Annotated in this window: 50 protein-coding genes (2 of these 50 only partly in view); 29 read left to right on the forward strand and 21 right to left on the reverse strand. The window is 58.7% G+C overall.

Annotated features, from left to right (window positions below; all coding sequences use genetic code 11):
* Both HRR99_RS18905 and HRR99_RS18910 read left to right on the forward strand, forming a co-directional pair.
* Positions 1 to 1,108 carry the 3' portion of a TIGR02302 family protein gene (locus HRR99_RS18905; RefSeq protein WP_233124371.1) on the forward strand. The gene continues 1,547 nt to the left of window position 1, outside the view, so 1,108 of the gene's 2,655 nt are visible here — the last part of the coding sequence; the start codon falls outside the window, past its left edge; its stop codon occupies positions 1,106 to 1,108.
* A 135-nt stretch (positions 1,109 to 1,243) separates the two neighbouring features.
* Positions 1,244 to 2,065 (forward strand): DUF1206 domain-containing protein, encoded by an 822-nt coding sequence (locus HRR99_RS18910; RefSeq protein ID WP_233124372.1) that lies wholly within the window; start codon positions 1,244 to 1,246, stop codon positions 2,063 to 2,065.
* A 100-nt stretch (positions 2,066 to 2,165) separates the two neighbouring features.
* Here the strand turns inward: HRR99_RS18910 and HRR99_RS18915 are convergent, their stop codons facing one another.
* The 3 genes from HRR99_RS18915 to HRR99_RS18925 form a co-directional block, all read right to left on the reverse strand.
* Positions 2,166 to 3,512 carry an SLC13 family permease gene (locus HRR99_RS18915; protein ID WP_233124374.1) on the reverse strand — a complete coding sequence of 449 codons (1,347 nt, stop codon included), beginning with the start codon at positions 3,510 to 3,512 and terminating at the stop codon, positions 2,166 to 2,168.
* A gap of 193 nt (positions 3,513 to 3,705) precedes the next feature.
* Complete coding sequence (locus HRR99_RS18920; RefSeq protein ID WP_233124375.1) at positions 3,706 to 5,220, reverse strand: malonate--CoA ligase; 1,515 nt, start codon at positions 5,218 to 5,220, stop codon at positions 3,706 to 3,708.
* 25 nt (positions 5,221 to 5,245) lie between these two features.
* On the reverse strand, positions 5,246 to 6,640 hold the full coding sequence (locus HRR99_RS18925; RefSeq protein WP_233124376.1) for a malonyl-CoA decarboxylase: 1,395 nt from the start codon (positions 6,638 to 6,640) through the stop codon (positions 5,246 to 5,248).
* Between the two features lie 143 nt (positions 6,641 to 6,783).
* Here HRR99_RS18925 and HRR99_RS18930 point away from each other — a divergent pair, with 143 nt between their 5' ends.
* Genes HRR99_RS18930 through kynU form a run of 3 tightly spaced genes read left to right on the forward strand, consistent with a single transcriptional unit; the run spans position 6,784 to position 9,518 of the window.
* Positions 6,784 to 7,431: a GntR family transcriptional regulator gene (locus tag HRR99_RS18930; protein WP_233124377.1), complete on the forward strand. Its 648-nt coding sequence runs from the start codon at positions 6,784 to 6,786 to the stop codon at positions 7,429 to 7,431.
* Between the two features lie 51 nt (positions 7,432 to 7,482).
* Entirely contained in the window at positions 7,483 to 8,322 is an 840-nt protein-coding gene (locus tag HRR99_RS18935; protein WP_233124378.1) for a tryptophan 2,3-dioxygenase, read from the forward strand.
* Positions 8,322 to 9,518, forward strand: a complete 1,197-nt coding sequence (gene kynU / locus HRR99_RS18940; RefSeq protein WP_233124379.1) for a kynureninase — start codon at positions 8,322 to 8,324, stop codon at positions 9,516 to 9,518. Before HRR99_RS18935 ends, kynU begins: the two co-directional genes overlap by 1 nt.
* A gap of 49 nt (positions 9,519 to 9,567) precedes the next feature.
* On the opposite strand, the gene HRR99_RS18945 is transcribed toward kynU, so the two are convergent.
* Positions 9,568 to 10,377: an SDR family oxidoreductase gene (locus HRR99_RS18945; protein ID WP_233124380.1), complete on the reverse strand. Its 810-nt coding sequence runs from the start codon at positions 10,375 to 10,377 to the stop codon at positions 9,568 to 9,570.
* 150 nt (positions 10,378 to 10,527) lie between these two features.
* Here HRR99_RS18945 and HRR99_RS18950 point away from each other — a divergent pair, with 150 nt between their 5' ends.
* The gene (locus tag HRR99_RS18950; protein ID WP_233124381.1) at positions 10,528 to 11,181 is read left to right on the forward strand and encodes a TetR/AcrR family transcriptional regulator; all 654 of its coding nucleotides are present in this window, start codon (positions 10,528 to 10,530) and stop codon (positions 11,179 to 11,181) included.
* A 99-nt stretch (positions 11,182 to 11,280) separates the two neighbouring features.
* On the opposite strand, the gene HRR99_RS18955 is transcribed toward HRR99_RS18950, so the two are convergent.
* Both HRR99_RS18955 and HRR99_RS18960 read right to left on the reverse strand, forming a co-directional pair.
* Positions 11,281 to 11,787: a MarR family winged helix-turn-helix transcriptional regulator gene (locus HRR99_RS18955; protein WP_111838778.1), complete on the reverse strand. Its 507-nt coding sequence runs from the start codon at positions 11,785 to 11,787 to the stop codon at positions 11,281 to 11,283.
* Positions 11,788 to 11,930: 143 nt separating this feature from the next.
* A complete protein-coding gene (locus HRR99_RS18960) occupies positions 11,931 to 12,716 on the reverse strand; it encodes a cyclase family protein (protein WP_233124382.1) in 786 nt (261 codons plus the stop codon).
* Between the two features lie 316 nt (positions 12,717 to 13,032).
* Here HRR99_RS18960 and HRR99_RS18965 point away from each other — a divergent pair, with 316 nt between their 5' ends.
* The gene (locus HRR99_RS18965) at positions 13,033 to 13,539 is read left to right on the forward strand and encodes a MarR family winged helix-turn-helix transcriptional regulator (protein ID WP_233124383.1); all 507 of its coding nucleotides are present in this window, start codon (positions 13,033 to 13,035) and stop codon (positions 13,537 to 13,539) included.
* Positions 13,540 to 13,545: 6 nt separating this feature from the next.
* On the opposite strand, the gene HRR99_RS18970 is transcribed toward HRR99_RS18965, so the two are convergent.
* The 3 genes from HRR99_RS18970 to HRR99_RS18980 are packed head-to-tail and all read right to left on the reverse strand — an operon-like array spanning position 13,546 to position 16,475.
* Complete coding sequence (locus HRR99_RS18970; RefSeq protein ID WP_233124385.1) at positions 13,546 to 14,991, reverse strand: FAD/NAD(P)-dependent oxidoreductase; 1,446 nt, start codon at positions 14,989 to 14,991, stop codon at positions 13,546 to 13,548.
* A complete protein-coding gene (locus HRR99_RS18975; RefSeq protein ID WP_233124387.1) occupies positions 14,984 to 15,241 on the reverse strand; it encodes a (2Fe-2S)-binding protein in 258 nt (85 codons plus the stop codon). The genes HRR99_RS18970 and HRR99_RS18975 overlap by 8 nt, the downstream gene beginning before the upstream one ends.
* Before the next feature lie 28 nt (positions 15,242 to 15,269).
* Positions 15,270 to 16,475 (reverse strand): NAD(P)/FAD-dependent oxidoreductase, encoded by a 1,206-nt coding sequence (locus HRR99_RS18980; protein WP_233124388.1) that lies wholly within the window; start codon positions 16,473 to 16,475, stop codon positions 15,270 to 15,272.
* Positions 16,476 to 17,036: 561 nt separating this feature from the next.
* Here HRR99_RS18980 and HRR99_RS18985 point away from each other — a divergent pair.
* The 8 genes from HRR99_RS18985 (at position 17,037) to HRR99_RS19020 (ending at position 27,169) form a co-directional block, all read left to right on the forward strand.
* On the forward strand, positions 17,037 to 17,432 hold the full coding sequence (locus HRR99_RS18985) for a RidA family protein (RefSeq protein WP_045229161.1): 396 nt from the start codon (positions 17,037 to 17,039) through the stop codon (positions 17,430 to 17,432).
* 12 nt (positions 17,433 to 17,444) lie between these two features.
* Entirely contained in the window at positions 17,445 to 17,921 is a 477-nt protein-coding gene (locus tag HRR99_RS18990; RefSeq protein WP_045229160.1) for a VOC family protein, read from the forward strand.
* A gap of 52 nt (positions 17,922 to 17,973) precedes the next feature.
* Positions 17,974 to 19,470, forward strand: a complete 1,497-nt coding sequence (locus HRR99_RS18995) for an ABC transporter substrate-binding protein (RefSeq protein ID WP_233124390.1) — start codon at positions 17,974 to 17,976, stop codon at positions 19,468 to 19,470.
* Between the two features lie 172 nt (positions 19,471 to 19,642).
* Positions 19,643 to 20,812 (forward strand): M14 family metallopeptidase, encoded by a 1,170-nt coding sequence (locus HRR99_RS19000; RefSeq protein ID WP_233124392.1) that lies wholly within the window; start codon positions 19,643 to 19,645, stop codon positions 20,810 to 20,812.
* Between the two features lie 112 nt (positions 20,813 to 20,924).
* Entirely contained in the window at positions 20,925 to 21,851 is a 927-nt protein-coding gene (locus HRR99_RS19005) for a dihydrodipicolinate synthase family protein (RefSeq protein WP_233124394.1), read from the forward strand.
* Between the two features lie 36 nt (positions 21,852 to 21,887).
* A complete protein-coding gene (locus HRR99_RS19010; RefSeq protein ID WP_233124395.1) occupies positions 21,888 to 25,298 on the forward strand; it encodes a molybdopterin-dependent oxidoreductase in 3,411 nt (1,136 codons plus the stop codon).
* A gap of 84 nt (positions 25,299 to 25,382) precedes the next feature.
* Positions 25,383 to 26,309, forward strand: coding sequence for a LysR family transcriptional regulator (locus HRR99_RS19015; protein ID WP_233124397.1), 927 nt, complete (start codon positions 25,383 to 25,385; stop codon positions 26,307 to 26,309).
* Positions 26,310 to 26,332: 23 nt separating this feature from the next.
* Entirely contained in the window at positions 26,333 to 27,169 is an 837-nt protein-coding gene (locus HRR99_RS19020; protein ID WP_233124399.1) for an alpha/beta hydrolase, read from the forward strand.
* A gap of 2 nt (positions 27,170 to 27,171) precedes the next feature.
* Here HRR99_RS19020 and HRR99_RS19025 read toward each other — a convergent pair whose 3' ends face one another.
* Positions 27,172 to 28,032, reverse strand: coding sequence for a DMT family transporter (locus HRR99_RS19025; protein WP_233124401.1), 861 nt, complete (start codon positions 28,030 to 28,032; stop codon positions 27,172 to 27,174).
* Between the two features lie 88 nt (positions 28,033 to 28,120).
* Here HRR99_RS19025 and HRR99_RS19030 point away from each other — a divergent pair, with 88 nt between their 5' ends.
* The gene (locus tag HRR99_RS19030) at positions 28,121 to 28,951 is read left to right on the forward strand and encodes an alpha/beta hydrolase (RefSeq protein ID WP_233124402.1); all 831 of its coding nucleotides are present in this window, start codon (positions 28,121 to 28,123) and stop codon (positions 28,949 to 28,951) included.
* A 17-nt stretch (positions 28,952 to 28,968) separates the two neighbouring features.
* On the opposite strand, the gene HRR99_RS19035 is transcribed toward HRR99_RS19030, so the two are convergent.
* The 9 genes from HRR99_RS19035 to HRR99_RS19075 all read right to left on the reverse strand — a co-directional run bounded on the left by HRR99_RS19035 (position 28,969) and on the right by HRR99_RS19075 (position 40,461).
* Positions 28,969 to 30,864, reverse strand: coding sequence for an ABC transporter ATP-binding protein (locus tag HRR99_RS19035; RefSeq protein ID WP_422387368.1), 1,896 nt, complete (start codon positions 30,862 to 30,864; stop codon positions 28,969 to 28,971).
* 5 nt (positions 30,865 to 30,869) lie between these two features.
* The gene (locus tag HRR99_RS19040) at positions 30,870 to 31,739 is read right to left on the reverse strand and encodes an ABC transporter permease (RefSeq protein WP_233124404.1); all 870 of its coding nucleotides are present in this window, start codon (positions 31,737 to 31,739) and stop codon (positions 30,870 to 30,872) included.
* Positions 31,736 to 32,686, reverse strand: coding sequence for an ABC transporter permease (locus HRR99_RS19045; protein WP_045229187.1), 951 nt, complete (start codon positions 32,684 to 32,686; stop codon positions 31,736 to 31,738). The genes HRR99_RS19040 and HRR99_RS19045 overlap by 4 nt, the downstream gene beginning before the upstream one ends.
* Positions 32,687 to 32,794: 108 nt before the next feature.
* Entirely contained in the window at positions 32,795 to 34,114 is a 1,320-nt protein-coding gene (locus HRR99_RS19050) for an MFS transporter (RefSeq protein WP_233124406.1), read from the reverse strand.
* Positions 34,115 to 34,240: 126 nt separating this feature from the next.
* Positions 34,241 to 35,788 carry an indolepyruvate oxidoreductase subunit beta family protein gene (locus HRR99_RS19055; protein WP_233124407.1) on the reverse strand — a complete coding sequence of 516 codons (1,548 nt, stop codon included), beginning with the start codon at positions 35,786 to 35,788 and terminating at the stop codon, positions 34,241 to 34,243.
* 10 nt (positions 35,789 to 35,798) lie between these two features.
* Positions 35,799 to 37,952 (reverse strand): indolepyruvate ferredoxin oxidoreductase subunit alpha, encoded by a 2,154-nt coding sequence (locus HRR99_RS19060; protein ID WP_233124409.1) that lies wholly within the window; start codon positions 37,950 to 37,952, stop codon positions 35,799 to 35,801.
* A gap of 207 nt (positions 37,953 to 38,159) precedes the next feature.
* The gene (locus HRR99_RS19065) at positions 38,160 to 38,666 is read right to left on the reverse strand and encodes a flavin reductase (RefSeq protein WP_233124411.1); all 507 of its coding nucleotides are present in this window, start codon (positions 38,664 to 38,666) and stop codon (positions 38,160 to 38,162) included.
* Positions 38,663 to 39,757, reverse strand: a complete 1,095-nt coding sequence (locus tag HRR99_RS19070; RefSeq protein ID WP_233124412.1) for an LLM class flavin-dependent oxidoreductase — start codon at positions 39,755 to 39,757, stop codon at positions 38,663 to 38,665. The genes HRR99_RS19065 and HRR99_RS19070 overlap by 4 nt, the downstream gene beginning before the upstream one ends.
* A complete protein-coding gene (locus tag HRR99_RS19075; RefSeq protein WP_233124414.1) occupies positions 39,754 to 40,461 on the reverse strand; it encodes a GntR family transcriptional regulator in 708 nt (235 codons plus the stop codon). Before HRR99_RS19075 ends, HRR99_RS19070 begins: the two co-directional genes overlap by 4 nt.
* Positions 40,462 to 40,641: 180 nt before the next feature.
* Here HRR99_RS19075 and HRR99_RS19080 point away from each other — a divergent pair, with 180 nt between their 5' ends.
* Positions 40,642 to 41,397, forward strand: a complete 756-nt coding sequence (locus HRR99_RS19080) for an HpcH/HpaI aldolase family protein (protein ID WP_233124416.1) — start codon at positions 40,642 to 40,644, stop codon at positions 41,395 to 41,397.
* Here HRR99_RS19080 and HRR99_RS19085 read toward each other — a convergent pair.
* Complete coding sequence (locus HRR99_RS19085) at positions 41,394 to 42,107, reverse strand: hypothetical protein (RefSeq protein ID WP_233124418.1); 714 nt, start codon at positions 42,105 to 42,107, stop codon at positions 41,394 to 41,396. The genes HRR99_RS19080 and HRR99_RS19085 overlap by 4 nt on opposite strands.
* Positions 42,108 to 42,386: 279 nt before the next feature.
* Here HRR99_RS19085 and HRR99_RS19090 point away from each other — a divergent pair, with 279 nt between their 5' ends.
* Both HRR99_RS19090 and HRR99_RS19095 read left to right on the forward strand, forming a co-directional pair.
* Positions 42,387 to 43,184 carry an ABC transporter substrate-binding protein gene (locus HRR99_RS19090; protein ID WP_233124976.1) on the forward strand — a complete coding sequence of 266 codons (798 nt, stop codon included), beginning with the start codon at positions 42,387 to 42,389 and terminating at the stop codon, positions 43,182 to 43,184.
* A gap of 163 nt (positions 43,185 to 43,347) precedes the next feature.
* Entirely contained in the window at positions 43,348 to 44,022 is a 675-nt protein-coding gene (locus tag HRR99_RS19095) for an amino acid ABC transporter permease (protein ID WP_112498040.1), read from the forward strand.
* A 9-nt stretch (positions 44,023 to 44,031) separates the two neighbouring features.
* Here the strand turns inward: HRR99_RS19095 and HRR99_RS19100 are convergent, their stop codons facing one another.
* Positions 44,032 to 44,799 (reverse strand): IclR family transcriptional regulator, encoded by a 768-nt coding sequence (locus HRR99_RS19100; protein ID WP_233124420.1) that lies wholly within the window; start codon positions 44,797 to 44,799, stop codon positions 44,032 to 44,034.
* Positions 44,800 to 44,917: 118 nt separating this feature from the next.
* Between HRR99_RS19100 and HRR99_RS19105 the strand changes: the two genes are divergently transcribed.
* From HRR99_RS19105 to HRR99_RS19150, 10 genes are all read left to right on the forward strand, one after another.
* Positions 44,918 to 46,513 carry an ABC transporter substrate-binding protein gene (locus HRR99_RS19105; RefSeq protein WP_233124421.1) on the forward strand — a complete coding sequence of 532 codons (1,596 nt, stop codon included), beginning with the start codon at positions 44,918 to 44,920 and terminating at the stop codon, positions 46,511 to 46,513.
* A 102-nt stretch (positions 46,514 to 46,615) separates the two neighbouring features.
* Positions 46,616 to 47,593 carry an ABC transporter permease gene (locus tag HRR99_RS19110; protein WP_233124423.1) on the forward strand — a complete coding sequence of 326 codons (978 nt, stop codon included), beginning with the start codon at positions 46,616 to 46,618 and terminating at the stop codon, positions 47,591 to 47,593.
* A gap of 3 nt (positions 47,594 to 47,596) precedes the next feature.
* A complete protein-coding gene (locus tag HRR99_RS19115) occupies positions 47,597 to 48,520 on the forward strand; it encodes an ABC transporter permease (protein WP_233124424.1) in 924 nt (307 codons plus the stop codon).
* A 20-nt stretch (positions 48,521 to 48,540) separates the two neighbouring features.
* Positions 48,541 to 49,512, forward strand: coding sequence for an ABC transporter ATP-binding protein (locus tag HRR99_RS19120; RefSeq protein WP_422387369.1), 972 nt, complete (start codon positions 48,541 to 48,543; stop codon positions 49,510 to 49,512).
* A 3-nt stretch (positions 49,513 to 49,515) separates the two neighbouring features.
* Positions 49,516 to 50,538 carry an ABC transporter ATP-binding protein gene (locus HRR99_RS19125; protein WP_233124426.1) on the forward strand — a complete coding sequence of 341 codons (1,023 nt, stop codon included), beginning with the start codon at positions 49,516 to 49,518 and terminating at the stop codon, positions 50,536 to 50,538.
* Between the two features lie 248 nt (positions 50,539 to 50,786).
* Positions 50,787 to 51,944 (forward strand): acetylornithine deacetylase, encoded by a 1,158-nt coding sequence (gene argE, locus HRR99_RS19130; protein WP_233124427.1) that lies wholly within the window; start codon positions 50,787 to 50,789, stop codon positions 51,942 to 51,944.
* Between the two features lie 21 nt (positions 51,945 to 51,965).
* A complete protein-coding gene (locus HRR99_RS19135) occupies positions 51,966 to 53,360 on the forward strand; it encodes a M20 family metallopeptidase (protein ID WP_233124428.1) in 1,395 nt (464 codons plus the stop codon).
* Between the two features lie 47 nt (positions 53,361 to 53,407).
* Complete coding sequence (locus tag HRR99_RS19140; RefSeq protein WP_233124429.1) at positions 53,408 to 54,613, forward strand: pyridoxal phosphate-dependent aminotransferase; 1,206 nt, start codon at positions 53,408 to 53,410, stop codon at positions 54,611 to 54,613.
* 64 nt (positions 54,614 to 54,677) lie between these two features.
* The gene (locus HRR99_RS19145; protein WP_233124430.1) at positions 54,678 to 56,078 is read left to right on the forward strand and encodes an FAD-binding oxidoreductase; all 1,401 of its coding nucleotides are present in this window, start codon (positions 54,678 to 54,680) and stop codon (positions 56,076 to 56,078) included.
* Positions 56,079 to 56,235: 157 nt separating this feature from the next.
* On the forward strand, positions 56,236 to 57,671 hold the 5' portion of the coding sequence (locus HRR99_RS19150) for a bifunctional salicylyl-CoA 5-hydroxylase/oxidoreductase (RefSeq protein WP_233124432.1). 877 nt of this gene lie beyond the right edge of the window; only the first 1,436 of its 2,313 coding nucleotides appear in the window; it begins with the start codon at positions 56,236 to 56,238; its stop codon lies beyond the right edge, outside the window.

A 57,671-nucleotide genomic window follows, 5' to 3' on the forward strand; every position in this document is an offset into this window, starting at 1 on the left:
TCTTTCGCAGGCTGAGCGGAAGTTGCGTGACGCGCAGTCCGCATTGTCCGATGCGCTGGAACGCAAGGCACCGGATGAAGAGGTTGCCAAGCTGATGCAGGAGCTACGCGAGGCGATGAACGAGTTCATGAAGGAACTTGCCCAACGCATGCAGAACGCACCGCAGGCTAATATGAACCAGCAGGCGCAGAATGTGCTGCGTCAGCGCGATCTGGAAAACATGATGAACCAGATAGAAAATCTCGCCCGGTCTGGTAATCGCGATGCCGCACAGGAAATGCTCTCGCAATTGCAGCGGATGATGAACAACTTGCAGGCGGGTCGCCCACAGCGCGGACAGCAGGGTCAACAACAGCAGCAAAACAGCCAGTTGCGCCAGCAGATCGATAAGCTGGGTGAGATCATGCAGCAGCAGCAAAAGCTGATGGATGAGACCTTCAAGCTCGATCAGGCGCTTCGCGACCGGATGCAACGCGGTGACCCACAGCCCGGCCAGGAGGGCGGCGATCCGCAAATGGGCGAAAACGGCGAACCGCCAGTCCAGCAAAATCCGCAGCAGGGTCAAAATGGCCAGAACCCGACCGACCAGATGACGGCTGAGCAGTTGCGCGATGCGTTGAAAAAGCTGCGCGAGCAGCAGGACGGTCTTGGAAAGCAACTCGGTGAACTGCAAAAAGGCCTTCGCGACCTTGGAATGGAGCCCGGCCAGAACTTCGGCAAGGCCGAGCAGGAAATGAAGGGCGCAGGCGAGGCACTGGGCGACAGCCAGGGCGAGCAGGCGGTTCAGGGCCAAGGCAATGCACTGAACGCACTTCGCCAAGGCGCTCAGGATATGATGGGCCAGATCATGCAGGCGATGCGCCAGCCCGGCCAGCAACCGGGTCAAGAGGGCATGATGGGTCAAGGCGGTCAGAACGGGCGCGACCCGCTTGGACGCCCGCGTGAAAACAACGGACCCGACTTCGGCGATAATCAGGTGAGAGTACCGGACGAAATCGACGTCCAGCGGGCGCGCGAAATTCTCGAGGCCATCAGAGAAAAGCTCGGCAACAACCCGCCCGGCGAAACGGAACGCCGTTATCTCGAGCGCCTTCTGGACATTCAATAGGCGTCAGATGTGGATGGCATAGGCTCAGCAGCAAGCAGAGCGGTGGAAAAGTCGGACTATTAAAGCGATCGCGCATAAACTTTCGCGATAGTTACGCGTTGTCTGTTCATCGAAACATGACAGCAGGACACATCTATGCCCCTTAATCTACGCTTCGAACTCCTGGCAAAGTTCGGCTATGCCGCCAGAGGGGTGGTCTTTCTGCTCGTTGCCGCACTTGCTGTCTTCTCAGGCGTCGCCAATGGGGAGGCCGATTCCAAGTCGGCGATCTCTTCTCTTCTTGAACAGCCCTTTGGTCGGATATGGGTCGGCATGATCGGGCTTGGCCTGTTCGGCTTCGTCGCGTGGCGACTGGCGCAAGCTCTGGCCGACAGTGACGGCCATGGCACCGGCGGAAAGGCTATCGTCATCAGGGCTGCCCTCCTTGGCAGTGCCTTCACCTATTTTGGTCTGGCGACATACGCCACCGGCCATGCCATGCTTTCAGGCGGTGGCAGCGAAGGTTCGGGCGAGCAGGGGATGGCGCAGTGGATCATGTCACAGCCGTTCGGGTCTTATCTGGCAATCGCTGTTGGTACCGGCTTCATCATCGGTGGCTGCGTAACCGCCGCCAAAGGCATTTTGCGCAAGTTTGAAAAATACATCAAAGTACCAGACGAGCACGGCATCGTTGCCTGGATCTGCGTTTACGGCCTCGTGGCACGCGGCATCGTGTTTGCGGTAACGGGAATTCTGTTTGCCTATGCCGGGTTTAAGGTCGATCCAGAACAGGCGGGCAGCATGTCTGATGCGTTACAATGGCTTCGCCAGCTTCCATTCGGCTCCGCCGTTTATCTCATCGTCGCAGTGGGCCTCGCCGCTTTCGGCATCTACAATCTCGTGGCGGCCCGTTACCGCACCGTTCGCGGTCCGTCCTTATCAGACATCAAGCGTGCCGTTCCCTTGAAGGGGATGTAGAACACCTACCGATCTGGATATGAGATACTGGCCCCACAATATAAACAGGGCGGCATCCATGGACGCCGCCCTGTTTGATGTTGTCGATGAAATCCAATCGTCAGATCACACCCGGCACCACGAAAACCAGCCACGCAACGATGGGGCCGATGATCGCGATCAGCGCGCTATAGATCAGCAATTGCCGGAGGACCTGCTGTCTGCTTTCATCCGGCGCGTTGGCGACAACCAGCGCACCATTGGTGGAAAACGGGCTTGTATCGACAATCGTCGTGGAGATGGCGATTGCAGCGACGACGCCGACCGCGCTGACATGCCCCTGCAAAAGGAAGGGAACGGCGAGCGGAATGATGGCCCCGAGCAGTGCCGTAGAAGAGGCGAAAGCCGAAACAATGGCACCCGTGAAGCACAGCAGCAATGCGACCAGCATGGGCATCCCCAGACTGGAAATGCCATGGGCCACGTAATCGACGGTGCCTGCTTTTTCCATCACGCCGACATAGGTGATGATACCCGCGATCAACAACACGGTTGACCAGCTGACCTTGTCGATCGCTGCCTTCTGGGTTTTGGGTGACAACAATGCAAGGACGACCGCAACCGTGATTGCCACAAGGCCGACGTTGAATTTGAAGACCAGTGCACCGACACCCAGCAGCGTCAGACCGATCAAAGTAACGATCCTCTCATTATTCAACGTGATGGTGGAGGTGGTGTCGCCAGCCGTTCCATAACCATGCTGCTTGATCGGACCCGCAGGCGTACCGCCGTGTCCCCGAATCGATTCGGCCACGCCTTCCGGGTGGAGGTCAGGCAGAGGGCCGGATGATGCCGATATCTGCCGTGCAATCTTTGCACCGCCGAAAACGAAGAACACCAGTACCGCGATTGCCAGATTGAAAAAGAAGCTGGACAGAAACAGCGACGTTGGAGCGAAAGGCAATCCCGCCTTCGCGACGATCTGGTTGGTAATGCCACCATAGATGCTGATTGGCGAAAATCCGCCTGCCTGGGCGCCGTGGATGACCATCAGGCCCATCATGACCGGGTGGATACGGTACTGGACGGCAAAACTCAGCGCGACTGGCGCAAGAATGGCGACAGCAGCTGGCCCCAGAGCCCCGAAACCGGTGATGATGGCCGCGACCAGAAACATCACCCAGGGAATCAGACCGATACGCCCGCGCACCACGCGCACCGCACCTTCGACCAGCCAGTCGATCGTGCCGTTGATCTGCGCGATACCGAACAGATAGGTCACGGCAACGAGTGTCAAAAACAAGTCACTCGGGAAACCAGCGAAAATGTCGTTGGTCTTCATTCCGATGACGATCGTACCCAGCACAAAGGCGCCTGCAAATGCCAGTGCACCCATGTTGATCGGCTGTATCGTCGCGATGATGAACATCGCAATGAGCAGCCCTATGGACAGCAATTCAATACCCATGGTCTCCCTCTCCCTCCGGCGCCTCCCGCGCCTTGAAGCGTCATGCGTCCATGAGGATGCGCGACGGACGCTTCGATCTTCCGAATTGACGCATTTCGCTTTGCGAAAACCGTTTCCAGTTTTTGAGCGGATGCTGTGGTGGCTCTTTCAGTGGTGATGCGGACGCGCGTGTTCTCCCCACACGCGGCCCTATTCACGTTGCAGCGTAAAGCTGCGCAAATTGCTGACGCAGAACGTTTTTCTGGACCTTGCCCATCGTGTTCCGTGGCAGGTCATCGGCGAAGATGATCCGTTTCGGCTGCTTGTAGCGGGCAAGTCTGTCAGCCAGCGCACCAATGATCTGCGTTTCGTCCAGCGCAGCACCCGGCTTTTTCACGACAATGGCCGTAACGCCTTCACCGAAGTCGGGATGCGGTACACCGATGACCGCGCTTTCCACGACGCCCTCGATTTGATCGATCTCGCTCTCGACCTCTTTTGGATAGATGTTGTAGCCGCCTGAGATCACCAGATCCTTGCCGCGACCGACGATGTGAACATATCCGTCACTGTCGATCTTGCCGAGATCTCCGCTGATGAAGAAGCCATCTGCGGTAAATTCGGCAGCGGTCTTTTCAGGCATACGCCAGTAGCCCTTGAAAACATTCGGGCCCTTGATCTCGATCATGCCGGTCTCATTTTCCGGCAGCATTTCACCTGACACGGGATCGGTGATCCTGACCGTCACGCCCGGCAGAGGCCGTCCGACGGTACCGGCAATTCTGTCGCCATCGTAAGGGTTGGATGTGTTCATGTTTGTTTCGGTCATGCCGTAACGCTCGAGAATGGCGTGACCGGTCTTGGCCTTGAAGTCCACATGCGTTTCGCTAAGCAATGGCGCCGAGCCGGAGATGAAAAGGCGCATGGAGGCGACCGCATTCTGGTCGAGACGCGGGCTTTGCAGCAGGCGCACATAGAATGTCGGTACGCCCATCAGGAGTGTTGCCTGCGGCATTAGCGACAGAACTTCCTCCGGGTCGAACTTCGGCAGCAAAATCATCGAAGCGCCAGACAGAAGCGTCACATTCGTCGCGACGAACAGGCCATGGGTGTGGAAAATCGGCAACGCGTGGATCAGGCGGTCCTGAGCGGACACTTGCCAGACATCGCGAAGCGTCAGTGCATTGGACAGAAGATTGTCATGCGTGAGCATGGCGCCTTTCGAGCGTCCCGTCGTGCCCGAGGTGTAAAGAATAGCGGCGAGATCATCAGGCGCGCGAGCGGCATCGACGAAGTCGATCGGCTGTTCTTTCGCCAGATCCATGAGCGAGCCGGTGCCGTTTGCATCGAGCGTTTCAACCTTCGCACCATGCGGTTTGGCGATCGTCTCCACGCTGTCGCGCGAGGAAGAAGACACCACCACGAGCCTTGGCTGTGCATCTCCGATGAAATAGTCCAACTCGGCAAGCGTGTAAGCGGTGTTGAGCGGCAGATAGACAGCGCCGCTGCGTACGCAGGCGAGATAGAGTATCAGAGCTTCGGCGCTCTTCTCGACCTGGACGGCTACTCTGTCGCCGGGGCTTATGCCGAGCCGGTCGATCGTATTTGCGATCTGCCCGGATAGATCGAACACGTCGCCATAGGTCCATGAACGCCCGCCGTTCAACAAAATGAACGGCGCGTCGTTACGCGCGGACGCTTTTATGGCGTCGAAAAGGTGGTTAGTCATTGGTCCCTCCCTCACTATCTTGTCTTTATGATTTTCGCGGCCTGCTTTGAAAGCCGCCGGCATTTGCTGCTGTCTTGAGATCGCCGCGCTGCTTCAACAATGTCCTCACAACAGGTGATGCAGCCACCTCGCCCCGTTGCGCGAGCGCTTCATGGTTGGCCACGATATCATCCAGCTTGTAAAGATAATTGACCATCAGACCATGCGCCTGCTTCATCGCCTTTGGCGAACGGTCGCCAAGGAAGTTAAGTCTTTCAAGACGTGCGCCGTTGCCAAGATGGAAGCGCGCCACGGGATCGATTGGACGACCATCTGCTGTTTTCGCGGTGAGAAAGTAATGCGCGGCCATCGGGAGAATAATGCGCTCGATCTTGGCAACAACCTCAGCATCATCGCTCCAGGAAGACTTATCCATCGCCGACAGCGTCGCGCGCTCCTCGCTCGACAGGGCGGGATCGTTTTCTGCGGTACGGATGGCGGAAAGCCAGCGCGCAAAACCGGGCACGGGCGACAGGGTGACGAAGTTGGTCAGACCCGGTAGCTCTTTCTTCAGGTCATCGACGACCTGCTTGATCAGAAAATTACCGAAGGAAATACCGCGCAGGCCATCCTGACAGTTGGAGATGGAGTAGAAGACGGCCGTCGTTGCCTCGTCGGCTGCGATCTGCTCGCGGGTTTCATCCAGCACGTCGTGAATGTTGGCCGGGACCGCACGCGTCAACGCAACCTCAACGAAAACGAGGGGTTCGTCGGCAAGGCGGGGATGGAAGAACGCAAAGCAACGTCTGTCGGATGGCGCCAGCCTGCGGCGAAGCTCTTCCCATCCGGCGATCTCGTGCACCGCCTCGTAAGCGATGATCTTTTCCAGAATATTGGCCTGTGTCGACCATTCTATTGGCCTCAGCGACAGGAATCCACGGTTGAACCATGAGCTGAAAAGGTGCGTGAAGTCGGCGTCCAGCGCCTGAAAACCCTTTTCCTTCTCTTTCAGTCGCAACAGTTTTTCCCGCATCCGAACCAGACGGGCCGTGCCGCTCGGGGCCTGATTGAGGCGACGCAGCAATTCCTGCCGTCGTGGTTCTGCCGCCTGATGAAGCCCGATCACCGCAGCAGAGCTTTGTTCCTTACGATAGGTTTCGATGGCCTGCTCGAGCTTGGCCGTATCGGGACCGAATTTCTCCGACAGCAGAACGAAAAACTGACGTGCGCCATCGGTGTCGAGCCTGCTCCACCGGTCCAGAATCTCAGCGGCCAGCGCCATGCCGGATGCCTCACCACGGCTCGACAGCAACATTTCGCACAGCGTTTCTGTGTCTGCATTGGCAGCGACATCTGCAACCCGGGAGCCGGAAAACAGCAGTTTGCGACCGCGGTCGGTGATGCTCTGGAGCATGTCCGTAAAAAACGAAGTCTCAGACATATCAGTCCTCCCTGATAAAAGCTCTCACGGCGTCTTCCCACACGCCGCCGTTGCCGGTAGCATGTAAGCTCTCAAGACTTGTGCACTCTGTCAAGCATCTTGTATACAAGATTTACCTAATTGTATTTCTGGAGCTGAAGCACATGTCAGAAAACGTTGGCCGGTGGCTGCGGGATGAGATCGAAAACTCGATACTTTCCAATGAGTTCGCACCGGGTGAGCGGCTTGACGAAACCGTTTTGGCCACACGTTTTGGTGTTTCAAGAACCCCCGTACGCGAAGCACTGATGCAACTGGATGCGATCGGCCTCATCGAAATCCGGCCCCGGCGCGGTGCAGTCGTCATCGATCCGGGCCCTCACCGCGTCTATGAAATGTTCGAGGTCATGGCCGAAATGGAGGGGCTGGCGGGCTCTCTTGCCGCAAGACGGCTGGATGCCGGTTCACGCGAAGCGATTAAAACAGCCCATAGCCGTTGCGAACAATCGGCCTCTGCCGAAGACAGCGACGCCTATTATTACGACAATGAGGAATTTCACAAAGCCATCTACATCGCCAGCCAAAGCGAATTCCTGCAGGAGCAATGCCTGCAACTGCACCGGCGGCTTCGCCCGTATCGGCGTCTGCAATTGCGCGTCCGCAACCGTCTTTCGACGTCATTTCAGGAGCACTGCGCTATTATCGATGCGATTTTTACGGGCGATGGCGAAGAGGCCCGCCGCCTGCTACGCGCTCATGTCGGCATTCAGGGGGAAAGGTTCAGCGACCTCGTGGCCAACATGGCGCGGTAAGATGTGTCGACCCGTTCGGCCCGGCGATATTTTTGAAAGGTAACGAATATTATGGCTGAGACTATTTATGATCCAGGCACCGAGGGTGCGAAAATGTCGTTCAAGGGGGCAATGTCCTATGGCGATTACCTTCATCTCGATGGAATTCTCAACCAGCAGCAGCCGCTAAGCCAGGCGCATGACGAGATGTTGTTCATCATACAGCATCAGACCAGCGAGTTGTGGATGAAGCTTGTGATTCACGAGTTGAATGCAGCCCGTAACGCCTTGAAGGCGGGCGATACATCCGGCATGTTCAAGATGCTCGCCCGCGTGTCGCGCATTTTCGAACAGTTGAACAATGCATGGGATGTTTTGCGGACCATGACACCTGCCGACTACACGCGATTTCGCGATGCGCTCGGCCCTTCCTCCGGGTTTCAATCCTATCAGAACCGCATGATCGAGTATGTGCTCGGCAACAGAAATCCACATTTGCTAAAGCCGCACGAGCACCGCCCGGAAATTCACCAGATGCTGGTGGATGAGTTGGACCGCCCCAGCTTTTACGATGAAGTCATCACCTATCTCTTTCGTGTGGTGGATGGCTCCGAAGAGCATGTCCCGCCGCCTCAGCTCCATTCGCCTCACGCAAAAATTCCCGAGGTGCAGGCGCGCTGGAAAATCGTCTACGAGAATATCGACAAATACTGGGCGCTCTATGAGCTCGGCGAAAAGCTTGTCGATATCGAAGATTATTTTCGCCGATGGCGTTTCAACCATGTCACGACAGTGGAACGGGTGATTGGCTTCAAGCGCGGCACGGGTGGAACCGCTGGCGTCGAGTATCTTAGAAAAATGTTGAGCGTCGAATTATTTCCAGAGCTTTGGCATCTGCGTGGAGACTTGTGATGACACTGAAAACAGTTTTGCGAAAAGAACGTTTCGATCTGCCAGAGGGCATCATCTATCTCGATGGCAACTCCCTTGGCCCGTTGCCTGCCAATGCCGTGGAAAGCGCCACCAGAACGATCAAGCAGGAGTGGGGCGTAGAACTCATCCGCGCCTGGAACAGCGCCGGGTGGATTTCCCTTCCGCAGCGCGTGGGAGACAAGATCGCCCGATTGATCGGCGCACCGGCAGGTTCGGTTGCGACGGGAGATACACTGTCCATCAAGGTCTATCAGGCTGTCGCCGCCGCTCTTAAAATGCGCCCCGACCGCAAGGTCATCCTCTCCGACAGCGGGAATTTCCCCTCTGATCTCTACATGATCGGCGGACTGATCGAGACGATTGGCGGTGATTACCGCCTGCTCACGCCCGCACCCGATGAGGTCAGCCAGCACATTGATGAAACGGTCGCCGTCGTGATCCTCACACAGGTCGATTACCGAACCGGACGCATGCACGACATGGCGGCGCTGACTCGCAAGGCGCAGGACGCAGGTGCCGTGGTAATCTGGGATTTGGCCCACAGCGCCGGAGCCGTGCCGGTGGATTTGGCGGGTTGCGGCGCCGAATTTGCTGTTGGCTGTACCTATAAATATCTCAATGGCGGCCCCGGCTCGCCAGCCTTCATCTATGTCCGGCCCGACATCATCAACGACGTCAAACCCGCACTGGCCGGATGGATGGGGCATGACGCACCCTTCGCGATGGAGCTTTCCTATCGGCCAGCCATGTCGACGGAAAGGCTGCGCGTCGGAACGCCCGCCATCGTGCAGCTATCGATTCTCGACCAAGCCCTCGATCTCTGGGACGGCGTGGAGATGAGCGATGTGAGGCACGTCTCCGTCAAGTTGACCGAAATGTTCATTGAGGGTGTAGAAGCGCGGTGCCCGGACCTCAAACTTGCGTCTCCGAGGCAGAGCGAACTGCGCGCATCGCAAGTGTCGTTCCGGTTCGAGCATGGCTACGAAGCAATCCAAGCCCTTATCGATCACGGCGTGATCGGCGACTTCCGCGCACCTGATATCATGCGTTTCGGGTTCTGCCCTCTGTTCGTTGGAGAAGATGACGTGGTCAACGCCATCGAGATCATGGCAAAGGTCATCAACGAGCGGCTCTGGGACAATCCGAAATATCGGATACGCTCAAGAGTGACGTGAAAAGGTTTGAGATCCTCACGCGCAATCGGCACATCAGCCGCCGCGAGGGTTATTTACGCCCGCGGAAATTATCCATCGTATGATATATACGCAGCCATTCACCACCGATCTTGTCAAACCAGCGCAAGGGCAAAATGCCCCGCAGGAGTGGCACCAGATTGATAATCCATGGCAGACGTAAAAAGATGCGATCGGATTTGATGGCTGCGATCACGCGGTCTGCGACATACTCCGCTTTGAGAATGGGGATGAAGGGAGAGCGCACGCCAGCGAACATGCCAGTGTCGATGTAATAGGGTGTCACCGTTGTTACGCCGACGCCGGTTTTGGCCCTCTTCATTTCGACGCGCAATGAGTCGGACCAGCCAATCATTGCCCATTTGCTGGCACAATACACCGACATCTTGGGATTGGGCACGAAGCCCGCTGCCGAGGCTATGTTGACGATATGGCCACTGCCGCGAGCGATCATGCCGGGCAGGAATTCCTTTGCGACATAGATCGGTGCCAGTGTGTTCACATCCATCGTCAGCGATATATCTTTCGAGCTATGCTCGACAAAGGTTTTTCCGACAATCACACCCGCATTATTGACCACAATGTCGACCGCAATACCGGCTGCCCTCACTTCGTCCGCGGCGGCCTCGATGCGGGCAGGATCGACCAGATCAACTGTGTATCCAGACACACGGAAGCCTTCCGCGCTAAACGCCGCTACCGTTCCGTGCAATGCCTGCTCTTGAATGTCCCAGATTACCAGATGCGTTGCACCCTGATCGAGAAATCGTCTTCCCATCAGCCGCCCGATGCCGGATGCGCCGCCGGTAATCAGAACCGTCTTCCCGTTCAAATTTTTCAAAAAAACGTCCTCCTCCAACGAGTTTGCTCACCTTTTTAAAAAGGAGAGCAATAACTCTACTTTTTTAGTTTTATTCCCAGTAATGCCTAACGTCAACGAGTGATATTTGGTATTGCCCTGCGAAAGACCGCCATTGCGGAAAGGCTGACGATGTCGTTGAAATCAACTGTTGCTGATGCCGAAGCTCTAGCCTCTGGCGTAAGGCGTATACCCGTTCAGGAACGGGGACGACGACGCGTACAGCAATTGCTGGATGCGGCAGCGGACGTGATTACGGAAGTGGGCGTCGATAATGCGACGACGAATGCGATTGCGGCGCGCGCAAACACCTCCGTCGGCGTGCTCTACAAGTTCTTCCCCAACAAGCAGGCGTTGGTCGAAGCAATGGCACAAAAATATGTGACGGAAATAGAAGGGCTGATCAGTCAGCAGGAGCACGAGGGCATTGCCGATTGGCCACTTCGCGACGCTATCGAGTGGATCGTTCGCGCTACCGTCGTCTTCCACAAGACAAACCCTGCTTTCCACCATGTCTATCGCGCAGTGCGCGGCAGTAGCGCTGGCAAAAGTGCAAGCCTTCTCGATCACACCAAGGCCGTCATATCCCATCTCCTGACATTGCGGATGCCAAACACGGGCACCGATCGGGACCTGCACGCCACAATCGTCGTGGAAGCTGCTCATGCCCTGATCGTTCACGCCTGCACGTTACCGGCGCAGGATCGAACGCGCCTGACGGAAGAGACCATTGTCCTTCTCACCCGTTATCTTGAGCCGGAATATGTGCTGCCCCAGACAAAATGATAGCAGTGGCATTCGCAACCGCAAAGTCATGCCCTTGATGACGCGAAAGCGTTAGTTGACCGGCGAGAGAAAACACACGCGCCCGGCAACCCCAATCCATCAAATATCGTGTCTGCGTATATTCTTGAGAATTTTGTGGAGCGTTCCTAGGAAGACGCGATATTCGTCGTCGTCGATGTCTTTGAACATGCGGCGCAGATCATCATACATGATCGGCCAGACATCTTCGAACATCGCCCTGCCTTCGTCGGTGATCGTCACGTCCCTGACGCGCATATCATCCGGCCTCGGCATGCGCTTGATAAGGCCTTGCTCTTCCAGCGCATCGACGGTTCGGCTCATCGTCGACTGTTCGGTCACAGTGAAAATGGACAGTTCATTGATGGTCAAGGACGTTGAGACGTTGAGAACGGCAAGCGCCCGCATTTTGACTGTGGTGATGTCCCGGACTTTGAGATCGTCCGAAAGATTGGCATTCCACCGGGCCATGATCCGGTTCATGATATAGGGCGCGAAATTGTTCAGGCCGATTTCGCCAAGGCTTGGAATCCGGCTCTCCTGCTTACCGGGGTTTTCGAGAACCGCGCCGGAAAATCCGTTTTCCATACTTGTCGTCCTTACATCATTCCAGGAGGCAGCCTTCGCGACAGGCGTCTCTGGTCTTCACAGAAGCGGATCGAACTCGCTTCTGTGGAAACGTGGCGCCAATGGCCTTGCCCACACGACAGGACCATTGGCTTTGTATCGCCTCAGACGATCAGAGCAAGAGCGCGCACAGGTGAGCCCGTGCCTTTTACGAGTTTGAGCGGTGCAGCGATCAGAATAGCGCCCTTAGGCGGCAGCTGATCCAGATGGCACAGGCTGGCCAGACCATATTTGTTGGCCTTGTGCATCAGGTTGTGCGCTGGGAACGGCGGGGTCATGCCACCAGCAGAGCCAGCATCCGTGCCGATTGTTTCCTGGCCCCAGCCGATGATGCCTTTCGACAGAAGATATTCGATCGCTTCTGCCGTCGGGCCGGGAGAATGAGGACCGTTTTCATCGGCGTTCAGGAAGGTTTCCGTGGAGCCATTACGCTTGTACCAATCGGTGCGCAGCAGCACCCATGTGCCTGCCTCGATCTCGCCGTGCTCGGCTTCCCACTCCTTGATGCTGTCAACGGTCAGCAGATAATCCGGGTTTTCAGCCGATTCCTTCGAGCGGTCGATCACGTTCACAGGCGCTACGAAGTTCTGTGGCGCGATGGTATCTGTGGTGTTAGACGGGTTGTCCTTGCCGGTGATCCAGTGGCTTGGCGCGTCGAAGTGCGTGCCGGTATGCTCGCCCAGTTCCAGCCAGTTCCATGCCCAGAACGGTCCGTCCTGATCGTAGGCGGAAATGGTGTGAACCTTAACATTCGGCGTGTTCTTGCCGAATTGCGGCGGTAGATAAAGCACGGGCGTGTCGGGTCCCAGCGGCGCGCTCAAATCCACGACCTTGATGGAGCCTGTCAGCAGGCCAGCTGCCAGTGCAGGAATTGCGGAGGTGTCTGTCATTCATGTTCCCCTTTTTATCGCGCTGTTCGAACACGTTATCGGTGCTGCCACAGGCGGATGCGAATGATAGAAGGAAGCGTATGAGCAAAAAATCGATTGCGCAAGAATTTTGTTGAAGCTTAAATTATTTAACGTCGCGAGCCCTCTCAGCCCATCCGACGACGCTACGAGCAAACAGACGATACCGTTGTTACAGCTTTATACTGGCCAATTTTCCTACGTGCTGATATTGGCCTTGTTCTTCGAACGTTCAAACATATCGAAGTGATCGCAATGGATGATGTTCGGGACGTGGTGGCGTGCAAGGGACAGGTTGATGTCAGCGATTGATCTCGAAATTATCATGAACGAGACGCAGGAGGGCAAGAAGCAGGAGCTTCGCCTCTGGCTGCGCCTGCTGTCCACCACCAAGCTAATCTCCCAGGAAATCCGCCGCCGTTTGCGCCGCGAATTCGGGGCAACGCTACCGCAATTCGACCTGCTCTCGCAGCTCTATCGCGAGCCCGAGGGCCTGCGCCTTGGCGAGCTTTCCAAACGCACTATGGTGACGAATGGCAACATTACCGGCTTGGTAGAGAGGCTGGAGATAGACGGCCTCGTGGTCCGCGAAAGACCGGCGGATGACCGCCGCGTCATCGTCGCCTGCCTAACCGAGAAAGGCCGCACGACCTTTCAAGCGATGGCAGAGGCGCATGGTAGTTGGCTTGAGGACATGATGGGTGACGTCGATCCCATCGTCATTTCCGGCCTGCTGACCCATGTCGGTCAGGTCAAGCAATCTGCCCGCAATCACCTTTCCGGCGACGAAAGAGACGACATTTAATCGGGCTTAATCCAATCCCAGCTTGGCCAGATGCTTCAATGGCACAGGCCGTATCGGTGCCTGCGCGGTGAATTGACCGGCTGACTCGACGGGAAGATTGCATCGGTCCGCCACCCTCATCGCAACGGACAATTGGCAGTAGCGGCCTTGGCACGGTCCCATTCCCGTGCGGCATCCGAGTTTGACCGCATTGACCGATGTCACGAAGGGCGACTGTTTCAGGAATGCATCGACCTCTTTCGATGCCACCTCCTCGCAGCGGCACAATATAGTCTCGTCATCCGCCAAAGATGCCAGGAGTGGTAGGTTCGGCGCGAAACTTTGCGCCATGGTGGCCGCAAATGTGTCCGTTCTGGAAACTGCCGATTTGGCGTCCCGTATAGCCTTTGACGCCGGATCGTTGCCTTTGACCGCAGCAGCTATCGTCAAACCTGCGAGCTTACCCTGAAGAAACGCGCGTCTGGCACCGCCAATCCCGGCTGGCTCGCCCGCCACATAAATATCGGTTCGGGACGTTTGCATGTCGTCATCATGGCCGACCACCCAGCCGCCGCGATCTGGCGCCCAATGCACGGCGCAGCCTGCCTGGCGGGCAAGTTCGGTGCTAGCGAGCAGGCCGTAGCCGATCGCCACACCATCGATGCCGTCGACAGTGCGCTCGGTGCCATTTTCAAGCTTTCCATCCCCATCGACGCTTTGCAGAACCACCCGATCTACACCCTCTTCCGCTCCCTCCGCACGGCGGATGCTAGTGGAGAAAGAGAGCGGAACTTTATGGCGGCGCAAAGCCAACAGACTGCGCATGAGATCAGCTACCACGCGACCCTGACCGGGCAGCGCGGGGGTGGCGCGGAGCATTTCACTAAGCCCTGGGAATGGGCGCGCAATCGCCACTTCCGCAATCTCCGCCCCGGCTTTCAAAAGCTGTTCGGCGAGTACGAAAATCAGCGGATGCGATCCTGCCAGAACATAGCGCTTTGCGGACAGAACGTGCTGACTTTTGAGCAAAGTCTGAACGCCCCCTGCCGCCATGACACCGGGAAGTGTCCAGCCGGGAAAGGCCACCGGCATGTCATGGGCACCAGTGGCGATCAGCAAAGCCTTGCTGTGCAACATCACCCCACCGTCCTGCGATGACAGACCAAGCTCGACACCCCTTCCGCCGTCGCGAGGCTCGAACACGCCCCACGCCGTCGTTCCCAATTGAAAGCGGATTCGGGAATCGCCGCGCGCTTGCTCTAGAAGCTTCGTGCCAAAGGGATAGCTGCGAAAGGCGCTGCTGGGAGCGGCTTTAAAACTGCGGGGCGGCTGGCGAAATATCTGGCCGCCTATCTCCGGTTGCTCATCGATCACAACGACACTCAGACCCTGCTCACTGGCTGCGAGTGCCGCCGCAAGACCCGCCGGGCCAGCGCCGACAATCGCGAGATCAACGGTTTGAAGCTCAGACATTTTCCAACTCCACGACCATATCAGCCCGCACGGGGATGAGGCAGCTACGCTGCCCGCTCTGGCCATCGACCGTTACCAGACAGTCGAAGCACACGCCCATATTGCAGTAAGGCGCCCTAAGCACACCACTTTGCGTGCGGCGAAAGCCGCTGTGTCCGCTTGCCATCAGTGCTGCCGCAAGGCTTTCACCCGGATGGGCAAGAGTTGGTTTGCCGTTGACGGTGATGGAGACCGCGGGCGGACGGTGCAAATCTTTGCTTTCTATAAGGCGGCGCGGGTCAGACAAGGGTGAGGCTCCCGAAACGGCCGGGGCTGAACCGGCGGACATCCAGAATGGGTGGCTTACCGCAAATGGCGTCGGCCAGCAGACGCGCATAGGTCAGGCCCAGCGTAAAAGCGGAGCCGCCCGTCGCGATGAAAAGGCCGGGCGCCTTGGGAATTTCACCCAGCAGCGGCAATTGGTCGGCAATCAGCGAGGTCATGCCGGTCCAGACGCGCATCACCTGCAACGCTTCCAGCTTCGGCACGACGGAGGCGGCAGCCGCCATGTTGCCAGCCAGTGATGTCAGTTGCAGCGCGGGCCGTGCGTCTAGATCGATGACACCACCGATGTGGCGCAGTTGTGCGGGCCATCCACCGCCGATCAGCACCTGCCCCTCCGGTGTTTGCTTTAGAGATAGCCGTCGCCCGGCGTGCTGAACCAGATGCGGAATGAGCGGCTTGGTGCGCATCGTCACCGTCATGGTCAGCCCCACCGGGCTGACGGGCATCTGCATGCCCGCCATTGCTGCCACGCGACCCGACCATCCGCCTGCGGTAATGGCGACGGTTTTGGCCTGGATCAGCCGACCGTCCTGCAGTCTCGCGAGCCAAACATTGCCGTGCCGCGACAGCTCCAACACCTCGCACCCTGTCTTGATCTGCGCGCCCGCGTTTATCGCGGCTCTGGCAAAGGCAAGTGTCGTTTGCTTCGGATCGGCCTTTCCCTCTCCCTTGCAATGGGCCGCGGCCATGACGGCTGGTCCCAGATAAGGCGCGAGGCCATCCAGTGCAGACCGATCCAGCAATTCGACATCGAGACCCGATGCACGCTCCAGCGCGGCTTTCTGTTCCAGCACGGCCACCTGCTCCGCCGTCTCGGCAACCATGAGGCCGCCCGTTCGCTTCACGCCCACCGGCGCGCCGAGCTCCGCCTCGACACTGCCCCAGCGCGCCATGGCGTCCAGATGCAACGGCATGGCTTCCGCCGCCTTGCGCGCCGCATCCGCGCCGTTTTCGATCATTCTATATTCGAGCTGAAAATGCAGGCTTCCGGCATTCTGGCTGGATGCAACGCCATTGATCTGACCTTTCTCGACCAGCAGAACAGACAGCCCTTCCGTGGCCAGATTGAATGCCGTTGCCGATCCCAACAGGCCGCCGCCGATGATGAGGCAATCAATCGTCATGGCGCCGGTGAGGCCACAGGCATGATGTTCGACCATATTTGGAACAAGTATTTCACCTTTCGAGATTGTGACGAGTGTGCACTGTGAGTGTGCGTTTTCAAGTCAATTCTCTTGCAAATATTGGCACTTACCCTCAACCGCGTCGGATAGACACGCTGGGACATGATCCAAATTCGCGACTGGGAAAGCTAAAGTTCGCGAATCTAAACCACGAAAAACCATTGGAAATTCGCCACAAGACGAGATCGTGGGAAACATGGCATCAAGACGCTCCGGCAAAAATTCTGGCTTTATCGTTGCGTAAAACGCAACATAATCTGACAATAAGCGTCATTGAACGAACGCTAGGCATGACGTTTCCTGAGTGAAGAACAAGAGCCGGGCACCGCATCTCGAAATCGCGGCAGTTCGGCCAGCATGTCATGACAGGGGAACGAAATGGTGCCTAGGCCGCGAGAGTGGCCGGGAAGCTGCGCGTCTGCGCATCCGTCAGATCGACGCCTTCGTCATGTCCGAAAGATCGAAATTCACCAACGCTTCTCAAGCGTTGCGCTTTTGCATCCTCTCGACGCCGCACAGCTATAAAAAGGAACAGCTATGGAAACGAAATCGATCAACCCCTGGAATTGGCAAGAAGGCTTTGGCTTTGCGCACGCAACCGAAGTCAGTGGAATGTCTCGGGTGCTTACTCTGTCTGGCCAATGCGCGACCGGCCCGGACGGCGCACCGCAGCATCTGGGTGACATGAAGGGCCAGCTAAAGCTCGTCCTCGAAAATCTCGGCAAGGTTCTGGCCGATGCTGGTATGACCTACGCCAATGTTGCAGGCATTCGCGTCTACACGACCGATATCGATGCCACCTTGGCCAATTGGGGCGAGGTCGTCGGACCGTTCAATGCCCTTGGTCACAAGCCAGCAAGCACGCTCGTTCAGGTCTCGCGACTGTTTACGCCTGATCTTCTGGTCGAAATCGAAGCAACGGCTTACGCTTAAAGGAGATTTCCCATGCTACGTGGTATTCATCACCCCTCCATCACCACCGGTGATCTCGATCGAGCCCTGACCTTCTACAAGGACAAGCTCGGCTTTACGGAAGTCTTTTCCTTCGGCTGGGAAGCCGGAACCGACATGGCAGCCTTTGCGGGCCAGATCACGACGATCCCCGATTCCACGGCACGCGCTGCCGTTTTGAAGGCTGGAAATGCGTTTCTGGAAATCTTCGAATACACCTTGCCCGCATCAGAACGCATGGATGACCGTGGCTTGTCGCAGCGTGGATATTCCCACATCTGCTTCGACAGCGACGATGTGATTGCCGATCACGCCCGCCTTTCGGCAGATGGCGTGGTCTTCAATTCCGAACCGATCGATGTCGGCCCGATGCGCGTCTGCTACTGCCGCGACCCGGATGGCAATTTCGTTGAACTGCAGCAGATCACCGACCCATCCAGCGACCTCGTTTTGACCTCGGTCGCGGGTTGACGGCATAGAGACGACACAAGCAGTTTTCAAAAATAATAAAGGGAACGAACTCATGTCACGCAAGATTATGACGGCCTTGATATTGGCCGGGGGCCTGATGGCCGGTTCTGCAAGCGCCGCCGACCTGCGCATTGCGCTCGCCGATGACCCGGATGCACTGGACCCGGTATCCAACGCTGCCTCCACGGGCATTTCGGTTCTGTCGACCATGTGCGAGCGGCTGCTCTATACCGATGCCAAACTCAACATTCTGCCAGGCCTCGCCGAACGCTGGGAGTGGTCGGATGACGCCCTGTCGCTGACGTTGCATCTGGCAAAGGACGTCAAGTTTCAGGACGGAACGCCGTTCGATTCCGCTGCCGTCAAGATCAATCTCGACCGCGCCCGCAAGCCCGGCACGCAGCGTTATTCCGACCTGACCAGCATCTCCTCCATCGAAACGCCCGATCCACAGACGGTCGTCATAAAGGTAGCGCAGCCTGCCGCTCAGCTTCTGGGAACGCTGGCCGAGCGTAACGGCATGTATTTTTCCCCCAAAGCGCTTGAGCGCGAAGGCGCAAACGTCGGTCGTGCACCCGTCTGCGTCGGCCCTTACAAGTTCGTCAGCCGGGTTGCGCAGGACCGCATCACTCTGGAGAAAGACCCGAACTACCGCTTTGCCAAGGACTACTCCTTTGATCGCGTGATCTTCCGCATCATTCCGGCTGACAGCGTGCGTTTGGCCAACCTTCAGTCTGGCGATGTTGATATGATCGAAAAGCTTGATCCTGCCTTGGCCGATACCGTCAAATCGGACGACAGCCTTGCGATGATCCAGAACTTTGCCGCCAATTCCCAGGCGCTGATGTTCAACCTTGAACGCAAGGGCCCGATGCAGGACCCGCGCGTTCGCCACGCGCTGGAACTTTCGCTGGATAAACAGGCCATCGTGGATGCGGTTTTTGCCGGTTACTACAAGGCAGCAAACCAGTTCGCCAGCCCGGATTCGCCGTTCTACAACACGGATTTTCCTATTCCGGCCCGCGATGTTGCCGCAGCCAAGAAACTCTTGGATGAGGCGGGTGTGAAGCAGCCCGTGCCCTTCACCATGCTGGTGCCGAACAGACCGTTGTCCGTGCGCGTCGGTGAACTCATTCAGGCCATGACGGTCGAGGCTGGTTTCGATACCAAACTCAACGTCGTTGATTTCGCGACCACGCTGAAGCTGACCGCCGATGGCGATTTCGAATCCTGGGGCCCGATCGGCCAGCAATCCGCCAACGATCTGGACACATTGGCCGTGCCGGTTCTGTCCAGCAAGGGTGGACGAAACGTCGGCAAATACAACAACCCGGAAATGGATCGCCTTCTCGATGCCACCCGTGCAGCCGTCGATCCGAAGGAACGCATCGCGCTGTTCAAGCAGGCTCAGGCCCTCGTCGCAAAGGACCTGCCGGTAATCTACCTCTACCATCAGGCACCGATCTTCGCATTGAAGGCCAGCCTGAAGGGCGTGACCCTGACGGGCGATGGTTTCCCGATCCTGCGTGGCGCCAAGATCGAAGGGTAATCTGCCCCTCACATCTCAAGGGCGGCTAATCGAGGCCGCCCTACCTAACCTACCCACTGCTGGTTTCCACACGGACGTTCCGTAATTTGGGACGCTGGCAGAATGACAGATAGTTCGCTCACCCACCATAATTGGGTTCAAGGCCGGGCCGTCGACAGACAGGAAGAACAAAATGGTTTCAGTCACATCCAAGATTCCATCAGGCAGCGGCGAGATCGTCTCTGCAACCGATCACCGCGATATCCGCCTGCGCCTGAAGAAAGACCCTGGCGATGTGTTTCTCGGCTGGTACCATTTCCGCGTCAGCGGCGCGCAAGGCAAAGACTGCCGTTTCAGCTTCGAAAATGCCAATGAGACGCTGGGCTGGCGTCTGGCAAACCGCGAAGACTACGAGAATATGTGGCAGAACACCGGGCCTGTCGCCAGTTACGACGGCACGACCTGGTTTCGACTGCGCGGCGATTACGACGGCGAAATCTACAGCTTCAAGCACACGCCGGAACACGACATCTGCTATTACGCGTTCTGGGCACCTTACGAGCCTGCGCGCGAGCTTGCTTTCATTTCCAAGGCGCAGACATTCGATCTCGTCTCACTGACGACCATCGGGGAAAGCGTTCAGGGCCGCCCCATCGATATGCTGACGATTGGCACACCGGGACCGGGCAAGCCATCCTGCTGGATCATTTCACGCCAGCACTCCTGCGAAACGCAGGGCGGTTACTTCGTCGAGGGCATTGTCGACCGATTGCTCGACAAGACAGACCCGACGGCCCGTGCGCTGCTGTCCTCTGCGGTTTTCTACGTCGTGCACAACTGCAATCCCGATGGCTCGGCTCTTGGTCTGACACGCAGCAACGCAGTGGGCGCCAATCTCAATCGTGAATGGACGTCGCCATCGCTGGAGAAATCCCCGGAGATTTTCCATCTTCGTAACAAGATGGAAGAGATCGGCGTCGATTTTTGCCTGGATTGCCATGCCGACAAGGAACTGCGCTGCAACTTCATCTGGCCTTCGGAAAACGTGCCGACATGGAAGCCGGAGCGTCGTGATATCTTCACTCAGTTCGAAAACGCTTGGGCCGCGGCCTCACCGGACTACGAAGTTGGTCATCCCTATCCGGGTGGCTGCCCGATAGAGCCGGATCTCGGCATGGGCTGGAACTGGATCGGAAACCGCTTCCCTCACGCGCTCTCCGTCTTGCTGGAGCAGCCCTATAAGGACGTGACGGAGTTTCCGATGCCGGAAACCGGCTGGTCGCCAGAGCGCGCCTATGGCTTTGGTCGTTCCCTGCCTGAAGCGCTGCGCGCCGTTGTGGGAAATCTCAACGTAAGTTCCTGAAACCATCAATGACACGCGTCTGACTACCCTTCGCGTGTCCGTCAAACCAGCACAGATGTTTCGTCCCGCCTTCGGGACACCTCTGACGCACGACTATATTTCGGAGAATGACATGACCCAAAACAAGAGATCGCGCGTGAACTGGCGGGGTTATCTGCCTGCCATCACCACTCCCTTTCAAGACGACCTTTCTCTTGATGAGGCGGGCCTCGGCGTCCTCCTGGAATGGCTGCATGGCGAGGGCATGCACGGCCTCGTTCTGGCTGGCACCACCGGCGAATGGACCAGCATGTCCAAGATGGAACGTGCGCGCCTGTTCGAAAAAACCGGTGAGCAGATGCGCGGCAAGCTGCCACTGATCGCGGGCTGCTCCAGCTTCACCGCGCAGGAAAGCATCGAATTTGCGGCCTTTGCCAAGAGCGCTGGCTTCGATGGCATCCTGCTCACACCACCGCCCTACGTGCGCCCGAACGCGGATGAGATCGTCGATTTCTACACCACTGTCGGCGCCGCATCCGAACTGCCGATCTGCGTCTACAATTGGCCGCCGGGCACTGGCATCGACATGCCCTTGCCGCTGTTGGAACGTCTGGCCGATATCGATGCTGTCGTTGCGATTAAACAATCAACGCCGGACTTCTCGCGCTTTGCCGAAACCTTCTTTGCTCTCAAAGACAAAGTCCGCGTCTTCGGCTTCCCGATGAACGAACTGGGCCTCACCATGCTTTCTGTGCATGATGGAGACGGTACGATGGGCGCGGGCGGCGTTCTGGGGCGCGCGCAGACTGGTTTCTACGACAATCTCTGGGCCGGTGATTTGGAAGCGGCGCGGGCCTGTGGCTTGAAGGACCGGGTGCTGATGAAGGAATGGTACACACCAGACCTGATCGGGCGCTTCGGCTCCGGCCCGGCCATCCTCAAGGCCGCGCTGAATGCCCGTGGCCTGCCCGGCGGACGGGTTCGCCCGCCTCTGCGCGATGTCAGCGATGTTCATCGTGAACAGATTGCAAAGACTCTCAAAGAGCTTGGCATGATGTGATCATGTCATTTCGATGGTAGAATGGACACAGGCGCTATGACAGCGAAGGAAGCGATTATGGATCACGCCTCTCCGTCCTTACCGGTGACCACCCGGGGCTATTGCACGCTGTGCAGGTCCCGATGTGGCGCGATCTATACCGTGCAGGATGGCCGCATGTTGCGCGTCGACCCTGATCGTGATCATCCGACCGGCGGCGCTCTGTGCGCCAAAGGCCGCGCCGCGCCTGAGATCGTTCATCACCCTGATCGACTGACCGTACCGATGCGACGCACCAACCCGAAAGGCAGTGCTGATCCAGGTTGGCAAGAAATCGGCTACGAGGAAGCGCTGGACGAGATCGCCGCACGTATGGCCGATATTCGTGACCGCTACGGCGCGGAAGCCGTGGCCATCGCATCGACGACGCCCAGCGGTACGGCCATTTCCGATAGTATCGACTGGATATTGCGACTGGCGTGGCAGTTTGGCACACCCAACCTCGTCACCTCGGTCGAAGTCTGCAATTTCCAGAAAGATTATGCGCAAGCCTTCACATTCGGTCTGCCATTGGGTGTGCCGGATTTTGCCAATGCCGATACCATCATTCTTTGGGGTCATAATCCCGCCAGAACATGGCTGGCGGAGGCGCAACGCATTGCCGAAGCACGGCAGCGCGGCGCGCGCATCGTCGTGGTCGACCCGAAGCGCTCGGGCAGTGGCGAACAGTCCGATCTGTGGCTGCGCATCCGCCCCGGCTCAGATGCCGCGCTGGCGATGGGGGCGATCCGCTTTCTCATCGAGCAGAAGCGCTTCGCGCAGGATTTCGTTCGCGACTGGACCGATGCAGCCTTCCTCGTAGACCGACAGACGGGCGAAAAGCTTTCCGCCACTGCTTTCGGGGCCGATGCAGGGTTCGTCATCAGGCGAAAAGACGGGTCGCTCGAGACCATCGATCCTGCTGTTGACTATGGCGTGCACCCCAATGCCGATCTGTTGTTCGACGGAACGATTATAGACGCCCACGGACATGAAAGACACTGCGCCACCTCGCTTGCTTTGCTTTATGAGGCTAGCAGCGAATGGAGCCCGTCACAGGTTGCAGAGGCAACGGGTATACCGGAAACTCAACTCATTGAATTCTTCGAGATCGTCGCGTCATCACCAAGCATTTCCTATTATCACTGGACCGGGATTGCGCAGGCGCTGAACGCCACGCAGACGACACGGGCCATATCCAGCCTATTCGCCCTGCGGGATGATGTCGATCGAGCCGGTGGAAATCGCTGGTTTGCCGGACCGGCCACAGCAAAGATCGCCGACTTCAAACATCTCCCTGCCTCGCAGCTGGAAAAAGCACTTGGCCGTGCGGAACTGCCGCTTGGCCCACCTCGCTTCGGCTTCATCACGGCGCGGGATTTGTGCGAATCCATCGAAGGCGCTGCGCAGAACCGGGTTCGGGCATTGATCGGTTTCGGGGCCAACATGCCACTGACGCATCCCGACGCGCCCCGCACGAAAAGAGCGCTGGAAGCGTTGGATTTTCAGGTCCATTGCGATCTGTTCATGACGCCGATGGCAGAGACCGCCGACATCCTGCTGCCCGTCACCGCGCCTTGGGAACATGATGCGATGCGTGTCGGTTTCGAGATTTCAGCGCGGGCTGCCTCACATATCCAGTTCCGTCCTGCTCTCTTGCCAGCACCCGGCAAGGCAAGGCCGGATTATGCCATTGCACGCGGGCTCGGCCAGCGTCTGGGGTTGGAAGGCGATCTCTGGCAGGGACCTTTCGTCAAGGCAATCGACACCGTGCTGGAACCCACCGGACTGAGCGTGGATCGATTGCGGGCATCACCGGAAGGCATCACGCTGGCGCAGCCCGCTACAGAACGCGCCTATGCGGCGCGCGATGCAAGCGGAGCGCCTGTCGGTTTTCCAACACCATCGAAGCGGATCGAATTTCATTCCGGGCAGTTGCAGGCGCATGGTTATCCGGCCATCGCCTCTGCCGCGCCGCCATTGCCGGTCGATCCCGAATTCCCCATTACACTGACCACGGCCAAATCAGGCTATTATACGCACTCATCGCTGCGCAATATCACTTCGTTGCGACGGCGCTCCGCTGATCCGGCTATCGAGATTTCTCCCGCTCTGGCAGCACGGAAGGGTCTGGCGGAGAACGACTGGGCGCTGGTGACGACGCCGAATGGAACGGTGCGATTGCGCGTGCGGATCGACGGTGATCTGGCCGATGACGTGGCAATTGCGGAATTCGGCTGGTGGCAAGGCAATGACGCTCTTGGCAGGTCAAGCGCTCCCACATTCGGTGAGCACTCCAGCAATATCAACGCCATCATCAGCGACGAGACCCGCGATCCCCTCAGCGGCGCGCCGCCGCTTCGCCAGATGGTCTGCGCTATCAGGCGCGATGTGCCGGCATCGATCGGCAACTGGTCGGGTGAGCGAAGCTTCATCGTCAAGGCTCGAGAGAGGCTCGCAGGCCATGTGCTGCGATTGGTGCTTTCGCCGGAAGACGGTCTTCCTCTGCCCGCATTTCTGCCCGGCCAGCATATCGGCGTCAGAATACCCGGCGCGCAGGAACGGCGCTTCTATTCCCTCATCTGCGATGGCGCGTCATCAGACTGCTTCGAAGTCGCGGTGAGACGCAGCCCGAGCGCCGATCCGCTCGTTTCATTTTCCATGTCGCATCATTTTCACGATCACCTGGAGGTCGGTACGGAGTTGATGGTGACGCCGCCATCCGGCAGCTTCGTGATCTCTCCTGCCATCGACCGACCCATCGTCTGCATTGCGGGCGGCATCGGGATCACACCCTTCCTGTCGGCTTTGCGGGCTGCTGCAAAGGGTGGCTCAACGGCCCCCATCATGCTGCATTACGTGGCCGGAACCTGGGAGACAGCGACCTTCGAACGGGAACTCGCTGACCTTGCTCGAAACAGCGCCCGGCTATCCTTCAATCTCTGGCTTCGACGCGGCGATGCCCCGACGCAATCTCACGTCAGAACGGGCGGCGATATCGCACAGATCATTGCGACGATGGACGACGCCCTGCTGGCCAGACGCCCGCTGGTCTATCTGTGTGGACCGGCAACCTTGATGGATGGCATTCGCCAGGCGCTCGTGGCGCGCGGCATGCCGACCGCCGATATCATCGCCGAAGCCTTCAAGAGCGAGCTGGCCTTGCCGAAGGACATTGCCCCGGCACGCATAACCCTTGCGCGCAGCGGCACCAGTTTTGAATGGACCAAGGCGTCAGGCTCACTGCTCTCAGCCGCACTCGCTGCCGGTATTTCGCTGCCGAGCGGCTGTCAGGTTGGCCAATGCGAAAGCTGTGCCGTCAAGGTAACGGAGGGGCAGTTCCTCTGTCCCGTCGAAACCGAACTGGCCCCCGATAGCTGCCTGACCTGCCAATCTATCCCATTGAGCGATATGACACTCGATGTCTGAGACAAAGGTGCCTGCTGTTATCATGAGGGCTTTCCCGGTATCACAATGCCGGGAGAGCGGATCAATGACGGGCAGAAGGACGCGATGATGTCGGAAAACGGACTGCGATATTTGTTGGAAGCGCTGAATGCGGGCTCGATGCGCGCAGCAGGTGATCGTCTCAATGTTGCTGCATCCTCCGTCAGCCGCCAGATTGCGCAACTGGAAGAGCAGCATGGTATCGCGCTCATCGTTAAAGGCCGCCGTGGCATCAAGCTGACCGATGCCGGTGAAATGGTCATGGAGCACTACCGCAACCAGATGTCCGACCGCGAAGCCCTGCGCGCCAAGCTGGAGGATTTGCGATCGGTCAAGACGGGTAGTGTTACGCTCTCGGCGGGCGAGGGATTTCTCGGTGAAACCTTTACCGACCTTATCAATTCCTTCAACCGCGACAATCCCAAAGTGCGGCTGAACATCAATATTGGCGCCAGTCAGGAAATCGCCCGCATGGTCGCAGATGACGAAGCGCATATGGGGCTCGTCTTTCAGACGCCGCACGACATGAAAATTCAGGTTCGCTCCGCCATCGCCCAGCCTTTGATGGTGATCGTACCGCCGGATCATCCGCTTGCACGACAAGATAGCGTCACGATCACCCAGTTGCAGGACTATCCGCTCTGCCTTTCCGAGCGCAGCTTTCGTCTGCGCCAGATTTTGAGTGAGGCGGAAGCCCATAGCGGGCAGCGTATAGAGCCCGCGATCACCACCAACTCGATTTTCGTCATGCTGGAGGCGGTGCGGGCGGGTGTGGCGCTGACGATCCTGCCGCAGTTGTCGGTCTGGTCCGAGCTTCGACGCGGCACCATGGTCAGCGTGCCGATTGCCGACGACATGATGGAAAAGACCAGCGTCAGCCTCATTCTTCGCGCCGGTCGCAAGCTGGAAGGCGCACCAGCCCGATTTCTGATCGCGCTCGAACGCTTGTTGCGGCAATGGGCGCAGACAATACCCAGGCCGGTGGGCCGGTAGAAAAGAAAAAGGGAGAGATAGCCGTGTTTGCCAGGGATTTACTACCGCAAGGCTCCATCAACGCCGCTGCCGATGCCTATGCGGAGACGAGCCTGCTGCGATCATCCGGCATTGCGCGCTTGGCGGATATTCCCTTCGGGCCAGATCCGGTGCAGCGGATGGACATCTATCTGCCGGATCACGGGTTACGGTCGCATACCAATCTGCCGGTCTTCATATTTTGGCATGGCGGCGGCTTCACCCATGGCCACAAGGAGTGGTGCGGCTTCATGGCACCGGCACTGCTTGCTGTTCCGGCCATCTTCATTTCCGCAAATTATCGACTGCTACCGCATGTCGGCTCCGAAGAGTTGATGGACGATGCGCGGGCCACGGTTCGTTGGGTGCTCGAGAATATTTCGCACTACGGTGGCAATCCGAACCGCGTTGTCATCGGTGGACATTCGGCAGGGGCCGTTATTGCGGCACGCCTTGAACTGGACGCGGAACGTCGTCGGACCGCTGGTATTCCTGATGGCACGATCGCGGCGGTGATGGCGATGAGCGGCAGCTATCATAGACGCATAGCCGATGCGCATCCCGATCCCGACAGGCGATTGCCCGCCGATCAGCCAGACTGTGCGGCGGATTTCAGCGGGCCAACTTCGGCCCGGTTCACCTTGGCATGGGGCACCAATGAACGAGACACCGTTCAGCAATCGGGCGTGGATTTTGCAAACCAATTGGAAGGCAGCGGCCTGACCGTTCGTCGCCAGCCATTCGAAAATGCAGACCATTTTACCGTTCATCTTAATGTGGGAGATGCCGACAACGCCTTCCATCTGGCGGTAGTGGAGGAACTGAGGGCGATCGCCGCATAAAGTCATCGCTGCCGCAGAGACATCAACGCGCCGATGACGATAATGGCCATGCCCACCAGCGCCGCTAAGCCGGGTGTTTCCTGAAAGGCTAGATAGCCTATGACACCGGCAAAGATGGCGCGCGAAAAATCCACCGGGGCAAGTGCGGAGGCTTCGCCCATCCGAAGAGCCGCTATCATGCTGGTATTGCCGACAACGCTCAGCAACCCTGTCATGGCGAGCAATCCCATGGTTGGCAGATCGATCGCTTGCCATGTCCAGAATGCCAAAGGTGCCAGCACAAGTGTGCCGACCAGTGACTGGTTCAGCAGCAACACATCGGAGGTCTCGCTGGCCAGACGCCGTGTCATGATCGCACCAAACGCCGCCGTCGCGGCAGAAACCACGCCTGCGGCCACGCCCAGCACCGCGATGGTTTCGGTCCCGGTTGGGCCGGAGAGAATGACCACGCCGGTAAAGCCGATAACCACGGACATCCATCGCCATCGCCCCACCGTTTCGGAAAGGATCAACGCCGCAAACAGGGTGACGAACATGGCCTTGGAGAAGCTGAGGGACGTCGAGATCGCCAGCGGCAGAGCCGTGACCGAGTAAAATCCTGCCAACATGCTGGAGATCAGCGCCGTCGCCCTCAACACATGCGCACCCCGCCGTTCTCCGGCAATCAGCAGCGGTCCCACACGTCTGAAGGCGCGTCCTCCGACAAACAGAAGCTGCGTCGCAACGGTGAAGAACATGATGACGAAAAGCGGCACATCTGGTGATACGGACTTGATGATCAGAACCATGATGGAGTAGATCAGCGCGTTGAACACCATCAGCACCGCGCCTCGGGCATTCCCGCTCATTTGTGACCATTTCACGCGTCGTTCCTCCCGACTTCGTATTTTGTTCTTTACGCGACCGTTAAAATTTTTGATGTTTGATCAGATGATTAACGGGAGTCGCATCATGAATTACCACCGCATCGCCGACTATACGGACGCCTATTCCAACGGGGCGCATATCGTCGGTGCGGAGCGCTGGCCGAGTGCCTGGGCCAAACCGGCAGCCGACTATCGCGAGGCGATGCTGGCTGCGGGACGAGCCAAACTTGGGCTGGCCTATGGTGCAAGTGAACGCAACGCGCTGGATCTCTTTCTGCCGGAAGGCACACCGCGCGGCCTCGTCGTCTTCATCCACGGCGGCTATTGGAAGAGCCTTGACCGCAGCTACTGGTCGCACTTTGCGCAAGGTTGCGTGGCCCGTGGATTTGCCGTGGCCATGCCGTCCTATGACCTGTGTCCCGATGTTCGCATCACCGAGATCATACGCCAGATCGGTGCTGCGGTGACGCGGGCCGCAGAGGAGGTCGCGGGGCCGATCATCATCACCGGCCATTCGGCGGGTGGGCATCTGTCGGCGCGTATGGTCAGCGCGGGCACGCCCCTTGCATCCGCCGTGCTGGACCGCGTCGAAATTGCTGCACCCATTTCCGGCCTGCATGATCTGCGTCCCCTGATGCGCAGTGAACTGAATGAGACGCTGCACATCGATGAGGCCGAAGCGATGGCGGAAAGCCCCGCGCTGCTGCGTCCGGTTGGCCACGCCCGCCTTTGCGCCTGGGTGGGTGGTGCCGAGCGGCACGAGTTCCTGCGCCAGAACGCGTTGCTGGCCAATATGTGGACTGGTCTGGGTGCGGCAACCGCCTGTTACGCGGAGCCGAACCGTCATCATTTCGATGTTCTCGATGGCTTGCTGGACCCGGATCACGTGCTGACCCGGGCATTGACCGACATCTGAAAAGCGTGGCGGCGCGCTCAGACCGCCATCGCCAACTCTTCTCGTGCCTCGCTGCGCATGACCAGATGGCCGGGCGCGACTTCGTCGTAAATCCGCTGTGGGGCAACGAAATCTGCGGGTCGAACGGGCGTCGAAAGTTCTCCGACAACAGCAGCACCACGCAGACCACGCTGGGATGGGTCCGGCACGGGGACAGCGTCGATCAGACGGCGTGTATAGGGATGCCGCGGATCACCAAAAATCGCGGCGCGCGGGCCGATCTCGACGATCTCACCCAGATACATGACGGCAACGCGGTGGCTAATGCGCTCGACCACGGCCATGTCGTGGCTGATGAACAGATAGGCGAGCCCCATGCTGGCTTGCAGGTCCAGCATCAGGTTGACCACCTGCGCCTTGATGGACACATCCAGCGCCGATACCGCTTCGTCGGCGATGATCAGCTTCGGCTCCAGCGCCAGCGCTCTGGCAATGCAGATGCGCTGGCGTTGCCCGCCGGAAAATTCATGCGGATAGCGGCTTGCCATTTCGGGAGACAGACCCACGCGGACAAGTAGCTCACTGACGCGCGCCCGGCGTTCCGCAGAGTTGCCGATGCCGTGCGCCACGAGTGGCTCCGCCACCGCCGTGCCGACACTGAGGCGCGGGTTGAGGCTTGCATAGGGGTCCTGAAAAATCATCTGCGCGGTGCGGCGCATGCGCCGCAGGCCGTAGCGGCCAAGACCGCCGACCTCGGCTCCATCGATGCGCACATCGCCACCGCTCGGCTCAGTCAATCGCAGCACAGAGCGACCGGTTGTGGACTTTCCGCAGCCGGATTCGCCCACAAGCGACAATGTTTCGCCGGGCTGGATTTGAAACGAGACATTCTCCACGGCATGAACGCGAAAGGCCGTAGGGCGGAAAAGCCCTGATGGCATAGGGAAGCGCTTCATCAAGCCCTTCACCTCGACCAGCGGCGGTGCGTTGCGGTCTACCGTATCAGGCATATCGGGTGTTGGCAGGATTGCGCCGCTGGCAGGGTCGATCAGCGGGAAAGGTTGTGGCAAGTCATGGCCCTTCATCGAGCCAAGGACCGGCACTGCCGCCAGCAGAGCGCGGGTATAGGGCTGGCGTGGCGCGGCAAAGATTTGCGACGTTGCACCTTCCTCCACCAGATCGCCGCGCAGCATGACCACGGTACGATCCGCCATCTGGGCAACAACACCCATGTCATGGGTGATGAAGAGCACCGACATGCCCTCTTCATCCTGCAAGGTCTTGATGAGGTCCAGCACCTGCCCCTGCACCGTCACGTCCAAGGCCGTTGTCGGCTCGTCCGCGATCAGCAGTTTTGGGCGCGAGGCCAGTGCCATGGCGATCATCACCCGCTGGCGCATGCCGCCCGACATTTCGTGCGGATATTGTTTCAAACGTGTACGAGCCGAGGGAATGCGCACCTTCTCCAGAAGTGCCAGCGCACGCGTTTCGATCTCGGCCTGAGAGATATCTGAGTCCTGGCACAGCAGTGCTTCGGCAAGCTGGTTTTCGATGGTGAAGGCCGGATTGAGCGATGTCATCGGCTCCTGAAAGATCATCGAGATGTCACGACCGCGCACGCGCCGTATCTCGTCCTTGCTCAGCGTCGTCAACTCACGTCCCAGCAGCTTGATCGACCCGGAAATCTTCGTGTTGTCAGGGTTGAGCAGACGCATGATGGACAGTGAGGTGACGCTCTTGCCGGACCCGCTCTCACCGACAATGGCGACGGTTTCTTTCGCGCCGATGTCGAAGGAAATCTTCCTGATAACCTCGGTCCAGCCATTTTCCGTGCGGAAGGCCGTTGTTAGATCGCACACGGACAGCACCGGATTGGTCGCATCAGACGTTGCCTGCATATTGCCATTCTCCGTCTTGCTTCTGTTATCGTCCATCGTCATCAGCCCTTCACGTCCAGCGCATCCTGCAAGCCATCACCCAACAGGTTGAAGCCCAGAACGGTGAGGAAGATTGCAAGTCCCGGCCAGATAGCGATCCATGGCGCAATCGAGAGCGATGCGCTGGCCGAGTTCAGCATCGAACCCCAGCTGGCATCCGGTGGCTGTTGACCGAGACCCAGAAACGCGAGCGCTGCTTCCGCAATGATGGCTGTCGCAATGGCGAGCGTCGACTGAACGACGAGCTGCGGTGTGATGTTGATGAACACATGCCGGATCAGAATAGCGACATGGCCGGTGCCGATGGCGTGGGCCGCCTCGATATATTCCTCGACCTTCACGGCCATGGTCTGGCCGCGCGCGATACGGGCAAAGACGGGCGCGGTGGAGACGCCGATGGCGATCATCGCGTTGGTCAGGCTCGGCCCGAGAAAAGCAGCCATAGCGATGGCGAGAATGAGGAAGGGGATTGCCAGGAACGCGTCAATGATCCGCATGATAACGGTGTCGAGCGGACCACCGAAATAACCCGCCAGCATTCCGACGGGAACGCCGATGATAAAGGCGATGGCGACCGAGACCACACCGGCCAACAGCGAGGCGCGCGCCCCCCAGATGACGCGGGACATCACGTCGCGACCGATCTCATCCGTTCCGAACCAGTGCAGCCATGTCGGCGCCTTGCGAATGGCCGACCAGCTGGATGCATTCGGCTCATAGGGTGCGATAAGGGGGGCCGCGATGGCCATGATGGCAAAGAGAAGCACGATGATCGCCCCGATCAACGCCAGCCGGTGCGCCATGAAGCGGCGCAGCACGCGGGATTCGATCAGACGACGGCGAGGTGGTTTGGCAACAGCAACATTCGTCATAGCGAGCGGCTCCTCAGCTTGGGGTTGGCCCAGAAATACAAGATGTCAGCCAGCAGGTTCAGCATCACGAAGGTGAAGCCGGACAAAAGCGTGACCGCCTGAACCGCCGCATATTCACGGTTGAACACCGCATCCACGACCATCTTGCCGAGGCCTGGGATGGAGAAGACCTGCTCGGTCAACACCGCACCCGCCATCAGCGCGCCGAATTGCAGCGTTGCCAGCGTGATGATCGGCACAAGCGCATTTCGGAACCCGTGCTTGGTGATGACCTTGCGTTCGGTCAGGCCCTTGGCGCGCGCCGTGCGAATGTAATCATGCTGCATGACGGTCAGCATCGCCCCGCGCGTGTGGCGCATCATCGCCGCCGCAAGGGCCGCACCCAGCACGGTGGCGGGAAGAATGATGGATTTAAGGCCTCTGATCGGGTCTTCGAAGGGGCTGACATAACCACCGGCTGGCAACCAGCCCAGCTTCACAGCAAAGATGAGGATCAGCATGATGCCGAGCCAGAAATTCGGTATCGATATGCCCGTCAGCGAAACCACTGTAACGGCATGATCCCAGCCCTTGCCGCGCCAGATGGCGGCCATGATCCCGGCTGGAATGCCGATCAACAACGAGATGAGAAGGGCGGCCGTCGCCAGCGTGAGCGTTACCGGGATCTTGTCGAGCAGCATCGGGCCGATCTCATCGCGGGTACGATAGGATATGCCGAAATCGCCCTGAAGAGCCGCCGCACTCCAGCGCAGATATTGCACAGGCAATGGATCATCCAGCCCCTGTTCCTGGCGGATTTGGGCAACCACTTCAGGCGACGCTTCGCCACCGGCAATCACCAGCGCCACATCGCCAGGAAGCAGCATCTGCAAACTGAAAACGAGGACGGAAATGATGAACATCGTCGGTATGGCAACCGACAATCTCAAAAGAAGAAAACGGATCATCCGCCCAACTCCTCACATGTCGCATCGTGCGAGACAATGCATCTTGGCTGGCAAACATTTGTCATAAACATGCCCGCTCCCCTGTTACTTTGATGTTTGAGCAATTTTTCATCGGTCCGATTTCGTTTTGCCGACAGGAATGAGCAGCGTGGCAATGGCTGCCAGCGCGGCGACGCCTGCGAAAATGTAGAAATTCCATTCGGGTGCGGCGTTCGTGCTGGCGATGAAGCCGCCCAGCAACGGGCCGGTCAGAGCCCCGATGCGCGAAAAGCTCAGCGCAAAGCCCGTGCCGGCAGAGCGTATCGTCGCGTCCAGACGCTGCGCCAGAAAACCGGTCAGAATGAGCGAGGCCGACACGGTGCCGAAACCGGCAATCGCAACGAAGACGTAGTTGATCAACAACGAACCCTTGAAGGCCAGCGCGGCAATGCCGAAGGCACCGAGAAGGTAAGAAAGGGCGACCACCAATCGCGTACCGAAACGGTCGGCCCATGTTCCCAGCACAATGCCGCCAATGGCGGAACTGAGGCTGAAGACCGCCAGGAACAACAGGCTGTCGCCGAGGTCATAGCCGTTCTTGCGCATGATCTGCGGCAGCCACTGGGCAAGCCCGTAAACGAGCAGAAGCCCCATGAACAGCGCTGCCCAGAAGCAGATGGTCTCAAAGGCTTTGTCAGGCGCAAAGATTTGCCGCAAAACCGCGGTCCAGCTTCGGTCCGTCGGCGTCTGTTTGGTGCTGGAAGCGATGGAAACGCCCATCTTCCGCGCCGTCTTTTCCGCCGCAGCGCGCTTGCCGCGCAGCACCAGAGACTCGACCGATTCAGGCAGGAAAATCATGAAGAACGGCACGACGAGAACGGGGAGCGCGCCAACCAGAACTATGGTGCGCCAGCCATGCTCGGCCAGAAATGCGCGTGAACACAGGGCAGCAGCCAGAATGCCGATGGAATAGCCTGAGTACATCAGGCCGTAATTGAAGCTTTTGCTTTTCTTGGGCGAATACTCGACCGTCAGCGCAGCCGCCACGGGAATGATGCCACCGAGGCCGAGACCCGCCACGAAACGGCTGACGGCAAAGAAGGTCGGTGTCGGCGCATAGGCCGTCGCGACCATGCACAGGGCAAAGAGCGTGAGGCATCCGATGAAGACGGGCTTGCGACCATAGAGTTCGCTGGTCGTGCCAGCGAAGATACCGCCGATCAGCATGCCGATGACGGTGTAGCTTCCCATCGCCCCCAGCTGGAGCGGCGTGAGCTGCCAGACCGGATCGGTGGAGAGGGCGGGAAGGATAGCACCCAGCACGCCCACATCGTAACCTTCTGCAAAAATTGCAAACCAGCAAAGTGCCACGACAAGCAGGCTTTTGGGGCGTGAAATTTCTTTTGTAGCGTGGAAATCAGCCGGTATGGCAGTTGTGACTTTGTCCATCAGAACGTTCCCCTGCGAGGATTTTTCCTTCGCTCTTATTGTTCGTCATGTCCGAATAAGACCGCTCCGGTTCCCGTGCTGGAGCGGCCTTTGGTCAGCGCCTTTTCCCCAGGCGCCACCGAATATTTACAGCGTCGAGACCGTCTTCAACGCGCCGTCCAGCGCAATGCCCTGCTCATCCAGAAGGGCAGCCTGTCGCAGACGGCGCATCCAGGCGGCACCATCGTCGCGGTGCTCCAGAGATGGCAGAGCCGACATGACCCGGTCGAATTTCGAAAGGCCGCGGGCGTGGGTATCGGAATAGCCTTTGACCAGACGTCTGTTGTTCAGCACTTCCACGGCCAGATCGTAGTTGCGCGATACCAGCGACGCGGCTGTGCTGAGCCATGCGTCACGGTGCTCGATTTCGCGGAAGTGGCGCAAGGTGCCGCGGCGCATGCGGCGAAGCGCGGAGATGAGATAGAGTGAGAGGAACCAGAACATGGTTCCCGTCTGCACCCGGCGGCCCTTGTTGATGAGGCGATCGAAGAAAGCAAAGACCTTCGGCCTGCTCTCGATCCAGAGGCCAAGACCCTTGGGCAAGGTGCCACAGACTTCTTCCATGCGCGGATGCATATATTCCGTCATGTAGAGAAGCTGGTCCGGCTTCACGCCCACTTCCTTGCGCACGCGATCGAAACGCGTACCGCGTGTTTTCAAATCCGCGACGCGGATGATATCGTCATAGGCCATGGAGATGGCGACATATTTGGCGGCCTGTACCGTGAAGGCGTAGCCCTTCTCTTCGCCGTCATTCGTCCGGTCAAGCGCATGAAGCTTGGCAACGCGGTCGAGATATTCTCCCGCATAGGCCGGGTCCTGAAACTCCGTCAGCTTCTTCACGCCTGCGAAAAGCAGCGGCCATGCGGGCTCTGGGAATTCGGCGCGCATGCGGTGAACCAGACGGTCGAGTTCCAGGTGGCCAGCCGTTTCCGGCATGGTGTCGAAACGCTTGTGCGGCAAGGCGCTGACCTCATCGCGCGGCTTAGCCTTGGCGCGTTCATAGGATGCGTTGAAGGCACGAAGACTGGCCTCCACACCCTTGCCGCCGCCACGGATGGTTGCCTCGAAAGCTTCCTTGGCAAACGGCAGCACGTCTGCTGCGGCAAGGGCACCGAACATGGACGACGAGATGACGCTGCCGTTTTTTAGCGCCAGCGTATCCATATCGAAAGCAATGGTGCGCTTGGCGGCAAAATCGGTGGCGCCCACCACGACGGTCGGATCGCCGATGCCATCACCGGGCTTTTCCTTCTCGCCGACGGCAAAGGAACGGTGCGTGGACGCAATCAGCGTAGTGCGCTCAGGCGTGACCAGACCGCGCAGCACCGAGCGCCCGGCTTCCATCAGTTCGGAGGCCAGCACGACATCGACATCACCCGGTGTCGGCATCAGCGAGAAGATGGGCGAGACGCCGTCACGCGCAGGCAGCATCTCGATGTAGTAGATGGTAGCACCTGTGCGCTGGGCAACGCCCGGCACGGATGTCGATTGCGCCATCCAGCCCTGCGCCTCGGCAAGGCCGACGATCCAGTCGGCCAGCACGCCGCCGCCCTGTCCGCCCATGGCCATGATGGCCAGCGTCAAAGGCTTGTCGGAGGCGAGCGTCGTCTTGAGGTTTACCGTTTCGTTCATGGGTCCACCCTCAATCTGCAAACACGATGCGGCTGGACGCGCGGCGGGCCTGAAGCCAGCCGATCACCGAAGCGCGGATTTTTGCGACAAACTTGTCCCAGCCGGTGGGGTTGTGAATGATATCGGCGCGGTAGAAGGAGGGACAGAGAACCGCAGCTTCGGAAACCTCACCGCAATTGCCACAACCGACACAGGAATTGTCGATGGCCGCGACTGGATCATCCTTCAACGGATCATCCGTGTGCTTGACTGAAAGCGACGGACAGCCCGAGAGACGAATGCAGGCGTGATCGCCCGTGCAGACATCCTCATCCACACCGAAGCGTTCCTTGACCATACGCTTGCCGTCTTTGACCGCCTTGGCAAATTGCGGCTTGATGCGGCGCTGCTTGTTCAGCATGCATTCGGAAGAGGCGACGATGATTTTCGGGCCTTTTTCCTTCGACGTCAGGGCTTCCTTCAGCGTGTCGCGCATTTGGGCGACATCATAGGTGCGGTCGATCTGGCGCACCCATGTCGCGCCGATACCCTTGACCGCATTGACGATGGAATTATTGGTCTTGCGGTTGGGATTGACGGCCCGCGATGACAGAATGTCCTGCCCGCCGGTTGCTGCCGAATAGAAGTTATCGACAACGAGGATGACGCCATCCTGCTTGTTGAACACGGCATTGCCGACGGATGTCGCAAGGCCATTGTGCCAGAAGCCACCGTCGCCCATCACCGAGATCGAGCGCTTATCGGACTCGACATTGAAGGCAGAGGCAGAAGCAGGCCCAAGGCCATAACCCATCGTCGTGCCGCCGATGTTGAAAGGTGGCAGGATCGAGAAGAGGTGACAGCCGATATCCGCCGAGACGTGATGCTCCCCAAGTTCCTTTTCCACCAGTTTCATTGCCGCAAAGATCGGCCTTTCAGGACAGCCCGTGCAGAAACCGGCAGGGCGGGCAGGCACGACCTCGGCCAGCGCCTTGACCTTGGGGTCGTTGAGAACATCCGATGGGTCCGGTACTGGCGGCTGGTTTCCAAGCAGCAGGCGGTCATAGGTTTCGATGAAGGCCTTCAGGCCGTTCATCATCACGGGCGCGGTATATTCGCCGCCAAGCGACAGCATGTCCTTGCCGTGCAGTTTCGTCTGGATATCGCGACGGCGAAGCAGCGTGTTCAGCGTCTGTTCGATATATTCAGGCGCACCTTCCTCAACGATGATGACGGCCTTCTTGCCAACGCAGAACTCGACAACCTCGTCATCGATGGTCGGATAGGCAACATTCATGACGTAGAGCGGCACGGCTGAATTGCCGTAGACATCAGCCAGGCCCAATTGCTGCAAGCCGCGCATGACGCCGTTGTACATGCCGCCCAGCAGGATGATGCCGATGTCACCCTCTTCAGGGCCGAAGAATTCGTTGAGTTTGCGTTCCTTGATGAAGTTGACGGCAGCAGGCCAGCGGCGCTCCAGCTTGTCTTTCTCATGCGCGAAGTTGGCAGGCGGCAGGACGATACGGTTGACGTCCCGGACAGGATTTTCCAGCGCCTGCCGCAACGTGTATTCCGGGCGCTTGTTATCCTTGGCGATGAACTGGCCGTGGACGTGACAGGCGCGAATGCGGACCTGCAACATGACAGGCGTGTTGGACGCTTCCGACAGCTGGAAGCCATCTTCCACGGATTGGACGATGGATGGCAGGTTAGGGCGCGGATCAAGAAGCCACATCTGGGATTTCATCGCAAAGGCGTGGCTGCGCTCCTGCATGATGGAGGAGCCTTCGCCGAAGTCTTCACCGAGAATGATGAGAGCACCACCGGTGACGCCGCCGGAAGACAGGTTCGACAGGGCATCGGATGCCACATTCGTTCCAGCCGTCGATTTCCATGTCACAGCACCGCGCACCGGATACATGACGGAGGCAGAGAGCATGGCAGCCGCCGCAGCCTCAGACGCCGAGGTTTCGAAATGGATGCCGAGGTCTTCCATGACGTCCTTGGCGTCAGCCAAAACGTCCATCAGGTGAGAAATGGGCGAGCCTTGGTAGCCGCCGACATAGGACACGCCGGATTGAAGCAATGCCTTCGTGATCGCCAGAATACCCTCGCCCCGGAAGATTTCACCTTCCCCGAGCTTGAGATCCTCAACTTCACGCGCGAATGACCGTTCTGCCATGGTCTTCCCCTTTTATGTCACGCATTTATATGCATATTCATAAGTTGAAGCTTATAGCATTGTCAAATGAGAACGTTGAAACGGGACGAAATCACAGCGAAAAACTGCGAAATTGCTGCTTTAAAATGCATCTGCATGAAAATTATTGTCGAGACGCTTAACGGCTGAGCATACAAAAATGCGGGTAATGCAGCGCTGTCAGAGACTTCAGCAGACTGCGTGATACCGGCGGCGGAAATAAACCAGAGCGTTCTCGTCAGATCCCTGCACGAGTTCGATGATACGGCAAAACAAGACCTGATGCGTGCCGCTCTCGACCATCGTTTCGATTTCGCAATCGAAGGACAAGAGCGCACCCTCCAATCGCGGAGACCCTGTTACCCCCCGTGACCATGTGCCTTCCAGAAACCGCTCTTCCTGCGATGTCGAGCCGCCGAAACGCCGCGACAAAGCCTCTTGGCTATGGCTCAGCGTATTGACGCAGAGCACGCGATTTGTCTCGAACATATGCGCTACGGAACTGGACCGATTGAGGCAGACAAGCAACGTCGGCGGTTGATCGGTCACGCTGCAAACGGCTGATGCCGTGAACCCGGCCGTGCCGCCGGGACCGTCAGTGGTAACGATGTTGACGGCGGCGGCCAGTTGCGACATGCCCTCGCGAAAGGCAAGCCGCAGGGCTTCGACCTCATCCGGTGCGGCGTGCGCGTTCATTCGACCCGCAGCCCAGCTTGCTTCAACAGCGGCATCACACGGTCGCAGAAGAACGGCAGTTCGTAAGTGTAGTTGACGAAGGAAAGCGCGATGCCGGAATAGCCCTGCTGCGAAATCGCGATCATGTCCTCGACAATCTTTTCCGGCGTGCCGACAAGCGGATATCCACCTGCGCCGCCTGCAAACCGCTTGCGGTATCGCTCATAGCTTTCCTTGTCGTGGGACTGGGAGAACTCCCTCTTTCCGGCCATATGGGCGTCAACGGCCTCATGGTCGGCAAGGGTTACGGCATAGCGTTCGTAATAATCTTCCGCCTCCTGCTGGGTTTCGCGGCACACCACGTGGCAGACGGTATAGGCCCCGACATCACGGCCCTGCGCATCTGCCCGCATGCGGATATCCTCGACATGCTTTCCGGCTTCTTCAATCTCGGTGAAGGTCGTGAAGAGATATTCGCAGTTTTTCGCGGCAAAATCCCGGCCCGGCCCACCGAAGGCGGCATTCATGGTCACAGGTCGCGGTGATTGCAGGCTGGCGGGGCGACTGACCACGTCTTTCAGATTGTAATAGCTGCCATCATAGTCGAAAGGCGCTTGCGCACCATAGGCCTGCTCGACAATATCAAGCCATTCGGCAGCCTGATCGTAACCCTTCTCGACCAGCGGCACGCCGAACATGCCGAATTCCTTCGGGTTCCAGCCGCAGACGATGTTGAGACCTGCGCGACCGCCACTGATGTGATCAACCGTTGCCAGCGACTTTGCCGCATAAAGCGGATGCACGAGGGGAACATGCACCGTCATGAACAGCGCAATCCGCTCCGTAACGGCAGCAAGCCCCGCCGCCCATGTGAAGGTTTCATAGGACCATTCCCGCACCCGGTTCTTGCCTCCAAAACCCTTCCAGCGGGCAATCGGCAGCAGAAAATCCAATCCGCCGCGATCAGCGATCTGGGCGGCGTTCAGATTGTCCTGCCACCGCGCCTGCCAGCGTTCCGGCACATCGGTAATGGCAAGGCCGCCATCGGCATTGGGCGAGAAGACACCGAGCTTGAGCTTGCTTGGACCTTTCAAGGGGTGAGGCTTGATCATGACGTTCCCTTTTTGATGGTTTTGCGGCGCGAACCGCGCCCTGTTTTGGCCTGTTCCAGCTGGCGGCGGCGAATGGTGAGAAAGGCTTCTTCCGCCGCAAACATGTAAAGCGTCATATATTCCGCGATCACAACGGAATCGCGCGCGACGAAGGCTGAGTGAATGCGCGACAGGCCGTCGATATAGTGCTTGACCATCTCGGCATCCGCAAAACTATCGAGCCGGACCGACTGGAAGTAGTTGATAAAGCGCGCGACGGTCTCGGCCAGATGCCGGTTGCGAACGGCCTTCAGCCACGCATTGCGAAAATCGACATTGGCATCCAGCAGCACCGGCATATTGTTGTCCGCCAGAGCAGACTTGATCCGGCCCATGGCCTCGGTCAGTTCTGCCTCGATTTCCGGCGTCATGTCACGCGCAGCATTTGCCGCAGCCCGTGGCTCCAGCTGCCGACGCAATTCGAAAAGGCCGGAAATATCCTCCAGCGAAAGCTCTCGCAGGGCAAAACCGCGTGTCGTGCCAACCAGATAACCCTCGGCCACCAGCCGCAGCAGTGCCTCACGCGCAGGAACACGCGAAACGCCATAACGGGCCGCAATCGCGGTATCGACCAGCCGGTCGGACGGCAAAATCGCGCTGCGTTGCAACTGCAAACGCAGGTCGGTGTAAATGGCATCAACGATATTGTCGTTCGACTTTTGCATCGTAAACTCCTGCAAAAATCGTATACGGATTTGCGCTTATTTCAAGCATAAAATAATTATGAGGTGATTTAACATCGATTATCGTATACCGTTTACACGCTTGCAGGCGATATGATTGAGACTTAAACTAATCCTAGAACTGCATCACGGCAGGCAAAACCCCCGTTCCCAGAGGTCTTTATGAGCGATTTTCGAAAAGCATGTCTTGGACAAAAGCGGTTGATCGGCACATTCACTGCCATCCCGCATCCGGTCGCCATAGAGGTCGTGGCTGCCGCTGGCCCTGATTTCATCTGCATCGATGCGGAGCATTCGCAGATCGGGCGGGAATTGATCGAAAACCTGATCCGCGCTTCCGATGTTCACCGCGTGCCAGCCATGGTGCGCGTGCCGGGCCATGCGCCGGAATCGATTGCCGGTGTTCTGGATGCCGGTGCCGCAGGCGTTCTGGTGCCACGTGTCTCGACCGCTGCCCATGCAAAAGCCGCCGTCGCCGCCACCCGCTATCCGCCTGTCGGTGAGCGCGGCGTCGGGCCCGGACGTGCCGCCGGTTACGGCTATCGCATTCCCGATTATCTGAAGAACGCCAATGAAAGCCTCGTCCTGGCCATCCAGATCGAAACTGCGGAAGGCCTCGCCAATGTCGAGGAGATCGTCGCTGTCGAAGGCATCGACGTGATCTTCATCGGCCCCGGCGATCTCTCCGTTTCCATCAATGCGCTCGGTCCCGAGGGAGCGGCACGGCTTGAAGCAGCCATACTGACAATCACGCAGGCCGCTATCAAAGCCGGAAAAACCGTCGGAATTTTCCGCCCATCGGCAGATGACGTGGCCAAGTGGTCGCAGGCGGGCATCAGTTTCTATCTGCTGGCCAGCGATACGATGTTTCTGGGTGCAAGCGTTGCCGCTGGCGTCACCGCTGCGCGAGACGCTTAAGCGTCTTTTGGCGCAACGATCTTCGTCGCCATCGGAAAATGCGAATTGCCGCCTTCGAATGGCGGGAAGGTCTTGAAGTCTTCCCGCATGGCAATGCGCGCCGGGGACTGGAGTGCCGCCGTGAGTGCGGCCTGACTATCGAACATCACGCGGTTTCGCTGCATGTGATTGGCCCGCTCCCACGGCAGGAACCCGGTCCAGTCTACGCGAGACAGGATTTCGATACCGCGAATGCCGGGAAACTGGCGCATGACCTGCGGATGGTGAGCGATGTAGTGGTGCATCCAGATATTCAGGTCCTGCGCCGGGCCGGGATAGTGCACGACATAGGAACATGGGTTGCCATTTTTCGCGACGTCGAGCGTCGCATCATCGACTGGAAAATGCCGGACATACATAGCCTGCTGCGTTGCCTTGGCACCCTGGATGCTCGACAGTACACCCGGATCGGCCAGCGCTAGTAGATGTCCTGATGGTGCCATGGCATCTTCCAGCGCGAACAACTCGTCAAAGTAAAGCTGCATGCCGAAAACCGGCGCTTCTTCCTGCGGATTGAATAGGTCCTGAGCCGTCTCAGGCGTATAGATGTTCGCAGAGGTCAGCCCCGGCGTCAGTGCGACGACCTCCGCCACCGCCTCGATATCGGCCTTGCTCGCTACAAACTGGCTGTCATGCGGGTTCTCGAAAAAGGCGAGGTAGGCGAAACGCATGGGGAGGCTCCAATGTCAGGAAAGATAGTGTAGATTACGATCCGCGAATGGACGGCAATCAAAGGCGTCAGATCGTTCAGACGCAAAACATGTCACATCCGCTCGGCAGTGCGCAACCTATTTTAAGCTTAAATCTTTCCACTTGAATCCCGCTGAATTTTGCCTCACCATTCCAAACGATCCCTACGAAGAGCGATCACCGAGGACCATAAAAATGAATATTCGATCCGGCCCGGAAACGTCGCTGGTTACGAAAACAGAGGGAACTGCTTCATGACCATATCCGTCTTCCGCCGCGCAATCATGGGTATCGCGGTCACTGCCGCCGTCTCTGCTGCCAGTGCAGGCCTTGCATCTGCGGCCGCACTTGTGGCGGGTGCCTATCCCAGCAATCCGCCTTTCGAATACAAGAATGCCAGCGGCACCTTCGAAGGCTTCGAGGTCGATATCGCAGCCGAAGTCGCAAAGCGTCTCGACATGACACTGGAAGTCTCCGATTTCGGGTTCCAGGCGCTGTTTGCCGCCACCGCTTCGCGGCGCATCGATGTCGCGATATCATCGATTACCATCACTAGGGAACGCTTGGGAAGCCAGTCTTTCACGCAGCCCTATTACGACGCCGATATGGGTATCGCGACCCGCAAGGAAAGCAAGATTGCCACTCCCGAAGACTTGAAGGGCGCGGTGGTCGGCGTGCTGGCGGGTTCCACCGGCGATAAATGGGCGAAGGAAAACAAGGAAAAATACGGCATCAGCGATATCAAGAGCTACAACGCTCAACAGGATATGCTGATGGACATGTCGGCTGGCCGCGCGGACGCTGCCGTCAGCGACATTCCCGGCATGGAATACGCCTTCCTCAAGATGAAGGATCTTGCTGTCAAGGTGCGCATCAAGACCGGCGAGCAATATGGGCTGATGATGGCCAAGAACCATCCGCTTCTGGGAAAGGCCAATGATGCGATTACCGCGATGAAGAAGGACGGGACGCTGGCCGCCATTCACAAGAAGTGGTTCGGTAGCGAGCCTGCTGCCGGTTCGGCCTCTGCCGTCGAAATGCCCATACCGCAGCCTTGAGCATCACGACCCAATCCAAAAATCATCGATGCCGATCATGATCGGCATCATGCTGACGTCAATCGTACCATGACGGCTGCCTGATGTTGATCAGGCGCCCATTCCCATGTCTCGACCTCACGCGACAGCGCCTCGGGGTGGCATGTTTCAGAGGCTTACGGATATGACCATCCTCGACACCTTCTTCAACGCTGAAATCCTGGGCAGCGCGTTTCCGGCGTTGCTGCGGGGTCTGTTCAACACCTTTCTGCTGGGTCTTGCAGGCATCGGCCTTGGCATACCGGCAGGGCTGATCATCGGTCTCCTGCGGCTCTATGGGCCGAAGCCTGTGCGCTATCTGGCAGTGTTCTATATCGACATCTTCCGCGCAGCACCCATGCTGGTCGTGCTGATGCTGATCTACTTCGCCCTGCCATTCATCGGCATTCGCATGTCATCCTGGACCTGCGCGATCCTAGCTTTTGCCCTAGTCATGGCAGCCTATATGGCCGAGGTGTTCCGTTCCGGCATCGAGGGCATTCCATCCGGGCAGTTCGAGGCCGCTGCTGCGCTCGGTCTGCCGTTTCTGGTCACGCTACGCAAAGTCATCCTGCCGCAGGCGGTGCGGGTCGTCATTCCACCGGCGACGAACAATTGCGTGTCGATGTTCAAGGATACCTCGCTCGCCTCGACCGTGGCGCTGGCGGAACTAATGAAGGAAGGGCTGGATGCCCAAGCGCTCTACGCCAACCCGACGCCGCTCATCGGGGCGGCACTGATCTACATCGCGTTTTTGTGGCCGATGGTGCGGCTGGTCGGCATGCTGGAAAAGAAATTCAGCCGAGAAAAGGTGCGGTAAGTACCGTTCCTAGAAAATTGGGTTCTCAAGAAGCGCGCAATGGCGGCTGAGTTCCGTCGCCGCCTGTGTCGTGGCAGAAATATATTCAGCCTCACGCTTGTCGATATCCTGCAAGGCGACGACAAGGCAGATCGACGCGATGCAGCGCCCCTGCCGGTCGCGAACGGGTGCTGTCACGCAGGCGACATAGGGATCGACCAGCGCACGTGTCACCCAATAACCCTGTTCGCGGGCCTGCTCGACCTCCCGGTGAAGCTGGGCGGGTGACGAGACGGTGCCCGTCAGCGAGGTGAAATCCTCAGCGGGGATGGAGCGCTCAAGGTCGGCAGCGCTGTAACCATCCAGCAAAAAGCGGGCGGCTGCGGTGGATGGCAGCGGGAAACGAGAGCCTTCGACGGCGGTACGATATCCATGGCCGCGACCGGAAATGGATATCATAATCAACTGCTTCCAGTCGTGCAGCAGATCGAGCTCGCAGACTTCGCGGGTGCTTTGGGCAAGGTTTCGGATCACCTCTTTCGCCTGACGGGCCAGCGGTGCGCTGCGGTCATAGACCTGCCCCAGAAGTCCGCACTGTCTGCCAGGCACGATCAAACCGTCCGGCTCCGTCTGGTCCAGAAATCCTCGCTCCATCAACGTATCGATGATGCTGTAAACCGTGGATCGCGGTGCGCCGAGCATGGCCGCTATGGCGTTGCGCGTGGCCGGCTGCTGCTGCGCTGCCACCAGTTCCAGCACGTCCAGCAACCGATCTGTCCCCCGCGCCCTCACATGCATTTGCACATATCTCCCTGTTGACATCGCCGAAATTATAACCCTAAACTATCTTATAGGGATCATATGTCCACTACAAGAGACATAAAAGAATTCCATCAATCAATAAAGGGAACAGACAATGCACGCTTCAGCGAAACTGCCCTATTCATCAATACGCCGCTTTGCCGCCGCTCTCGCGCTGTCGGCACTTGTGCCTGCCGCCAACGTGTGGGCCGAAGACCTTAACCTCGCCTACAGCTCGTCGGCGACATCCATGGACCCGCAATTCCACAATGCGAGCCAGAACATTGCGGTCTCACGCAACATGTTCGAGACCCTGACCCAGATGGACCCCGATAGCCGGATCATTCCCAATCTGGCCGAATCTTGGACGAAGATTGACGACCTGACCTGGGAATTCAAACTGCGTCCTGCCAAGTTTCAGGATGGCAGCGACTTCACTGCCGAAGACGTCGCCTGGTCTCTCCAGCGCCCCAACACGATTGAAAACAGCCCGTCCAGCTTTGCGATCTACACACGCGCCATCACCAAGACCGAAGTCGTGGACCCGCACACCGTCCGCCTGATCACCAAGACGCCTTATCCATTGCTGCCTGCCGATCTCACCTCGGTGTTCATCGTCAGCAAAAAGGCGAGCGAAGGCATTACCAGCGAGAAATTCGCGACGCCTGAGCATATGATCGGCACCGGGCCATACAAGTTCGTGAAATACACACCTGACGACCGCGTCGTCATGACCCGCTTCGATGACTACTGGGGTGGCAAGCCAGCCTGGGACAACGTCACCATCCGCTTCATGCCCAACGATGGCAGCCGCATGACGGCTCTGCTGTCTGGCGATGTCAACGCCATCGAGAACGTACCGACACCTGACATCGAAAAGGTCAAAGCCAATCCCGATCTGGTCTACAGCGCCAAGAAAACCCACCGCCTGATCTTCCTTTTCCTCGATAGCGGTCGCGACAGCTCGCCGGGCGTAAAGGCTGCGGATGGTTCAGCCATTGCCAAAAACCCGCTGACGGATGTGCGCGTGCGCAAAGCCATCAACATGGCCATTGACCGCAAGGCGATCAGCGACCGCCTGATGATGGGCCTTGCCTATCCGACCAACAATCTCTCCACCGATCAGATGCTGGGCTTCGACCCCGCGCTGGAGAACGTACCCTTCGACCAAGCCGCCGCCAAAAAACTTCTGGCCGATGCCGGTTATCCCGATGGTTTCCGCCTGACGCTCGGCACGCCGAACAACCGCCTTTTGAACGATGAGCGTGTAGCGCAGGCCATCGCGCAGATGCTGACGCGTATCGGTATTCGCACCGATGTCGATGCCGTTCCCTTCTCTGCCATCAACACTAAGGGCAACAAGGGCGAGTTCTCAGCCGTCATGATGGGCTGGGGTGTGCAGACTGCCGAGGCGTCCTCCGGTATTCGCATGATGGTGGCGTGTCCGGACAAGGCGCGCGGCTGGGGTGTGGTGAACTGGAGCCACTATTGCAATCCGGCACTCACCGAACAGCTGGTGGCACTGACATCTGAAATGGACGACGCCAAGCGCAACGATATGCTGAAGGCGGCAGTCCATACCGTCAATGACGACATGCCGATCGTGCCGCTCTATTTCCAGGGCATGACCTGGGCGGCCAAGAAGGGCATCAAGATCATCCCGCGCATGGATGAACGCACCTCGGCGCTCAGCTTCGAGCCTGCACAATAGACTGTATCACGGCGGATCGGCCTCACGCCGGTTCGCCCTCCCCAAATATAATCACGCGGTGCGCCACAGCGCCCTGCGTCAGCTATTTCGGTGGTCGAACAGATGGTAGCCTATCTCATACGCAGGTTGGGACAATCCTGCCTGGTGCTTTTCACCATGGCGGTTCTCGTCTTCCTCGCGGTCTTCGCTCTCGGCAGTCCGGTAGACATGCTGGCCAGCCCCGATGCGGATCAGGCCGAGCGCGCAGCCCTTGCCGCCCGCTTCGGCCTGGACCAGCCCTTGCCGGTGCAATTCGTCAGCTTCATTACCAATGCTCTGCATGGTGACCTCGGTTCCTCGTTTGTTTACGGCAAATCGGCGTTGTCGGTGATTGGGGAACGGTTGCCGGCGACGCTGGAGCTTGCCGTTCTAGCACTCACCTTCTCGGTCCTCATCGGCGTGCCCCTTGGCGTCATCGCCGGCTTGCGGCCAAAGTCGATTGCGGCGCGCGCCATCATGTCCACGTCGATCTTCGGTTTCTCCCTGCCGAATTTCTGGATCGGCCTGATGATGATCCTGTTCTTCTCGGTCTATCTGGGCTGGCTTCCCGCAGGCGGGCGCGGTCCCACAACGACAGTACTTGGCATGCAGCTGTCGATCTTCACCTGGGAAGGTCTGCGCCATCTCATCCTGCCATCGCTCACACTTGCGCTCTACAAAGCATCGCTGGTCGTCAGGCTGTGTGAGGCGGGAACCCGCGAAGTGGTGACGCAGGAATATATCCGTTTTGCCCGCGCCAAGGGCCTCAGCCGCTTCCGCATCATCCGGCTGCATCTGTTGAAGAACATGATGATCCCGGTTGTTACGATCCTCGGCATGGAGTTTGGCGCGATGATCGCCTTTACCGTCGTCATCGAAACGGTCTTTGCCTTCCCCGGCATGGGCAAGCTGCTGATCGAATCGATCAACCGGCTCGATAGGCCCGTCGTGGTCGCCTACCTCATGGTCACCACGGTGATCTTCGTCGTCATCAATTTCATCGTCGATCTGCTGTATGTCGCGCTCGATCCGCGCGTCCGGCTCGGCGGGACAAGCGAGTAAGCCATGAGCAATATAGACGCCACCACGCCACCTCTTCCGGCAACCACCTCCAAGGGCGAAAAGCTGTTGCTGCGGCAACTGCGCGATCTCGTTTCCAGCACGGAAGCCGTGATCGGACTGACCATTCTTCTGGTCCTGGCTTTCGTCGCAATCTTCGCACCACTGATCGCGCCGCAGAACCCTTACGATCTCATGCAGCTCGACATCATGGACAATATGCTGCCGCCGGGCTCGAGCCTTGGAACCGGCATGACCGCATGGCTCGGCACCGATGATCAGGGCCGCGATATGCTCTCGGCCATCATGTATGGCATGCGTGTGTCGCTTGGCGTCGGCATCGCGTCCGTGGTCATCGCCAGCACCATCGGGGCGCTGGTCGGAGTCCTCTCGGCATATATTGGCGGGCGCTTCGATGCGCTGGTGATGCGGATCGTCGACTTGCAGCTTTCCTTTCCCTCGATCCTGATCGCACTCGTGCTTCTGACGGTATTCGGGCGCGGTCTCGATAAGGTCGTCCTGTCCCTCGTCTTCGTTCAATGGGCCTATTATGCCAGAACAGTGCGCGGTTCGGCGCTGGTGGAAAAGAACAAGGATTACATCGCCGCTGCCCGCTGTCTTGAGATTTCGCAGTGGCGTATCCTCGTTCGCCACATGCTGCCGAATTGCATTCCGCCGCTTATCGTGGTCTCCACGGTTCAGGTGGCCCACGCCATAACGCTGGAATCGACGCTGTCATTCCTCGGCGTCGGCGTCCCGGTGACGCAGCCCTCGCTCGGAATGCTGATCGCCTCCGGCTATGACTTCCTGCTGTCGGGGAATTACTGGGTCTCGACCTATCCTGGCGTCGCGCTCGTCCTCATCGTCGTCGCCATCAATCTGGTCGGTGATCGCCTGCGGGCCGTGCTCAATCCGAGGTTCGTCCAATGATGCAGGTGCAAACGAAAATGATCACACCTGCTCTGTCGGTCGAAAACCTCAGCGTCACCTTCCACACCCGCAAGGGCGTGGTGACGGCGGTCAACGATGTCAGTTTCCACGTCAATCCCGGCGAGGTGCTGGGGGTGGTGGGCGAATCCGGCTCTGGCAAATCCGTGACGGGCCTTGCCACGATGGGGCTGATCGATGAACCGGGCCAGATTTCCGCCGGTCGGGTGATGCTTGAAGGCCGCAGCATTGCCGACATCAGCGATAGTGCCATGCGCGGCCTGCGCGGCAACCGCATCGCGATGATCTTTCAGGACCCGATCTCGACGCTGAACCCGGTGCTGCGCATCGACACGCAGATCATCGAAGCCATCGATGCCCATGAGAAGGTTTCTAAATCCGCCGCGCGCGCCCGTGCCATCGAAGCCTTGAAAGCCGTCGGCATTCCTTCGCCGGAATCGCGACTGGAGGCCTATCCGCATCAGTTTTCCGGCGGCATGCGCCAACGTGTGGCGATTGCCATTGCGCTGTTGCATCGTCCAGCGGTGCTGATTGCCGATGAGCCGACGACGGCGCTTGATGTCACCATCCAAGCGCAGATTCTGGGTGAGGTGCAGCGGCTGGCGGCTGAAAACGGGACTGCACTGGTATGGATCACGCATGACCTCTCGGTGGTCGCCGGTCTCGCAGACCGCATCGCCGTCATGTATGCCGGTCGCATCGTCGAGACCGGAACGGTGGCCGAGGTGCTGACCGCGCCGCGCCACCATTACACCGCTGGCCTCATCGCATCGGTGCCAAGTCAGAACAAGCGCGGCCATCCGCTGGCGCAAATTCCGGGCTCCACGCCAAGTCTTGGCAATATGCCCACTGGTTGCGCCTTCCATCCGCGCTGTTCGGCCCGAACAGAGATCTGCACGACGACACTTCCTCCCGTCGTCACCGATCCCTCCGGCCGCTTCGCGCGCTGCCACCATCCGCGACAGGAGGCCTGAGATATGCAGCCCATCCTTAAACTCGACGCCGTCTCGCGCCAGTTTCGCGGCACGCCGGATTTTGCCCAGCGCATCGTCGATTTCGTGACCCGCAAGAATTCCGAGCAGGTCGTGCGCGCCGTCGATGGCATCAATCTCGATGTCCGCCCCGGCGAAATCGTCGGCCTTGTGGGCGAATCCGGCTGTGGCAAGTCCACGCTGGCGCGCATCATCTCGGGCATTCTGGCTCCATCCCAAGGTAAAATCCTGCTGGAGGGCCGCGACTTTGCGACCATGTCTGAAGTAGAGCGGCGCAAGGCAAGCCTTTCCGTCCAGATGGTGTTTCAGGACGCGACCGCGTCGCTTAATCCACGCAAGCGGGTGATGGAAACAATCGGCGAAGCGGCAGTCTTTCACGGCATCATCCGCGCCAGCGAAATGACGACTTACGTCAGCGACATCATGAAGCGCGTGGGTCTGGACCCCGCCAGCCGCGATCTCTATCCGCACCAGTTTTCCGGTGGCCAGCGAGCCCGCATCGGCATCGCACGGGCGCTGGCCGTCAAGCCACGCATTCTCGTCTGTGACGAGTCGACCGCTGCACTCGACGTGTCCATTCAGGCCCAAATTCTCAACCTCTTCGTCGAGTTGAAGAAGGATCTGGATCTCACCTATATCTTCGTCAGCCACGATCTCGGCATGATCGAAAACTTCTGCGACCGCATCGCCGTCATGTATCTGGGCCGCATCGTTGAACTGGCAGATACCGAAACGCTCTTCGCCAATCCGCACCACCCCTATACGCGCGCGCTTTTGAAGGAAATTCCGACGCTGGAGCCGAAGAAGCGGGTTTTCACAGCCATCAAGGGCGACATGCCATCCCCGCTCGACCCGCCATCGGGATGCCATTTCCATCCACGCTGCGTGATTGCGAGGCCTCTGTGTTCGAATGACAGCCCGGCGCTGCGGGAAACCGATACCAATCGGTTTGCGGCCTGCCATTTCGCTGAGGATTTCAAGGCGAAGGAATTGTCTGATGTTGTCTGACGGGAAACTGTTTTCGGCATTAAATGGCAGTGCGTGGGGTACCCCCCTCTGCCCTGCCGGGCATCTCCCCTACAGGTGGGGAGATCGGCAAGACGCACCGACATCACCCATTTATCGACCTACGAGATTGCCAACAGGCTGCCGCGAGTCGATCTCCCTCCTTGTGGGGGAGATGTCCGGCAGGACAGAGGGGGGTAAGCGGCAAATCAAAACGCTCAATCGCGTAACCTTTTCGGGGAGACAAGTCCGTGTCCATCGCCACTGACGTCAGCCGCCACCTCGCTGACCTCGTCGCTTTCCCAACCGTCAGCGCCGTCTCCAACCTCACCCTGCTGGATCACCTCGAAACCGCCGTTGCGCCCTTCGGCGCAAGGCTACGCCGCTTTCCCAATGCAGAAGGTGACAAGGCAAACCTGCTGGTCTCGATTGGCCCGGACGCCCCCGGCGGTATCGTCTTCAGCGGCCACACGGATGTCGTTCCAGTTACTGGCCAAGCCTGGAGCGGAGACCCGTGGGTCTTGCGCCAGAACGGTTCGCGAGTCATCGGACGAGGCGCGACCGATATGAAGGGCTTTCTCGCCTGCTGCCTGACGGCTTTGCCCGCAATCGCTGCGCGACCCTTGAAACGCCCTGTTCATCTGGCTTTTTCCTACGATGAGGAAGTGGGCTGCACCGGCGTGGGCTCCATGGCCGAGTGGATCGGCAAAAGCGGGCTTGCGCCACAAATGGCTATCATCGGTGAAGCCACAGCCATGGATGTCGTTTCGGCACACAAGGGCGGCCTCATCGGCTGGGCACGCGTGCGCGGCAAACCCGGCCATTCTTCGCAGCCTGATCGCTACGTCAACGCGGTCATGGCCGCTGCCGAGCTGATTTCCGAGATCAACAGGATTCGCGCCGATATGCGCAACGGGCCGCAATTCGAGGGCCTTGATCCGCCCTATTCCACCATTCAGGTCAACCAGATCAAAGGTGGGCTGCATGGCAACATCGTAGCCGAGACTTGCGACTTTTTCTGGGAGATGCGGATCATTCCGGGTGAGGATGACTACGCAGTTCTCGATCGCATCAAGCGTTACGCATCCGATGTCATCGAGCCCGCCATGAAAGCCGTGGACCCGGATTGCGGCGTCAGCATCGAGGTTCAGGCCCGCATACCCGGCCTCAAACCCGAAGCCGAAACGTTGACAAGCAAGGTGCTCGATCTTCTTGATAAGCCATCACCGCGCTATGTCTCCTATGGTACGGAGGCCGGTATCTTCCAGCTGGCCGGCACACCGTCCTTCGTCGTCGGTCCCGGCGATATTGCCGATGCCCACCAGCCGGATGAAGGCATCGAAATTTCTGAACTGGAACGCTGCGTCGCCTTTCTCGACCGTCTCGGCGAAAGCTGCTGCCATGCGTAATCTCAAAACAAGGACCAGAGCATGAACCAGACCCTGTCATCGCGCGAGAATGCCATTACCAGGGCACTCGATCAGCTCTCGGATGGCTCCTTCGAGGCCACCATGCGCCGCCGTGTGGCCATCCAGTCGGCCAGCCGTCTCAAGGAGCGCAAGGCCGATCTCGAACGCTATCTGAATGAGGAAATGCAGCCGCATTTCGAGCGCATGGGTTTCACGACGACCCTCCTGCATGACGACGCGGCACCCGGTCCGTTTCTGCTGGCGCAGCGCATTGAAAATCCTGATTTCCTCACGATCCTGCAATATGGCCACGGCGATGTCGTCGCCGGTCTGGATGGGCAATGGGCGGAGGGCCTCACACCTTTCGAGATGACGGAGCGCGATGGCAATTGGTATGGGCGCGGCACCGCCGACAACAAGGGCCAGCATTCGATCAACATGGCGGCCGTCGAGGCCGTGCTTGCGACTCGTGGCTCCCTTGGCTTGAACCTCAAATACCTCATCGAAATGGGTGAAGAGTCCGGCTCACCGGGTCTTGATACCGTCTGCGAACGCAATCGCGATTTGCTAAAGGCAGATGTGCTGATCGCGTCTGACGGCCCGCGATTGGCACTCAATCAACCGACGATCTTTCTCGGCGCACGCGGCGGCCTATCCTTCCACATGGAGGTCAACGCCCGCGAAGACTTCCAGCATTCCGGCAATTGGGGCGGCCTGCTGGCCAATCCCGGCATCGAGCTTTGCCACGCCATCACCGAACTCGTCAGCCGCACCGGCCAGATCAAGGTGCCGGAAATGACACCTGGTCATATCCCTGAAAACGTGCGCGCTGCACTCACGCGCTGCCATATCGCGCCGACGGCGGGTGATCCTTCCATCGAGGAATGGTGGGGCGAACCGGGGCTCACGTCTGAAGAAAAAGTCTTCGCCTGGTCGTCCTTCGAGGTGATGGAGATGGAATGCGGCAATCTTGCCCAGCCGCTTTACGCCATTCCGCCCAAGGCGCGCGCGCGTATGCAACTGCGCTTTCCGGTCAATGTCGATTACGCGGCGGTGGTCCCGGCTGTTCGGCGCGTACTGAAGGACGCCGGCTATGATCGTGTGGTCGTCACCGATCCATCCGACGCAATCTTTCCGGCCAGCCGTCTTGACCCTGATCATCCCTGGGTGCGCCGCGTCGCCGCCTCCATCGAAAAGACGACCGGCACGCCGCCCGCCATCCTGCCCAATCTCGGCGGCTCCCTGCCCAACAATATCTTTTCGGATCAACTCGGCCTGCCGACGGTCTGGATTCCGCATTCCTACCCCGGCTGCCTGCAACACGCCGCCAACGAACATCTGCCCGTCAGCATCGTGCGCGAAGGCCTCGCGATCATGGCCGGGCTTTATTACGATCTTGGACAACCAAACTCATAACCATATGCCCCGATGAAACGGGGACACGTCACGAAAGGGAGAACCACATGTCTTTCATGGACAGTCAGATTGCGGCGAAGAACCGCGCATTGACCGCTTTCAGCGGCATCCGGGACCAGATCAAGGACTTGCACACCGAAAATATCGCGGCGCTTGCCGTGCGCGCCGCCAAGCTCGAAGACGTCATCGCGCTCTGGTATGGCGAAGGCGATATGGTCACGCCCTCCTTCATCCGCGAAGCCGCCAAGAAGGCGCTGGATGACGGCGAAACCTTCTATGTGCCGGATATGCGCGGCACCAACAAGCTCAAGGCCGCCCTCAGCGAATACCAGTCGAAACTGCACGGTCGCAACATCGATCTGGCCTGCACCACCGTCGCGCCGGGCGGCATGCAGGCGCTTTACATCGCGCTGGCCCTGATTGCCGAGGTCGGCACGAATGTCGTCTACGTCGCGCCGCAGTGGCCCAATATTCATAACGCCATCCATCTGCTGGGTGCAGAGCCGCGCCCTGTCTCGCTTGATTACGATAATGGCTGGCATCTGGATCTGGACAAGCTGTTTGCCTCCTGCGACGCTCGCACCCGCGCCATCTTCCTCTCCACCCCCGCCAACCCAACAGGCTGGACGGCGACGGCAGAAGAAATGGCGGCGCTGCTGGAGTTCAGCCGCCGTACCGGCATCTGGATCATCTCGGACGAGGTCTATGGACGGCTTTATTTCAAGGGCAATGTCGCGCCCTCCCTGCTGCCGATTTCCGATGAAGAAGATCGCGTCATCACCATCAACAGCTTCTCCAAGGCATGGGCGATGACCGGCTGGCGCGTGGGCTGGCTGACCCACCCGAAAAGCGTGGCAGATCAGGTGGCGGCGATGACGCAATATATCAATAGCGGCACCTCGCCGATTATTCAGGCAGGGGCGGTGGCTGCCATCGAGCAAGGTGAGCCACTCGTGGCCGACATTCGCGACCGTGTGAAAACCGGTCTGGATATCGTCTATGACGGCCTGTCGCAGATCAATTCCATCATCCTGCCCGAAAAGCCGCAAGGCGGCATGTATGCCTTCTTCAGTTTGGACGGCGTGCCGGATGCCCGTGAAGCCTGCACCATGATCCTGGAAAAGGCACGCGTTGGGCTCGCCCCCGGCCACCTCTTCGGCGACGTTTCCAACGGCTTCATCCGGCTTTGCGTGTTCCGCGATCATGCGCGCCTGAAGACCGCCGTAGACCGCATGGTCGAAGCATTGCGCTGACGAGACCAAAGGCTTGGCTGCGTTGCGCGTGGCCAAGCCAAGCCAACCGAGGGGAAGAGTGGCCATGGCGAGTGATTTTCTGGAAAGCCTGAAAGCCGAACTCGGCTCCGATGTGGCGTTTGGTTCGGAGATTCCGGCCCGGTTTCACACGGATTGGTCCGGCATGACCCCAGTCGTACCATTGGCGTTGGTTCGGCCAAGAACCACAGAACAGGTGTCGCAGACGCTCAAACTCTGCAATCAGTACAAGATCCCCGTCACGCCGCAAGGTGGCCTGACGGGTCTTGCAGGTGGTGCGCGACCCATCGAAGGCGGCGTGGCATTGTCGCTCGACCGGATGAATGCGATCGAAGAGATTGATACGGTCATGGCAACCATGACCGTCCAGGCCGGGGTACCACTGGGTGTCGCACAGAAAGCTGCCGAACATGCTGGCCTTTTTCTCGGCCTTGATCTCGGCGCCCGCGATAGCTGCGTCATCGGCGGCAACCTTGCGACCAATGCCGGAGGCAACCGCGTCATTCGCTTCGGCATGGCGCGGGAGCATGTGCTTGGGTTGGAGGTCGTTCTGCCGGATGGCACCATCGTCACGTCGCTCAACAAGATGTTGAAAAACAATGCGGGCTATGATCTCAAGCACATGTTCATCGGCTCGGAAGGAACACTCGGCATCATCACCCGTGCCGTCCTGCGGCTTCAGGCAAAGCCAGCCGATCTGGCGAGCGCCTTTTGCGGCTGCCCGGATTTTTCCTCGATGCTTGAATTGCTGAAGAGCGCACGCCAGCGTCTGGGGTCTGCGCTGACCTCGTTCGAAGTCATGTGGCCAAGCTTTTACGATTTCATGACCGGAAACCTGCCGCATCTGCGCCGCGCCTTTACTCATCCGCACGGCATCTATGTACTGATCGAAGCGGCGGGTCACGATGCCGATGATAATCGCGCGTCTCTCGAGGAACTGCTTGGCGAAGCACTTGAAGCGGGCTCCGTGTCCGACGCCATCCTGCCATCGTCAGAGCGAGAGGCTCAGTCTCTCTGGGCCGTGCGCGAAAGCGTGTCGGAATATGGCAAGCTGATGGGTCCGATGACAGCCTTCGATGTCGGCGTGCCAACCAGTGCCGCAGGCGAACTCGTGGATGAAATCGAAGCCGCTGTAAAGCACCGCTGGCCGGATGCAATCGGTCTGAGCTACGGCCATATCGGCGACAGCAACCTGCATTTCGTCTGCAACATTCCCTCTGCCGGGCAGCAACAGCCACACAAGGAGATTACCGAACTGGTCTTCAATTTCGTTGCGACCAGAGGCGGCACCATCTCTGCGGAACACGGCATCGGCCTATTGAAGAAGCCGTATCTGAACCTTTCCCGTACGCCGGAAGAACTGGCTATGATGGCAACGATCAAGCGTGCGGTCGACCCCAACAACATCATGAACCCGGGCAAAGTGTTCGACTGTCCTCCTCTCTGAGGCGTCATCCGTCCAAGTGTCCAATCAAATTAGTTTAAACATAAACTAATTCATGAAATCGATCCTGTTTCGGTTGACAACAGAGAATTGCAAACTTACTTTAACCTTCAAATAAATATCTGCCTCGACGCTTTAGTCGAAAACCGTGGAGGGTCACATGCGTATCGTCTGTGTTGGTGGAGGTCCTGCGGGACTGTATTTCGCACTGTTGATGAAGAAGTTGCATCCCGAGCATCAGGTGACGGTGGTGGAGCGCAACCGTCCCTATGACACCTTCGGATGGGGCGTTGTGTTTTCCGATCAGACCATGGCGTCGATGCAGGTCTGGGACAAGGACAGTGCCGACGAAATCCAGCAGGCGTTCAACCACTGGGACGATATCGAGGTCCTGTTCAAGGGCACCCGCCAGCGCACCACCGGCCACGGTTTCGTCGGCATCGGTCGCAAGAAACTGCTCAACATTCTTCAGGTACGTTGCGAAGCGTTGGGTGTCGAGCTTGTGTTCGAGACCGAAGTTCAAAGCGATCTGGATTATCCTGACGCCGATCTCCTGATCGTGTCGGATGGTCTCAACTCCAAAATCCGCAACAAGTATCAAGAGATTTTCGAGCCCGATCTGGTGGTGCGGCCAAACCGTTACATCTGGCTTGGCACCAACAAGCTGTTCGACGCCTTCACCTTCGATTTCCGTAAGACGGATCACGGCTGGTTCCAGGCGCATATCTACAAGTTCGATGAGAACACATCGACCTTCATCATCGAAACGACGGAAGAGGCCTATCAGGCCCACGGCCTCGGTGAGATGGACCAGCAGCAATCGATCGACTTCTGCCAGGACCTGTTTGCCGAGACGCTCGAGGGTTCCGAGTTGATGACCAATGCGCGCCACATGCGTGGCAGCGCCTGGCTGAACTTTACCCGGTTGATCTGCGGCAAGTGGAGCCATTTCAACGGCAACTCCCACGTGGTGCTGATGGGTGATGCCGCCCACACCGCCCATTTTGCCATCGGCTCCGGCACCAAGCTTGCCATCGATGACGCTATCGAGCTGGCCAACCAGTTCAACAAGGCCGGTCACGGCAAGGACAGCATTCCCGACGTTCTGAAAACCTATGAGGACATCCGCCGCGTCGATGTCGCCCGTATCCAGAATGCGGCGCGCAATGCCATGGAATGGTTCGAAGTGGTGGGCCAGCGTTATGCCGATACGCTTCCGCCCGAACAGTTCATGTATTCGATGCTGACCCGCTCGCAGCGTATTAGCCATGAAAATCTGCGCCTGCGCGACAAGGAGTGGCTGGAAGGCTATGAGCACTGGTTTGCCCAGCAATCCGGCCTTCAGGTAAAGGACAATGAGCGCTGCCTGCCGCCGATGTTCACGCCCTACACGCTGCGCGGCACCACGCTTGCCAACCGCATCGTCGTGTCGCCGATGGCGATGTACTCGGCGACCGATGGTTTGATAGACGACTTCCATATGGTGCATCTGGGCGCACGCGCCATGGGTGGCGCCGGTCTCGTCTTTGCCGAAATGACCTGCGTATCGCCCGATGCCCGCATTACCCCCGGTTGCCTGGGGCTGTGGAACGACGA

The organism is Agrobacterium vaccinii (assembly GCF_021310995.1).
Classification (GTDB): Bacteria; Pseudomonadota; Alphaproteobacteria; order Rhizobiales; family Rhizobiaceae; genus Agrobacterium; species Agrobacterium vaccinii.

Coding starts and splice junctions, on each gene's coding strand:
- HRR99_RS18950 (WP_233124381.1), top strand. CDS start 10,528: ATGTCGTTGAAATCAACTGTTGCTGATGCCGAAGCTCTAGCCTCTGGC.
- HRR99_RS18930 (WP_233124377.1), top strand. CDS start 6,784: ATGTCAGAAAACGTTGGCCGGTGGCTGCGGGATGAGATCGAAAACTCG.
- HRR99_RS19010 (WP_233124395.1), top strand. CDS start 21,888: ATGACAGCGAAGGAAGCGATTATGGATCACGCCTCTCCGTCCTTACCG.
- HRR99_RS19145 (WP_233124430.1), top strand. CDS start 54,678: ATGGCGAGTGATTTTCTGGAAAGCCTGAAAGCCGAACTCGGCTCCGAT.
- HRR99_RS18985 (WP_045229161.1), top strand. CDS start 17,037: ATGGAAACGAAATCGATCAACCCCTGGAATTGGCAAGAAGGCTTTGGC.
- HRR99_RS18980 (WP_233124388.1), bottom strand. CDS start 16,475: ATGGTCGAACATCATGCCTGTGGCCTCACCGGCGCCATGACGATTGAT.
- HRR99_RS19135 (WP_233124428.1), top strand. CDS start 51,966: ATGAACCAGACCCTGTCATCGCGCGAGAATGCCATTACCAGGGCACTC.
- HRR99_RS18970 (WP_233124385.1), bottom strand. CDS start 14,991: ATGTCTGAGCTTCAAACCGTTGATCTCGCGATTGTCGGCGCTGGCCCG.
- HRR99_RS19110 (WP_233124423.1), top strand. CDS start 46,616: ATGGTAGCCTATCTCATACGCAGGTTGGGACAATCCTGCCTGGTGCTT.
- HRR99_RS18920 (WP_233124375.1), bottom strand. CDS start 5,220: ATGACTAACCACCTTTTCGACGCCATAAAAGCGTCCGCGCGTAACGAC.
- HRR99_RS19085 (WP_233124418.1), bottom strand. CDS start 42,107: ATGCGTTTCGCCTACCTCGCCTTTTTCGAGAACCCGCATGACAGCCAG.
- HRR99_RS19070 (WP_233124412.1), bottom strand. CDS start 39,757: ATGATCAAGCCTCACCCCTTGAAAGGTCCAAGCAAGCTCAAGCTCGGT.
- HRR99_RS19055 (WP_233124407.1), bottom strand. CDS start 35,788: ATGAACGAAACGGTAAACCTCAAGACGACGCTCGCCTCCGACAAGCCT.
- HRR99_RS19060 (WP_233124409.1), bottom strand. CDS start 37,952: ATGGCAGAACGGTCATTCGCGCGTGAAGTTGAGGATCTCAAGCTCGGG.
- HRR99_RS19015 (WP_233124397.1), top strand. CDS start 25,383: ATGATGTCGGAAAACGGACTGCGATATTTGTTGGAAGCGCTGAATGCG.
- HRR99_RS19065 (WP_233124411.1), bottom strand. CDS start 38,666: ATGAACGCGCACGCCGCACCGGATGAGGTCGAAGCCCTGCGGCTTGCC.
- HRR99_RS19080 (WP_233124416.1), top strand. CDS start 40,642: ATGAGCGATTTTCGAAAAGCATGTCTTGGACAAAAGCGGTTGATCGGC.
- HRR99_RS18965 (WP_233124383.1), top strand. CDS start 13,033: ATGTCAGCGATTGATCTCGAAATTATCATGAACGAGACGCAGGAGGGC.
- HRR99_RS19045 (WP_045229187.1), bottom strand. CDS start 32,686: ATGATCCGTTTTCTTCTTTTGAGATTGTCGGTTGCCATACCGACGATG.
- HRR99_RS19000 (WP_233124392.1), top strand. CDS start 19,643: ATGGTTTCAGTCACATCCAAGATTCCATCAGGCAGCGGCGAGATCGTC.
- HRR99_RS19005 (WP_233124394.1), top strand. CDS start 20,925: ATGACCCAAAACAAGAGATCGCGCGTGAACTGGCGGGGTTATCTGCCT.
- HRR99_RS18960 (WP_233124382.1), bottom strand. CDS start 12,716: ATGACAGACACCTCCGCAATTCCTGCACTGGCAGCTGGCCTGCTGACA.
- HRR99_RS19040 (WP_233124404.1), bottom strand. CDS start 31,739: ATGACGAATGTTGCTGTTGCCAAACCACCTCGCCGTCGTCTGATCGAA.
- HRR99_RS19115 (WP_233124424.1), top strand. CDS start 47,597: ATGAGCAATATAGACGCCACCACGCCACCTCTTCCGGCAACCACCTCC.
- HRR99_RS18910 (WP_233124372.1), top strand. CDS start 1,244: ATGCCCCTTAATCTACGCTTCGAACTCCTGGCAAAGTTCGGCTATGCC.
- HRR99_RS18955 (WP_111838778.1), bottom strand. CDS start 11,787: ATGGAAAACGGATTTTCCGGCGCGGTTCTCGAAAACCCCGGTAAGCAG.
- kynU (WP_233124379.1), top strand. CDS start 8,322: ATGACACTGAAAACAGTTTTGCGAAAAGAACGTTTCGATCTGCCAGAG.
- HRR99_RS19100 (WP_233124420.1), bottom strand. CDS start 44,799: ATGCATGTGAGGGCGCGGGGGACAGATCGGTTGCTGGACGTGCTGGAA.
- HRR99_RS19035 (WP_422387368.1), bottom strand. CDS start 30,864: ATGGACGATAACAGAAGCAAGACGGAGAATGGCAATATGCAGGCAACG.
- HRR99_RS18995 (WP_233124390.1), top strand. CDS start 17,974: ATGTCACGCAAGATTATGACGGCCTTGATATTGGCCGGGGGCCTGATG.
- HRR99_RS19030 (WP_233124402.1), top strand. CDS start 28,121: ATGAATTACCACCGCATCGCCGACTATACGGACGCCTATTCCAACGGG.
- HRR99_RS19050 (WP_233124406.1), bottom strand. CDS start 34,114: ATGGACAAAGTCACAACTGCCATACCGGCTGATTTCCACGCTACAAAA.
- HRR99_RS19105 (WP_233124421.1), top strand. CDS start 44,918: ATGCACGCTTCAGCGAAACTGCCCTATTCATCAATACGCCGCTTTGCC.
- HRR99_RS18915 (WP_233124374.1), bottom strand. CDS start 3,512: ATGGGTATTGAATTGCTGTCCATAGGGCTGCTCATTGCGATGTTCATC.
- HRR99_RS19075 (WP_233124414.1), bottom strand. CDS start 40,461: ATGCAAAAGTCGAACGACAATATCGTTGATGCCATTTACACCGACCTG.
- HRR99_RS18935 (WP_233124378.1), top strand. CDS start 7,483: ATGGCTGAGACTATTTATGATCCAGGCACCGAGGGTGCGAAAATGTCG.
- HRR99_RS19125 (WP_233124426.1), top strand. CDS start 49,516: ATGCAGCCCATCCTTAAACTCGACGCCGTCTCGCGCCAGTTTCGCGGC.
- HRR99_RS18990 (WP_045229160.1), top strand. CDS start 17,445: ATGCTACGTGGTATTCATCACCCCTCCATCACCACCGGTGATCTCGAT.
- HRR99_RS18925 (WP_233124376.1), bottom strand. CDS start 6,640: ATGTCTGAGACTTCGTTTTTTACGGACATGCTCCAGAGCATCACCGAC.
- HRR99_RS19140 (WP_233124429.1), top strand. CDS start 53,408: ATGTCTTTCATGGACAGTCAGATTGCGGCGAAGAACCGCGCATTGACC.
- HRR99_RS19095 (WP_112498040.1), top strand. CDS start 43,348: ATGACCATCCTCGACACCTTCTTCAACGCTGAAATCCTGGGCAGCGCG.